This window comes from Streptomyces stelliscabiei, assembly GCF_014873495.1.
Classification (GTDB): domain Bacteria; phylum Actinomycetota; class Actinomycetes; order Streptomycetales; family Streptomycetaceae; genus Streptomyces; species Streptomyces bottropensis.
Map to the genome: position 1 here is coordinate 4298913 of NZ_JADBGF010000001.1, position 57671 is coordinate 4356583.

Consider the following 57671-nt stretch of genomic DNA (forward strand, 5'->3'; position numbering starts at 1 on the left):
CGCGTGCACGCCGACGCCCTCGGCGACGATGCGCAGCGCGCGGGCGAGGTTGACGGCGCTGGGCCGCTCGTCCGGGTTCTTGCGCAGACAGCGCTCGATGACCGTCCACAGCGGGTCGGGGACGGTGGACGGGCGGCGCGGCTCGGCGCTGAGGTGCTGGTGCAGCACTTCGAGCGCGGACTGGCCGTTGAACGGGGGGCGCCCGGTGACCAGTTCGTACATCAGGATGCCGGCGCCGTAGATGTCGACGGCGGAGGTCTGCGGCCGGCCCTCGGCGGACTCGGGGGCCACGTACGCGGGCGTGCCGACGAACTCGCTGGTCCGGGTCAGACCCGGGGAGTCGGCGAGGCGGGCGATGCCGAAGTCGGTCAGCATCGGGTGCATCTCGCCGCCGCCCTGCCTGAGCAGCACGTTGGCGGGCTTCAGATCGCGGTGGACGACGCCGTCGGCGTGGCTGGCGGCGAGCGCGTCGGCGATCTGGGCGGTGAGCAGCGACGCGCCGACGGGGGAGAACGGACCGTTCTCCCGGAGGTACCGGTGCAGGTCCGGGCCCTCGATCAGGTCCATGACCAGCGCCAGCAGATCGCCCTCGACGACGAGGTCCCGTACCCGTACGACGTTCGGGTGGGTGAGCCGGAGCAGCACGGAGCGCTCCCGCAGGAACCGCATCACGATGTCCGCGTCGCTCGCGAGCTCCTCCTTGAGGACCTTGATCGCCACGGTCTCGCCGGGGTGTCCGGGCACCGCCGCCTCGGCCCCCGCAGTCTCCCGCTGGCGGGCGCGCCAGACAGTGCCTGTGGCGCCGCGTCCAATCGGCTCCTCAAGGAGGTACTTGCTCCCTACCGGCCGCACGTCATGCGCTCCCTGTTGCTTGCTTGCCTGGTCACACCCTGGAGTCCCGCGGGCGTTCCGACCCACTGTAGTGCGGCGGTCCGCGGTACCGGGCTGTCGTCTTCCTGACTCTTCCCGCCCGTTTTGCTGTGACTTGGTCCGACCGTTGTGTGTCGACTGCCTGTGTCCGTCTCCGCGAGTACGTACGGGTACCCGTGTGTGTTCGATGGAAAGACGCTCACGCGTGGGCGGTTGGTTGCCGCGGACGGACGAGGGCCGTTCCGGATACGGACGGAGGCGGTGGTCGATACGGACGTACGCCGCTCCAGAAACGGACGTGACCGATCTCAAGTGATCAACTAGCGGGCACTGGTCAGGCACTTTTGGGGGCAGAGCCGACCAATCAAGATCACTTGCCGGTGGGCGGCGGGCGTGTTGTCAGTGGCAGGTGCGAGGATGCCTCCAGAACTGGCCGACGTGCCCGTGAGCGGTGGGGGAAGTCTGCGGTGGGGACCGCGCAGTCTCGTCCTCGTGGTCGCGGGTGCCCGCGCGGAAGGGACCGCTGACGGCGATGCAGATCCGGCTGACCGTCGTAGACCCGCTGGGACCGACCTCCGAGCCGCGAGGACGTGCCACGGCCTGCGACGTGCTGGTCACGGCGCCCGCCGGGACGGCTCTCGCCGCGGTGGCCTCGGGCCTCGCGTCCGCCGTCGGCGACGGCGGTGCGGAGCGGCTGGAGCGCAGCCGGGAGGCCGGCGGCGGACAGGTCGTGCTGTACGCCGGTGCCGAGCGCCTCGACACCCAGCGCTGCACTCTGGGCGAGCCGCCCCTCATCGACGGCGCCGTGCTCTCCCTCGGCACCCCCGCCGAAGCGGGCCCCGAGGTCGACGAGGCCGCCGCGCAGCTCCATGTCGTGGCCGGCCCCGACGCGGGCGGCGTCCATCTGCTGCACGGCGGAAAGATCCACATCGGCCGCTCCGCCGACGCCGACGTCCCGCTCGACGACCCGGACGTCTCCCGCCTCCACTGCGCGGTCACCCTCGCCTCCGACGGCCGTGTCTCGGTCGTCGACCTCGGCTCCACCAACGGCACCACCCTCGACGGCACCCGCGTGGGCGACCGCCCGGTACGCCTCGCCCCGGGCGCCCTGCTGCGCATCGGCGAGTCCGCGCTCCGCCTGGCCTCGTCGTCGGGGGCGCGGGGGATCGCGACGGCACCCGACGGGGAGGGGCACGTCCGCGTGCGGGTCGGGGGCTCGGAGAGCGGTGCGGAGGCGGCGGCCGTCGCGGGCTCCCGGGCGGGAGCGGGGGCCCCACGCGGCTCCGGCCTCGGTGCCGGCGGAACGGCTCGGGGAGGTGCGGGCGGCCCGGCGGCCGAGGACGCCGCGCAGGGCCGGGCCGAGCGGCGGACGGTGCCGGGGCAGGGCGGGGTGCCCGGGATCGAGCGGACGGCGGGGGGCGCGGGGTCCGTCGCCGAGGGTCACGGAGCCGCGTCCGGTACCGGCCGGGCGCACGCGCCCGACGGCGCGACGGGCGGCGACGGGTCGGACGTTCATGGCCGCGCCGGTGACACCCGCGGGGGTCACGGAGGGCCCGGGAGGCCCGGCGGGCACGGCGGAGATCACCCCCGCGACGCCGAGGACACCCGGGGGCCCGGTGACACGCGCGCGGCCGAGGCCGCGCAGGGGCCGGCCGCCTTCCACGGCCCCGGTGATGCACCCGGGCCGGGCGGGCTCGGCGGCTCCGGTGGGCCGGGAGCTTTCGGGGACGACGACGGGACCGCCGACGAGGCCGCCGGGGCCGGCACGCGCAAAGGCACCCCCCTCCGTGGCACGGAGGTGCCGCGCGGGGTGCGCAGGCGGGGCGGATTCGGGGCCTGGGCCCGGCGGTTGACCGGCGGGCGGGGGCAGGCGGAAGCCGAGTACGACCCCTACGAGTACGACACGGAGGACGACGAGGACGAGCAGGGGGCGCTGGCCTCGGTACTCCTCTCCGGCGGGGAACGGCTGCCGGAGACCTGGCCGGACCCCGCCGCCCTGCTGCTCACCGCGCTCGGGCCGGGCGCCCGGCTGTGGGAGCGGGGGCCGGGGCACCCGGAGGCCCTGACGGTGCGGCTGGGCACGGCGGACCGGGCGGCGCCGGACGGATCGGGACTGTTGCCGGCGGTGCCGGTGACCACCGGGCTGCGCGAGGTCGGCGCGCTGGGCCTGGCCGGGCCGCGCCCCCGGCTGATGGGGCTGACCCGCGCGGTCGTGGCCCAGCTCGCCGCGCTGCACTCCCCCGACGCCCTGGAACTGGTCCTGATCAGCGCGGACCGCTCCCGCTCCGCCGAGGAACGGGCCGCCGACTGGTCCTGGCTCGGCTGGCTCCCCCATCTGCGCCCCGCCCACGGCCAGGACTGCCGCCTCCTCCTCGCCTACGACCGCGAGCAGACGACGGCCCGGCTGGACGAGCTGCTGCGCCGCGTGGAGGACCACGCGGCGGACACGGCCGGACACGCGCCCGGGAGCACCCCGGGCGCGGGCGGCGGCGGTCGTACGACCACGACCGGAGCGGGCGGCCTCGCGGGGCAGGAGGCCGAGCGCGAGGGGGCGGGCGGGGGCGGTGCCGGCCGGCGGGCCGTGCGGCGGCCCTCCTGGGCCCGGGAGGACGGCCCGGCGGACGACGACTTCACGGGGTCGTACACGGTGGTGATCGTGGACGGCGACCCCGGAGGCGCCGATGTGCGCGAGGCCGTGGTGCGGCTGGCGCACGAGGGGCCCCTCGCCGGGATCCATGTCGTGTGCCTCGCCGAGACGGAGTCCGCGTCACCCGCCTCACCGGTGACGGAGACGTACACGGCGGCCTGCGAGACCTCGCCCGCGTTCCGCGCGTGCGGGGCCGTCGCCCTGCTCAGCGGTGACGTGGCCACGGCGCTGCGACTGCTGCGGGTCGCCTCCGCCGGGTCCGGACACGGCGCGGGGAGCGGTGCGGGGGGATCGGCGACGGCCGGCTCCGGTCGTACGGGGGGCGCGCGCCCCGCGTCCGCGGCCTCCGCGTCCGTTCCGGCCGACCACGCGCGCGGTCCGCAGGCCGACGCCCCGGTGAGCCGTACGCACACCCATATCGACCTCACGGGGAGCGGGCTCTCCGGTGCCGAGGAGCGGACGCATCCCGGCACCCAGGATCTCGCCTCCCTCACCCCGGGCGGGCCCGGGCTGCTGAACCACGGCACGGTGGCCACGCTCGACGCGGTGTCCCCGGCGTGGGCCGAGCGGTTCGCGCGGGCGCTGGCGCCGTTGCGGACGGACGGCACGGCCGGGGACCGGCAGGCGCGCGTGTCGGCGCCGCTGCCGCAGTCGGCGCGGCTGCTGGACGAGTTGGGGCTGGCGCGGGCCACACCCGCGTCGCTGATGGCCCGGTGGGCGGACGCGACCGACGACACGACGGCGCTCGGCGGACGGGCCTGGGCCGTGCTCGGCGCCGGGCCGCGCGGTCCGGTCTCCGTGGACCTCGTCGCCGAGGGCCCCCATCTGCTGATCGAGGGGCATGCCGGAAGCGGCCGTACGGAGCTGCTGCGGTCCGTCGCCGCGTCGCTCGCGGCCGCCGAGCGGCCCGACCGGCTGGGCATCGCCCTCGTGGACGGGCGGGACGGCGGTGCCGGTGGCGCCTCCGGTGCCGGTGGCGGGCGGGCCGGGGAGGGACTGGGGGTCTGTACCGACCTGCCCCACGTGGGGACGCATCTCACGGCCAACGACCCTGTCCGGATGCGGGAGTTCGCGCAGTCCCTGATCACGGAGCTGAAGCGGCGGTACGAACTGCTCGGCGGGCTGGGGTTCGTGGAGTGGCACACGCGGCGCGAGGTCTCGGGGCGTATCGTCCCGCAGCGCTCGGCGCCGTCGGGGCCGGGTGCTTCGGGGCCGGGTGCGTCGGGGTCCGGGGCCGCCGACCTCGACTCGTCCTCCAGCTCCACCCTTCGGCTGCGGCCGGCGGCGAGCCGCAGGAACACCGACCCGGGCGGCAGGGGCGCGGCCGGGAGGAACCCCGCCGCCGAGCTGCCCCGGCTCGTCGTCATCGTCGACGACCTGGACGCCCTGTTGTCACCCGCCCTGGGTTCCACCGGCCGGCCGGCGGCGGGGTCCGTCGTACGGGCCCTGGAGGCGGTGGCCCGGGAGGGCGAGCGTCTCGGGGTGCATCTCGTCGCCACGACCGGCGTCGGCGGGCGCCCGGGCGAGGGTGAGCTGGGCAAGGCGGCCGGTGCACGGGTCGTCCTGAGCGCGCCGATGCCGGGCCCGGACGAACCGGCGCCCGGCCGGGGGGAGTTGCTGGGCGAGGGTGGCCGTACGACCGCGTTCCAGGCGGGCCGCGTCACGGGCCGCATCCCCCGCACCGCCACCCTCCGCCCGACCGTCGTCCCCCTCGACTGGGCACGCATGGGCGACCCCCCGGCCCGACGCCCGGTCCGCGAACTGGGCAACGGCCCGACCGACCTCGCCCTCCTGGCCAGCGCCCTGGACCGAGCGGCCCGCGAGGTCTCGGCCACACAGGTACCGTCCCTGCTCTGACCCCCGGGCCCCGAAAGGGGCGCGGGGAACGGCGCGAGCGACCGCGCCGCATCCGCATCCGCATCCGCACCCAGCCACACACCCACAGGGCCACCACCCCCGCGCGGAGACACCCACCGGCGGAGCAACCGAGCGGGGCTGGGCAACAACGTCCCTGGGGGCCGCAGGCCCTCAAGAGGCGCGGGGAACTGCGCGAGCAACCACGACTCACCCGCACCCACCCACACGGCCCCGATCACCCCCACCCCGAAAGCGGCGGCGGCCGGCGCTCCCATGGTCACGACGCGGTCACGATCACGTCGTTGACGCGGCAGGCGCTCTTGCCGCCCCCGACCACGCGGCGTAGACCAGAGCGCACGGGACAGCGCTCTACGTTCGACGACGCACGGAGAACGGGGTCAGAGATGCGCAACATCCACCATATTCGCCGTATTCACCGCATGGTTCGCACACGCAAGCCCAATCCCCCTGGCAAGCCCACCCATCCCCCCACGGCCAAAGCCCTCGCGGCCCTCGCCGCAGGCGTCCTCGCCCTCTCCCTCACTGCGTGCGGCGGGGACGACGACGGCGGCGACAAGGGTGACAACGGCAGCGACGGCGGCAACGAGGCCACCGTGAAACTCCCCAAGCTGGACGGCCAGAAGCTGGAGGTCGCCGCGGTCTTCACGGGCCCGGAACTGGACAACTTCCAGAAGGTGCTGGACGAGTTCGAGAAACGCACCGGCGCCTCGGTGACCTTCGTGCCCACCGGCAACAACACCTCCACGTTCCTCGGTACGAAGATCGAGGGCGGCAAACCGCCGGACGTGGCGTTCCTGCCGCAGGTCGGCGTGTTGCACCAGTTCGCCGACAAGGGCTGGGTGAAGCCGCTCGGCAGCGAGGCCCAGGCGCAGTTGGACAAGAACTTCTCGGACGGCTGGAAGGACCTCGGCGCCTACGAGGGCAAGCAGTACGGCGTCTACGCGAAAGCCGCCAACAAGTCCCTCGTCTGGTACAACACCGCGGCCTTCGAGGCGGCGGGCATCACCGAGGAACCGGGGTCGTGGGACGAGTTCCTGCAGACCGCGCAGACGCTCTCCGACGCGGGCTCACCGGCCGTGTCCATCGGCGGCGCCGACGGCTGGACGCTCACCGACTGGTTCGAGAACGTCTACCTCTCGCAGGCGGGCCCGGAGAAGTACGACCAGCTCGCCAAGCACGAGATCAAGTGGACCGACCCCTCCGTCAAGCAAGCCCTCACCACGCTCGCCGAGCTGTGGGGCGAGGACGACCTGATCGCGGGCGGCGCCTCCGGCGCACTGCAGACGGAGTACCCGAAGTCGATCACGCAGACCTTCGGCGGGGACACCCCGGCGGGCATGGTGTTCGAGGGCGACTTCGTGGCCGTCACCATCAACGGCGACACGGACGCGAAGATCGGCACGGATGCCAAGGTGTTCCCGTTCCCGGCGGTCGGCGACGCCTCCCCCGTGGTCACCGGCGGCGACGCGGCCGTGGCGCTGAAGGACGGCAAGGGCGCACAGGCGCTGCTCACCTTCCTCGCCTCGACCGACGCGGCGGAGATCTGGGCGGCACAGGGCGGCTTCCTCTCCCCCAACAAGGAGATGGACGAGGGAAGTTACAAGGACGACGTCACCCGGGAGATCGCCAAGGCGCTGCTCGCGGCGGGCGACGACTTCCGCTTCGACATGTCCGACCAGGCCCCCGCGGCGTTCGGCGGCACGCAGGGCGTGGGCGAGTGGAAGGACCTCCAGGACTTCCTGAAGAGTCCCGACGACGTGGCCGGTGCCCAGAAGCGGTTGGAGGCCGACGCGGCGAAGGCCTACGGGAACGGCTGACGACGACCTCATGCCGTCTGCCGTGACGAAGACGGCGGGAGGCGCCGGCGCACTGCCGACGCCCCCCGCCGCACCCCGCAAGAGCGTGACGGGAACCCGGCTGTGGGTGGCGGTGCTGTTTCTGCTGCCCGCGCTGGTGCTGCTCGGCGCGCTCGTGGTCTACCCGATCGGGTACTCGGTCTGGCGGAGCCTGTTCGACGCGGACGGCTCGGGCTTCGTCGGCCTCGACAACTACGCGGAGATCTTCTCCGACGACTCCACCCTCGTCGCCGTGCGCAACACCGCGATCTGGGTCGCGGTGGCCCCGGCCCTCGTCACCGCGCTCGGACTGATCTTCGCGGTGCTGACCGAACGCATCCGCTGGGGAACGGCGTTCAAGCTGATCGTCTTCATGCCGATGGCGATCTCGATGCTCGCCGCGGGCATCATCTTCCGGCTGGTGTACGAGCAGGACCCGGACCAGGGCGTCGCCAACGCGGTGGTGACGTCCGTGCACGACGTGTTCGTGGACGAGTCGGTGTATCCGAAGGCCCGGCCCAACGCCCAGGTGAGCGATCTGAAGGCGTCCGGCGGTGGTGCGTTCACCACGGAGGGGACCGCGCGGGCGGGCACCCCGGCGCTGCTCCCCCTCGTCGGTATCGCGCCGGGCAGCCTGCCCGGCGACGCACAGGACGCGAAGGCCGCCGGGGCCGCCGGTGGTGACGGCGTCACCGGCACCGTCTGGCTGGACTTCCGGCTCGGCGGCGGTGGCGAGAAGGGGGCCGTCGACCCGGGCGAGAAGGGGCTGAAGGGCGTCAAGGTCGAGGCGGTGAAGGACGGTGCGGTCGTCGCCTCCACCACCAGCGGCGGCGACGGCACCTTCAGCCTGCCCGAGGCGGCGGACGGAGCCCGACTCCGGCTGCCGGGCTCGAACTTCGCGGCGCCCTACAACGGCATCGACTGGCTGGGCCCGGCGCTCGTCACCCCGGCCGTCATCGGGTCGTACGTCTGGATGTGGGCCGGCTTCGCGATGGTGCTGATCGCGGCGGGCCTCGCCGGGGTCGACCGCAACCTGCTCGAAGCCGCCCGGGTGGACGGGGCGAACGAGTGGCAGGTGTTCCGCCGGGTCACCGTGCCCCTGCTCGCACCGGTCCTGGTCGTCGTCCTCGTCACGCTGATGATCAACGTGATGAAGGTGTTCGACCTCGTCTACATCATCGCCCCCCAGCCCAGCCAGGACGAGGCCAACGTACTGGCCCTGCAGCTGTACCTGGTGTCGTACGGCGGCGGGGGCGACTTCGGTCTCGGCAGTGCGATCGGCGTGGTCCTGCTGCTGCTCGTGCTGCCGGTGATGTGGGTCAACATCCGGCGTCTCAGGAAGGAGCGCCAGCGGTGACCGCTCTCGAAACCCCCGCGCCCGCGCCGGGAACTCCGGCGCGCGAGGAGCCCGTTCGCCGCGAACGCTCCGTCGCCTCCCGGCTCGCGAGCGGCGCGGCGGGCGGCGTGTTGCGCGTGTTCCTGCTGCTGGTGGCGCTGTTCTGGCTGGTGCCGACCTTCGGGCTGCTGGTCTCCTCGTTCCGCGACCCGACCGACATCTCCACCTCCGGGTGGTGGAAGGTGTTCACGGCCCCGGCCCAGCTCACCACCAAGAGCTATGCGTCGCTGCTGGAGAACGACGGCATCACGGACGCCCTGCTCAACACGGTCTGGATCACGGTCCCGGCGACGCTGCTGGTCGTCCTGATCGGCGCGATGGCCGGATACGCCTTCGCCTGGCTGGACTTCAAGGGCCGCGACTGGTGGTTCATGGCCGTGGTGGGGCTGCTGGTGGTCCCGGTGCAGGTGGCACTGATCCCGCTGTCCGGACTCTTCCGGGACCTCGGGATCTTCGGCGACATCATCGGCGTCGTCCTCTTCCACGTCGGCTTCGGACTGCCGTTCGCGATCTTCCTGTTGCGGAACTTCTTCGCGGAGATCCCGCGCGAGCTGCTGGAGGCGGCACGGCTGGACGGGGCGGGTGAGGTCCGGCTGTTCGCGACGGTCGTACTGCCCCTGGCCGCACCGGCGTTGGCGTCGCTCGGGATCTTCCAGTTCCTGTGGGTGTGGAACGACATGCTGGTCGCGCTGGTGTTCTCCAGCTCCGACTCCCAGCCGCTGACGGTCGCGCTCCAGCAGCAGGTGAGGCAGTTCGGCAGCAACATCGAGGTGCTGGCGCCGGGTGCCTTCATCTCGATGGTGATCCCGCTGGCCGTGTTCTTCGCGTTCCAGCGGCAGTTCGTGTCGGGGGTGATGGCGGGGGCGGTGAAGTAGGGCAAGGGAAGCTCGCAGCACGGGAGTTGCGAGGTGTGCCGGGCGGGCGCCCGGAGGTCGGGCGCGCGGCAACCCCCGCAGCCCGCGCCGGAATTCACCTCCGCGCGCCCCCAACTCCCCTCCCTGTCCCCCGTATGGAACACGCACCGTAACCAAATCATCCCATCGGCCGTTTCCGGGCAGTATGCCCGCGCCGACCCATGGATGTCCTCCTTGCCCAGGTTCAGTGTCATCGTTCCCGCGTACAAGGTTCAGGCGTACCTGCAGGAATGCCTGGATTCCGTGCTCTCCCAGTCCTTCACCGACCTCGAACTGATCGTCGTCGACGACGCCTCCCCCGACAACTGCGGCGCGATCGCCGACGAGACCGCGGCCCGCGACCCCCGCGTACGGCGCACCGTGCGCCTGCGGGAGAACGCGGGCCCGGGTGCCGCCCGCAACAAGGGGATGGAGTACGCGAGGGGGGACTACCTCCTCTTCCTCGACGGCGACGACACGTTCGCGCCGGGCGCGCTCCGGGCGATCGCCGACCGCGTCAAGGAGACCGGCGAACCGGACGTCCTCGTCCACGACTTCGCCCGCGTCTCCTGGTCGGGCGAGTCCGTCCGCGACGAACGCGGCCTCCAGCTGACCGAGCAGGGCCCCGCCCCCTTCCGCCTGGACGACCGTCCGGGCCTGCTGCACGTCCGCCCGGCCGTGTGGAACAAGGCGTACAAGCGGGAGTTCGTCGAGGACCACGACTTCCGCTTCCCGCCCGGCATCTACGAGGACACGGCCTGGACGTACCCCGTCCTGATGGCCGCCGAGTCCGTCGCCACCCTCGACCGGGTCTGTGTCCATCACCGCCGGCGCCGCCACGGCAGCCTGTTGGGGGCGACTACGCGCGGTCACTTCGACGTGTTCGAGCAGTACGACCGGGTGTTCGCGTACGTCGACGAGCGGCCGGAGCTGGCGCAGTGGCGCCCGGTGCTGTTCCGGCGCATGGTCGACCACCTCACCTCCGTGTTCTCCCGGCGCCACCGGCTGCCGCGCCAGGCGCACGCCGAGTACCTGCGCACGGTCCGCGTGTACTGCGCCCGCTACCGCACCCCGGGCGCCCCCCTCCGCGCCCGCGCCCGGCTCCGGCACGCGCTCCTGCGGCTCGGCGGTCCGCGTCTCCACCGCGCGCTGTGGGCGGGGGCGCGGCTGGGCCGGGGCGCCGGGCGCCGGGCGCGGGGCCTGGCCGGGCTGCTGCGTACGGCCGGGCTGCGCCTCCACTACCGCGTCCAGCGCCTCCTCCCGCTGCGTGCCGACCGGGCCGTGTTCGCCGCGTACGACGGCCGGGGCTACGAGTGCAGCCCGGCCGCGCTGGAGAACGCGTTCCGCACGTACGTCCCCCGGATGCGCACCTCGTGGATCGCACGCCCGGAGCACCACCACACGCTCCCGGTGGGGACCCGGCGGGTGCTCCCCGGCTCGATGGCGTACTGGACGGCGCTGGCCCGCTCCAGGTACCTGGTGAGCAACGTCGACTTCGACCGGCGCCTGGCCAAGCGCCGCGGGCAGGTGCTGCTGCAGACCCGGCACGGCACGCCGCTCAAGCGGATGGGGCTCGACCTCCAGGACCGGCCGGCGGCGGCGCGCGGCGCGGACTTCGCTGCCGCGCTGCGCGGCAGCGACCGGTGGGACTACGTCCTGTCCGGCAACCGCCACTCCACACTCGTCTGGGAGCGCGTCCACCCCTCCCCGTACACGACCCTCGAATACGGCTCGCCGCGCAACGACGTGTTCCTGCGGGCGAACACGGCGGACGTGGCCCGGGTACGCGAACAGCTCGGCATCCCCGAGGGCGCGGTCGCCGTCCTGTACGCCCCCACGCACCGCGACTACCGCCACTCGCAGCGCGCCCATCTGGACCTGGAGCGGGTGCTGCGCAAGCTCGGGCCGCGGTTCGTGGTCCTCGCCCGGGCCCACCACGGGTACGGCTCCCCGCTGACGGATCTGGCGCACGGCCGTCTGCTGGACGTCACCGGCCATCCGAGCGTGGAGAACCTGTGCCTCGCCTCGGACGCGCTGGTCACCGACTACTCGTCCCTGATGTTCGACTACGCCAACCTCGACCGGCCGATCGTGATCCACGCGGAGGACTGGGAGGCGTACGAGGCGGCGCGGGGCACCTACTTCGATCTGCGCTCCTTCCCGCCGGGGGCGGTGGCGCGCAGTGAGGACGAGCTGATCGACATCTTCGCCACGGGGCACTGGCGGGGGTCGCGGTCGGCGCAGTTGCGGTCGGCGTTCCGGGAGCGGTTCTGTCCGTTCGACGACGGGCGGGCGGCCGAGCGGGTGGTGCGGCGGGTGGTGCTGGGCGAGGTCGCGCCGGTGGACTTCGTCCCCCTGGCCGAGCGGCATCCCGTCCCGTCGGCCGCGGCGGCCCGTCCGGCGGTGGACGGGGCGCTGGGCACGTAGGCGTTTGCCGACCCCGCCGCGCTGGGGAGCGCGGGGCGCAGCCCGCGCTCCCCAGGGGCGCGGGGAACCGCGCGACCAGCCCCCGCGCACCCGCGCACCCGCGCACCCGCAGACAACGTCCCCCGCACCCGCCCGCACCCGACAAACTCGCCCCGAAAGGACAGAATGCCCCGCTTCAGCATCATCGTCCCCTCGCACGGTGTCGAAGGGCGGCTGTCGCTCGCCCTGGACTCGGTCCTCACGCAGCCGTTCGGCGACTTCGAGCTGATCCCGGTCCATGACGCACCGGGTTCCCCGGCGGGAGCCGTCGGCGCCGCGTACGCCGGCAGGGACACCCGGGTGGTTCCGGTCGAGTCGCCCCCCTCGGGCGGACTGAGTGCGGCCCGCAACGCGGGGATCGCGGCGGCGCACGGGACGTACGTGCTGTTCCTGGACGGGGACGACACGCTCGCGCCGGGCGCGCTGCGGGCGATCGCGGACCGGCTGCGCGAGGCCGGCGACCCCGATGTCCTGTACTTCGCGCATGAGCGCGCGCACTGGTGGGAGGGCGGGACGACCGTCGTGCGCCCGGCCGGCCCGCAGACCCCGGCGTGGAGCGCGGCCTACCGCCGGGACTTCCTCGCCGAACGTCAACTCCTCTTCCCCATCGGCCACTACACCGACCTCGGCTGGAGCGGCCTGGTCGCGCTGGCCACCGACCGCACGGCCGAGCTGCCGGAGACGGTCTGCGTACGCCATCTGCTGCGCCGGCAGGGCAGCCGGCTGCACGCCCCCGGCGCGCACCAGCTCGAACTGCTCGACCAGGTGGAGCTGGTCCTCGCCCGGGCCACGGCCGAACAGGGCGTGCCCCAGGCGTTGTTCGCGCGGTTGTTCGCGGTGGTGCTGCGGACCGCCGCGCACCCGGAGCGGCTGCCGGTCCACCACCGCCGCGCGTTCTTCCGCCGTGCCACGCACCTGTACCGCCACTACGTCCCGGCCGGTTTCCAGCCGCCCGGCGGCCTCCTCGGCGTACAGCACCGGTTGCTCGCGTCCGGCTCGTACGCCGGCTTCCGGGTCCTGTGCGCCGCCGAGCGGGCGGTGGCCGGGGCGTCGGCCGCGCTCCCCCGCCCGCGCGCGCCCCTGACCCGTGCCGCGTACGCCGTCCAGCGCCGTCTGCCGCTGGACAGGAACCTCGTCGTGTACCGCGCGCACCGGGGCGGTGACCTCGGCTGCGACCTCGTCGCCCTCCACGCGAAGGCCCGAGAACTCGCCCCCCGGCTGCGTGCGGTGTTCCTCGTCGAGCCCGACGCGGTGGACGCTCTCCCCGAGGGCGCCGAGTACGCCGTCATCGGCACCCGGCGCCACGGGCAGGCCCTCGCCCGCGCCCAGTACGTCGTCGACGGCACCGACGTCGAGACGGCGGGCGCGGAAGCGGTCGTCAAGCGCGCCCGCGGCGTCCACGTCCGCACCCAGCGGGGCACCCCGCTGACGACGACGGGCGTGGACCGGGCCCCGTACCCGGTGGCGGCCGCCGCGTCCGGCGACTTCACCGGCCTCGTCGCCCACGTGGACCGCTGGGACTTCGCCCTCTCCGCCAACCGGCACTCCACACAGACCTGGGAGCGGGCCTTCCCGGGCGCGTACGAGACGCTGGAGTACGGCTCCCCGCGCAACGACGTCCACTACACGGCGACTGCCGAGGACGTGACGCGCGCCCGGCGCGAACTGGGCGTGCCGGAGGGCAGGAAGGCCCTCCTGTACGCCCCCGCCCGCCGCGACGCCCCCCACGACCCGGCCACCGGCCCAGGCGCCCGGCTCGATCCGGAGGCGTTCTGCGAGGCGGTCGGCGAGGAGTACGTGGTGCTGCTGCGGGCGGGTGACGTCCACGGCGGCGCGAGCGCACGCAGGACGGGCGGCCGGATCATCGACGTCACCGCGCACCACTCGGTCGAGGACGTCTGTCTCGCCGCCGACGCGCTGATCACCGACCACTCCGCCCTGATGTTCGACTACGCCCATCTCGACCGGCCGATCGTGATCCACGCGGAGGGCTGGGACGTCCTGCGGGAGACCCGGGGCGTCTGTCTCGACCTGCCGGCCGCGCCGCCCGGTCATGTGGCGCGCACCGAGCGGGAGCTGGCGGACCTGTTCCGCGACGGCTCGTACGCGGACGTGGAGGCCGACGCCCTGCGCGCGAGGTTCCGGGAGCGGTTCTGCCAGTTCGACGACGGGCGGGCGGCCGAACGGGTCGTACGGCGGGTGTTCCTGGGCGAGGGGCCGCGGGCACTGCCGCCCGTCGTGCCGCTCGCCGAACGGACCCCGGCCCCGGCGCCCGCCGCCGCGACCCTCGTGAGGAGCTGACGGTCATGCCCCGCTTCAGTGTCATCGTCCCCGTGTTCGAGGTCCGGGGCTTTCTGCGCGAGTGCCTCGACTCGGTCCTGGAGCAGTCGTACCGGGATCTGGAGGTGATCGCCGTCAACGACTGCTCGCCGGACGGCAGCGGCGCGATCCTCGACGCGTACGCCGCCCGCGACCCGCGGGTGCGGGTGCTGCACCTGCCCGCGAACGTGGGTCCCGGCCGCGCCCGCAACGCCGGACTGCCGTACGCCGGCGGCGACTTCGTGCTCTTCCTCGACAGCGACGACACCCTCGTCCCGGGGGCCCTGCGGGCGCTGGCGGACCGGCTGGACGAGACCGGTGACCCCGATGTGCTGGTCTTCGACCACGTCCGCGCGCACTGGTGGGGCGGGACGCGGCGCGACGCCTCCGCACACCTCCTGTCCGCGGTCGGTGAGGGCGTCTTCACGGCCGCGGAGCGCCCGCGGGTCCTCGAACTGCCGACGGTCGTGTGGAACAAGGCGTACCGGCGGGAGTTCGTCGAGACGCGACGGTTCCGGTTCCCGCCGGGCCACTACGAGGACACTCCGTGGACGTTCCCGGTCCTGCTCGACGCCGGGCGGATCGCCACGCTCGACCGGATCTGCGTGGCCCACCGGCTGCGACGTCGGGGCGGCCTCCTGTCCACCACGAGCCGTCGGCACTTCGACGTGCACGACCAGTACGAGCGGGTCTTCGGCTTCCTGGACTCCCGCCCCGAACTGGCGAGTTGGCGCTCCCTCGTACGGGACGGGATGGCGGCGCACTGCCTGTCCGTCCTCGCCGAGCCGGACCGGGTGCCGGGCGGCGACAGGGCCGAGTTCTTCCGGCGGACGGCGGCGCTGTACCGCAAGCACCGGTCGGACGGCGACCCGGTGACCCCCGAGCACCGCGTGCTGGCGGGCGGCTGGGCCGCGTACCGCGCCCGGCGCCGGGTGGCCGGGGTCCGTGGCGCGCTCGGCGTACGCGGGGAGCGCCTGCGCGCGGCCGGCGCCGAGCTGATCGGCAGGGGCTGGTCGCTGGCCCACGAACGGCTGCCGCTGGACCCGGATCTGGCCCTGTACTCGGCGTTCGCGCACCGGGGGGTGCTCGGAGACCCGGCGGCCGTGTACCAGGCCGCCCGTGCTCTCGCGCCCCACATCCGCGGGGTGTGGGTGGTGCGGCCGGAGCGGGTGCCGGCGCTCCCTCCGGGGGTCGCGTACGTGACGCCGGGCTCGCCCGAGTATCTGCGGCTGGCCGCGCGGGCGACGTACTTCGTCGGCAACACCCCCTGGCCCGGCACCCTCACCAAGCGGCCGGGCAGCGTGCACCTCCACACCCACCAGGGCACCCCGCTCAAGTTCATGGGCGCCGACCTGCTGCACCGGCCCGGTGCCCGGCTCGGCGTGGACGTGCCGGAGACGCTGCGCCGGGCCGACCGCTGGGACCACAGCCTGGTCGCCAACCGCCACTCCGAACTGGTGTGGAGCAGGGCGTATCCGTGCGGGTTCACCTCGCTGCGCACCGGCAGCCCGCGCAACGACGTCCTGGTGAACGCCGGCCCGGACAGCGGTGCGCGGATCCGGGCACGGCTCGGCATCCCGGCCGGGCACACGGTCGTGCTGTACGCGCCGACGTTCCGCGACTACCGGCGGGGCGGCCACGTCGACCGCCTGGACCTCGCCCGGTTCGCCGCCGACCTGCGGCGCAGCCTGGGCGAGGCCCACACCCTCGTCGTACGGCTGCATCCGTCGTCGGCGGACGGCCCGGCGCGCGGGTTCGGGCTCGCCGAGCTGCACCGGCGGGGTGTCGTCGTGGACGCGACGGACGAGCCCCACGCCGAGGAGGTGATGCTCGCCGCCGACGTCCTCGTCACGGACTACTCGGCCCTGATGTTCGACTACGCCAACCTCGACCGGCCGATCGTCGTGCACGCCGACGACCGGGACGCCTTCGCGGTGAGCAGGGGCATGTACGTGGACATCACCGCCGATCCGCCCGGCCATGTGTCGCGCTCCTACCGGGAGCTGGCCTGGCTGTTCGACTCCGGGCAGTGGCGGGACGCGGAGTCGGCGCGGCTGCGGGCCGGGTTCCGGGAGCGGTACTGCGAGTTCGACGACGGGCGGGCGGCCGAGCGGGTCGTACGGACGCTGATGCTGGGTGAGCGGGCGGTGGCGGTGCCCGCGCCGAGGGCGCCGGGGTCGATGACGAGCACGGGCTTCGTGTTGTCATGAGGGCGCGGGCGTGGGTGCTGCTGCTCGCCGCCGGTTTCGCGCTGCTCCAGTTCGCGAGTGTCACCGGGCGCGCCACCCCCGACACCAAGAACTACGTCTCGTACGCCCTCACGCTGGGTGGCGCGGGCCCGCGGGAGTCGGCGGCCGGGGCCATCGACCACTACTGCGGGAGCCGGGCGGCGACGGCCGAGCGGAAGCAGAGCGTGGACGTGGTGCGGTTCCGCGAGCCGAGCCCGGCCGCGCGGGTCGCCGAGGAGTGCGGCCGGGACCTGTGGCGGAGGGTGGACCGGGGGCTGGCGGCCGGGCGGACCGAGGGCCCCATCGCCCCGTTCGCCTCGGAGCGGTTCCAGCGGATCTTCGAGGTGCGGCCCGGGTATCCGGTGCTGCTGGCGCCGTTCGTCGCCGTGTTCGGGGTCGTGTGGGGCGTGTGGCTGGCGAGCGTGCTGATCGCGGCGGCCGGGGGCGTCCTGGCCTTCCTCGTCCTGCGCGCCGTCCGCGCCCCCACCCCCGTCGCCCTCACCGGGCAGGCCCTGTACTACGTCCTGCCGTGCGGCGCGACCGCCATGCGGCCCATGACCGAGGGGCTGTTGCTGGCCCTGACGCTGGCGGCGCTGTGGGGGTGCGCGCTGGCGATGGAGGGGCGGGTGCGGGCGGGGGTGCCGCTGGTGGGCGGCGCCCTGGCGGCGCTGTTCACGGTGAAGCACTCGCAGGCGCTGTTTCTGGGGGCGTGTCTGGCGGGGGCGTGCGCGGTGGTCGCCGTGCGGCGCGCACGCGGCGGTGAAGGCGAGGGGCGCGGGCCGGTCGAGACATGGGTGCGGGCGGTCGGTGCGGTGTCGGCGGGCGCGGTGGTGTGCACGCCGGTGCTCGCCGGGCTGCTGCGCTACCCGGCGTCCACCGAGAGCCTCCAGGACCTGCTCACCGACCACTACACCCACCCCGACCGGGACCGGCTGTGGCCCGAGTTCCTGCACCTGGAGGCTCGCTTCTGGGGGGAGTGGGGGCGTCGGCAGCTGACCCAGCCCCTGTTCCTGGCCGCGCTGGGGGCGGGCGCGTGGGGCGCGTCGCGGCAGCGGCCCGCGTTCGGGTGGTTCGTGATCGCCGGCGCGTTCACGGGGATCCTCAACCAGGCCGGGCACCCGGACATCACCATCTGGGGCGACCGGCTGATCGTGGTGGCGTGGCTGCTGCCGGTGCTGGGGCTGCCGCTGCTGCTGGAACGCGTCACGGCCCCGCGAAGCTCACTCGATGTGGTGACCGCGAGCTGAGCCGCCGCCGGGCGGGCCGATAGCGGGAATACACGCCAGATGCCGCAGACAGTCCAGCTCGGTCACGCTTCCGGCCGCCGCGTCGCCCCCGGGGTCACCGCCCTGCGCGGCGGCCGTGGCCGGCTGACCCGGCGGCCCACTCCCTACCTTGTCGTGGGCGGGCTGTTCTGGCTGGTGACGACGCTGGCGTACTGGCGGGTGCCGCTGTGCTGCGACGCCGGTCTGCACGCGGCGGTCGTCGAACGGCTCCGCTGGGACCTGCTGCACCCGGCCCACCCGACCGCCGCCCTGCCGGGCGCGGGCAGCCCGCACTACTCCCCGTACGCCCTCGCGCAGGGGGTTCTCGCGCGGCTGACCGGGCTGAGCGGCTGGTCGCTGGTGAAGCTCGCCGGTCCGGTGAACCTGCTGGTGCTGCTCACCGGGCTCGGCCGTTTCGTGCGCGTCCTCACGCCCCGGGCGTGGGCGCCGGTTTTCGCGCTGCTGTTCACGACCCTGCTGTGGGGCACGGGGACGGCCCCGTGGAGCGGCGGCCCCGGGCTGATGTCGATGACGACGGACCTCGGCCACCCGTCCGCGTTCGCCCTCGGGCTGATGTTCTGGGGGTGGGCGTGGACGGGAGTACGCGCGCGGGGCGGCGGTTCCGGGCGGCGGGCACGGTACGTCGGGCCGAGCGGCCTCGGCGGCCTGGGAGCGTACGCCGGGCTCGGCGCCCTCTACGGGCTGATCCTGCTGGTGCATCCGATGACGGCCGCGGCCGCGGTGGCCGGGGCCACGGCGCTCGTGACGGCCTGGCAGCACGGGTGGCGGGCGCCGCTGGCGGGGCGCTGGGTACTGACGGCGACGGTCGCCGCGGCGGTCGCGGTCGCCTGGCCCTCCTACGACGTCCTGTCGTCGGCCACAGGCACGAGCGCGAACGCCGTCCCGCCCTTCGCGGACGTGGCCGGCCACCTCTGGCCGGCGCTGCTCGGACTGCCGGCGCTGTGGGCACGGGGGCGTGGGTCGCGCAGGGACCCGCTGGTGCTGGTGTGCGCGACGGAGTGCCTGGTGGCGGCGTACGGCTGGGTGGGCGGACACCCCGCATACGGCCGGGTCGCGGAGGTCGCGGCCGTGGCCGCGCAGGTCGCCCTCGGGGTGGAGCTGGCGGCGCCCCGACCGTGGCGGTGGGCGCGGCGGGCGCTGGGCGGCGCGGCGGTCGCGGGGGCGTGCGCGGGGTTGCTCATGGTGCACGCCGGCGCGGTCGTACCGGCCGTGTTCGACCCCGTCGGCTTCGCACAGCCGCCGCGGTGGCCGTCGTACGCGTGGGCGGCCCGGCATGTGCGGGCGGGCGAGGTACTGCTCACCGACGGGTACCGCGCGGGGCGCTCGCTCCCGGGGTACGGGGTGAACGTGGTGGCGCCCCCGTGGTCCGATCCGGCGCTGCCGGAGGCGGAACGGGGGCGACGGCTCACCGAGGTCCGGGCCTACCTCGATCCCGCGTCGACCCGTGGGCGGCGCGGGACCGTCGCCCGGCGGTACGGGGTGCGGTGGCTGCTGCTGACGCGGTGGCGTCGGGTGCCCGGGGAGGCGGTGGTCGTGGACTGGAGTCCGCGGACCGGGGAGGTGCTGGCGCGGATCGCTCCGTAGGGGGCGCGCGGAGCGGTCCGCGCCGGGTGGCGGCCCGGGGCTGCCGGACCTACTCGACGACCAGCTCGACCGGGATGTTGTTGCGGGTGGCGTTGGAGTAGGGGCAGACCTGGTGGGCCTGCTCGACGAGCTTGCGGCCGGTGGCCTCGTCGACGGAGTCGGGGAGTTCGACGCGGAGGGTGACCTTGAGGGCGAAGCCCTCGCCCTGCTTGCCTATGCCGACCTCGGCGGTCACGGCGGCGTCGCTGACATCGACCTTGGCCGCACGGCCGACGAGACCGAGGGCGCTGGCGAAGCAGGCGGAGTAGCCGGCGGCGAAGAGCTGCTCGGGGTTGGTGCCCTGGCCGTTGCCGCCCAGCTCCACCGGGAGTGCCAGGTCGAGGTCGAGCTTGCCGTCGTTGCTGACGGCGCGACCGTCACGGCCGTGGGTGGCGGTGGCGACAGCGGTGTAGAGCGCGTCCATGGAAGAACCATCCCTTTCACAGGTCATCTCACGTCCGGCGGTCCGGTCCGACCGCCGTTCACGGACTCAAGTAGAGCACACAATTCAATTGCCCACAACTAAATGACGGACAGGAGTTACGCTGGATCCATGACCACGAGTGCCGTTCCCACGCCCGAGGGGGTCTCCTCGGAGATCTCCGGGCAGATCTCCGAGGAGGAGTTCCTCCGTCTCGACCGGCAGATCTGCTTCTCCCTGCACGCCGCCTCCCGCGCCTTCAACAGCGTCTACCGCGTGACCCTGAAGGATCTGGGGATCACCTATCCGCAGTACCTGGTGATGCTGGTGCTGTGGGAGCGGGGAGAGCTGCCCGTCAAGAAGCTGGGCGAGCATCTGCGGCTCGACTCCGGGACCCTTTCGCCGCTGCTCAAGCGTCTGGAGGCCGCCGGACTCGTCCAGCGGGAGCGCAGCGCGCGCGACGAGCGGTCGGTCGTGGTGCGGCCGACCGGGGAGGGCGCCGCCCTGCGTGAGCGCGCCCTGGCGGTGCCGCGCCGGATCGTCTCCGCGACGACCTTGGACCTGGACGAGATCCGCGACCTGCGCGACCGGCTGGACCGCCTGACGACCGCGCTGGACGAGGCGGCACTGGAGGAGCCGACGGAGTAGCCGGCGGAGCAGCCGAAGGCCCGGTCGCCTGACCGGTCGATCAGAACGGACCGCCCCACGCGGAACCCCCGCCCCCCGCGCACCCTCTTCCCCACCGGGCCGCGAAGTCGCCCTTAAGGGAAGATTTGCACACATACCTCTCACAGGTGCGGGGCAACCATGGCTCTCCAGCAGGCGCAGGTCTCCGTCGTCGTCATCGGCTACGACGACGCCGCCCACGTGGCGGACGCCGTGCGTTCGGCGCTCGCGCAGGGACCGGCCGTCCGCGAGGTGATCGCGGTCGACGACTGTTCGACGGACGGCAGCGGCGAGCTGCTGGAGCGGCTGGCCGAGGCGGAGCCCCGTCTGCGGGTACTGCGGCGCCGGTCCAACAGCGGCGGCTGCGGCACCCCGCGCAACGACGGGGTGGACGCCGCGGCCGCGCCGTACGTGATGTTCCTGGACAGCGACGACGTACTGCCGCCCGGCGCCGTGGACGCGCTGCTGGGCGCCGCCCTGGAGCACGACGCGCCGGTCGCCTCGGGGCTGTGCGTGCGCAGGGAGCTGCCGTCCGGCCGCGAGACCCCGTGGCAGCCCGAGCTGTACGCCCGGCGCACGCTGGTGCCGCACCCCTCCCGGCGCGTGCGCCTGGCGCACGACACCCTCTGCGTCAACAAGCTCTACCGCACCACCTTTCTGCGCGACCACGCGATCCGCTTCCCCGACGGCCGCTTCCCGTACGAGGACTTCGTCTTCGGCGCGCGTGTCCTGGCCGCCGCGCCGCGGACCGCCCTCGTCCCCGATCCGGTGTACGTCTGGCACGTGCGCCGCTCGGCCACCCGGCTGTCCCTCTCCCTCGACCGCTCCGGCATCGCCAACTGGCGGGCCCGGACGGAGGCCGACCGCCTGTCGTACGACATCCTGCTGGGCGCCGGCGAGAAGCAGCTCGCGCGGGCGACGCGGACGCGCTTCCTCGACCACTCGCTGCGGATGTACGCGCGCGAGCTGGACCTGCGCGGCGCGGAGTACCGGCGCGCGTGGTGGGCCCTGACCCGCGCGCACCTGGCCTCCTTCGACGAGGGCGACTTCGCGACGGCGCCCGCGCCCGGCCGGGTGGTCGCCCGGGTGATCCTGGCCGCCGAGGAACCGCGCGACCTGGCCCGCCTCAAGGAGATCGCGGCCCGCCCGGCCCGGCTGACACCGCCCTACGCACGCGCGGGTGACGGCACGCCCGTCTGGTCCGCGGAACTGCCGCAGGTGGAGCTGGACCATCTCCTCGTCCGCCCCGTGCACCTGCTGCCGGCCGCCGTCGACGCGGAACTGCGGCCCCGCGCGCGGCGGACGACGCTCCGCCTGCGGCTGCACGAGCTGTACGGGCGGATGGCGCAGGCGGGGCCGCGGAGCGTGGAGGTGGAGTTCACCGAACGCAAGGACGGGCGGGTGGGGTTCGCCGCCACGGCCTCCCTCGTGGCCGAGCCCGGCTTCGACAGCTGGACGGCGGACGTCCCGCTGGATCTCGCCGCGCTGGGCAGCGGCACCTGGGACCTCCGGCTGCGGCTGCGCTTCGCGGACGGCGGCCGGCGCGAGACCACCGCGCACGCCGTCGCGGGCGCCGGGCTGCTGCGCCGGAGCGCGCTGCCGAGCGCCCGCCACGGGGTGCTCCTCGCGCAGCCGTACGCGACGCACGCGGGGGCGCTCGCGCTGCGGCTCGCGCCCGGTTGGCGAGGTTTGACCGATGTGGTGCTGCGTCGCCTCACACGCCTGCTTCACTGAGAGCCGACTGGTTGCACCTGCATCATCACCATGGCGGCTGACACGGCACGTCATCGCCATGACTACGAGAGGTACGAGGGGACGGTCGTCCATGACCTGGCTGATCACCGGTGGCGCCGGATACATCGGGGCGCACGTGGTGCGCGCGATGCTCGACGCGGGCGAGGAGACCGTCGTCTACGACGACCTGTCCACGGGGGTCGCCGAACGGGTGCCCGACGGCGTGCCGTTGGAGATCGGCTCCACCCTCGACGCGGACCGGCTGGCCCGGGTCGTCCGGGACCGGCACGTCACCGGTGTCGTCCATCTCGCGGCGAAGAAGCAGGTCGGCGAGTCCGTCGAACGGCCGCTGCACTACTACCGGGAGAACGTCGAGGGCCTGCGCACCCTGCTGTCGGCCGTCACGGACGCCGGGGTCGCGTCCTTCGTGTTCTCCTCCTCCGCCGCCGTGTACGGCATGCCCGAGGCGGCCCTCGTCACCGAGGAGACGCCGTGCGCGCCGATGAGCCCCTACGGCGAGACCAAGCTGGCCGGCGAGTGGCTGGTACGGGCCACGGGCCGGGCGACCGGCCTGTCGACGGCCTCCCTGCGCTACTTCAACGTGGCGGGGGCCGCGACCCCGCGACTGGCCGACACCGGCGTCTTCAACCTCGTCCCCATGGTCTTCGAGAAGCTCTCCGAGGGCGCCCCGCCACGGATCTTCGGCACCGACTACCCGACCCCCGACGGGACCTGTGTCCGGGACTACATCCATGTCGTCGACCTCGCCGAGGCCCACGTGGCGACCGCGCGGCGGCTGCGCGAGGCGCCGGGCACCGATCTCACCCTCAACATCGGGCGCGGGGACGGTGTTTCGGTGCGCGGGATGATCGACCGGATCACCGCGCTCACCGGCCACGACGTGACTCCCGTGGCCGTCGGGCGACGACCCGGCGACCCCGCGCGCGTCGTCGCCTCGGCGGACCGGATCGCCGCCGAGCTGGGCTGGAAGGCCCGGTACGGCGTCGACGACATGATCGCTTCGGCGTGGGCGGGCTGGACGGTGAACCACCCCTCGCGGTGAGACGACCGGAGAGGATTGTGACGGGATCGACGTACCGTGGGAACTGTCCGGTGCCGTTTGCGCGTGTGTACTGAGGGAAGCGAACAGGCAAGCGGACACTGGCTCGCGGGGCACCGGCAGGCACGACGAGCAGGCGACGCAGGACGTAGGACGACAGGGCGTTACGGGGGTAGCGGCGATGCCGGCATGGGACATCGATCCGATCAACGTGCAGACCACGCTGAAGTCGACCGGTGAGGCGGCGGGCGGCCTGGAGAAGGCCGCCAACTCGCTGGTGTCGAACATGGCGAGCGCGGCCGAGTCGGCCGGTACGGCCGTGCCGGGCGGGCAGTTCAGCGGACCCATGGTCGGTCCGGTGGTGGCGGGCACCCCACGGGTGCCGGTCGGGCCGGTCGCGGCGGCGCTGAGCAAGTACCTCCAGGAGCGGCAGCAGAAGCTGGCGTACATGGCGCAGCGGACCATCGACTCCGTGCAGGGCGCGGCCAACGCCACCAACGCCTATGTCACGGGCGACCTGGACATGGCCGCCGAGCAGCAGGCCAACGCCCTGAAGGCGACGGTGGTCCCGCCGCCGCCGGGTGTCGGCGGCAACGGCGGGCAGGGGCCGAAGTGAGCGACGACATCCCCGTCATCCCGGAGGAGGTCCCCGAGTTCACCGGCAACCTGGAGCTGCTCGACCAGCACATCGCGGGCGTCCGTTCGGCCGGCACCTCCCTGAAGGACTCGGGTTCGGCGATCCACACCCGCTTCGGCGGCCTCTCCGCGTACTACAAGGCACCCGAGGCGGAGGCGCTGTTCGCGACGACCGCGCCGGTGGCCGCCAAGGGCGACGAGTTCGCCACCGAGCTGGAGACCGTGGCCTCGGCGCTGGACACGTACGCCGCCGCCGTCGGCCCGCTCAAGCAGAAGTTCGACCAGCTCCGGCAGGACGCGATCGCCTTCCGCGCGAAGATCGCGGACGACGACGAGTGGCGCGCCGACGGTGACCTCGTCGAGGAGAACAACAACCGCCGCTCGGACATCAACGCCGCGTACGCGGCCTTCCAGGCCGCCGAACGCGACTGCTACAACAAGATCGTGGCGCTGGTCGGCGGCGAGGCGCTCGTCGTCAACGACGGCTCGAACAAAGAGAACATGTACGGCTACCGGGGCGAGGACCTGAACAACGCCGGTGGTCTGCCGTGGGGTGACCCGGTCGAGGAGTCCAACCCCTGGTACTACATCCACGAGCACGTCTGGGACTTCGCGGTCGGCTTCGTGGTCGACGGGGTGTGGGGCACGATCAAGGGCCTCGGCACCCTGGTCGGCTTCAGCGGCTGGGACGCGGCGGGGCAGGCCTGGGTCGGCCTCGGCAAGCTCGCGACGGGCATCGTCATCATGTCCAACCCGGTGACGGCCGCCGCCTTCTGGCTCACGCCCGACGACAAACTGCCCTCCTGGATCCGCGACTCCCGCACGGCCGTCGTGGAGACCGGCAAGGCGCTCATCGCCTACGACGAGTGGGGCAAGAACCCGTCCCGCGCGGCCGGGGCGGTCACCTTCAACGTCCTGACGACGATCTTCACGGGCGGCGCGGGCGGCGCGGTCTCCGGCGCGGGCAAGGCGGGCGCCATCGCCAGGGCCATCTCCTTCGCGGGCAAGGCCGGCAGGATCGTCGACCCGATGACGTACATCACCAAGGGCGTCGGCGCGACGGCGGTGAAGATCAGCGACGTCATGGCGAGCCTGCGCGGCATCACCGACGGCACCCACATCAAGCTCGGCGAGGGCACGTACCAGATCGCCGATCCGCCGCACATCGCCGACGAACTGCCCTCGGGGCTCACCCCCGAGAACTCCGTCCGCATGGAGACGCCCAAGGGCGAGGTCGTCTACCTGAACACCGACACGCTGGTCGTGCACAACGCCGACGGCACGGTGCGGGAGTCCCTGGACGGCCTCAAGCACGAGGGGACGGCGGCCGAGCGGGGTGTCGACGTGGATGCCCGGCAGCCCGAACTGGTGGGCGCGGGGGCCAGGGTGGGCGACGGCGGCTCCGTCGTCGGACGCGTCGGCGACGACCTGGGCGGGACCGGACGGGCCGGTGACAACGGCCTGCCCGGCGGCCGCGCGGACCACCTGCCCGGCGGCCGCGCGGACGACCTGGGCCGGGGCCCGGCCGGGAGCCACGAGACGCCGACCGGCGGCGGGGGCACGCGGGGCGGCGACGGGCCGACCGGCGGCGGCCACGGGGAGGCGCCGGGCGGCGGGCACGGCGGCGGAGGCGGCGGCGGGCACGGCGACGGACCCGGCGGAGGCGGGCACGGCGACGGACCCGGCGGCGGAGGTGACGGACCCGGCGGGGGTGACGGCCCCGGTGGTGGGGACGGACCCGGTGGTGGGGACGGCCCCGGTGGTGGGGACGGCCCCGGCAGGCCGGACTTCAGCGAGGGCGACTCGACGCCCACGCCTCCCACCGGCCCCATGCGCCCCGACCAGCAGGCGGCCGTCCTGGACCAGCTCAACAACCCCGACCACGGGCTCAAGCTCAAGTCGCAGGACGTGGAGCGCATGCTCACCCAGCTGAACAAGAGCCCCTACGGAGCCGGCATCGCGGCACACATCGCCGACGGGAAACTCGCCTCGATGCCCGGCTACAAGGACCTCCTCCTCCAGGTCAAGCAGGGAGACATGACGCCCTCGGTGCACATGGCCATGGAGCACGCGGCGGATCTGAGCGCCCGGGGCGTCAAGGACGTGGCCTTCGAGTTCAAGGCGCCGGGCGATAAACTGGACCTGGACGTGCTGGTCAAGGCGGGTGACAGGATCGAGTACGGCGTACAGCTCAAGGACGTGCAGTCGGTCTCGGGCATCAACTCCGCCGCCAAGAAGATCGCCATCAAGCAGCTCGCCGGGGAGATCGCCGGTCAGAAGGTCGCCATCCTGGACATCCACGATGTGAAGGCCGCTGTCACCGACGACATCCTGAGGTCCGTCGAGGGATACGCGCGAAGGACCAACGCCACCTTCGAACTGCGCTTCCAGGACGGCTCGATCACCATCCCGGCCAACGGCCCGACCTATCCGTGAGGAATTCCGTGTCCCTTCTCATGCGCGCCCCGAAGGAATGTGCGTCGTGGACGTGGGAGCTCGACGAGTTCGCACCCCCCGGCCTGGACTCCGCGCTGTCCGTGGCGGCCCGGATGTGCGCCGTGCTGCGCGAGCACGAACTGCTGGTACCCGACAGCCTCGAATGGGACTGGTTCGTGTACGGCAGCGGAGGCACCGGGCTCATCACCCGTATGGCCCTCCAGGGGCCGATGGACGACGAGGAGGTGCCCCGGCGCATCGAGCGCAGCCGCCCCGTCGGCTTCCCCGACGCGTCGGTCGGGAGCGTTCTCGTCGTGGGCTCCGGGACCTGGATCGACGCGACGGGCGAGAAGCGCGGGGAACACCGGCTGGTCGAGCTGACGGTGGCACCCGACGCGCCCGGCATCTGGGCGGAGCTGGCCCTCTTCCACGACGTCTGGGGCCCGTTCGACTTCCGGGGCGAGCCGCACCCCGAGGTGGCGCGGCAGAACGCCCCCCGCCTCGCGGCGGCCCTCCAGTCGCTCGACGCCCTCCTGGGCGTCCCGGCCGAACCCGGCGAGCCGACCTACTTCGGCTCCGCCGAGGGCCACGGCATCAAGCCCCCGGACACCGTGGACGGCCGGGGCCCGGACCTGACCGACCTCTTCTGACCCACGCCCACCCCCGAGCCCCGCGTCCGCGAACATGACACGGGGCTCGGCAACACGACGGCGGGGGCCTGATGGCTCGGTAGCCCCGGTGATCTGGCGGGTGCGGGTCAGCGGGGGCTGGTCGCGCAGTTCCCACTCACCCGCACCAGACCACCCACCGGCACCACCCCACCCCTCACGCACGCACTCACTCAGCCGTCGCCCGGCTCGTAGGCGGTGATGACGTACTCCGCCTCGTCGTCGATCGCGTTCTCGTCCGGGTCCAGGGTGATCCGTGACGGACGGCCGTCGGGGGCGTACTCCGCCTCCGCCGTGTCCGCCCGCTCCTGCCAGGCGTTCTCCAGGCTGTCGATGAGGTCACCGATGGTGGGGACCGCGCCGGGTCCCAGGGCCACGGCCTGCCGGCTGTCGGCGTCGAGGCCGACGGCCTCGGTCACCTCGCCGCCCCGGACCGTCACCCGGAAGCGCCCTGTCAGGACCTGCGAGCTCGACGTGAGGGTGTAGGTGTACGAGGCGGGGTCCTGCCACACGACCCTGTTCTGCGCCGTGGTGCCCTCCGGCGAGGCCCCGCCCGTCGCTTCGGGGGAGGCGGTCCCGCCCTCGCAGGCGGTCGTCACCCCCACCGTTCCCGCGGCCAGCACGGCGGCGAGGAGCACGGAACGAGCACGGGAGCGTACGAGAGTCACGGCGACCCCATTCCTGAGCGGCTGTGACTAAGACGCCTCCCGATCGGAAAACGTTCGGCGTCGGTCGACTCGACGACGCCCCCGGCGCCGTCCGCCCCGCCCCTACAGCGCGCGCAGCGCCGCGGCCGTGGCCCGCGTCAGGCTCTCCAGGTACCCCTTCGGCAGCTTGGGCGACCGGACGACCACCGACCGCCAGTACAGCGGCCCGAACATCACGTCCAGGGCGAGATCCTCGTCGACCGCCGCCCCGACGTCCCCGCGCGCGACCGCCGCCGCGACGATCCCCGTGGCGACGCTCTGCTGGCCCTCCCGCAAAGCCTTCCGCATCGCCTCGGCGATCTCGGGGTTGCGGGCGGCCTCGGCCTGGAGGTCGGGGATGATCTGGCCGGCGACCGGGTGGCGCAGGGCGCGGGACGTGACCTCGTACAGGAGCCGCAGGTCGCCCTCCAGCGAGCCCGTGTCCGGCGCGGGCAGGCCCTGGACGGCCACCGCCGAGACCAGGTCCAGCACCAGGTGCAGCTTGGAACGCCAGCGCCGGTACACGGCCGTCTTGCCGACGCCCGCCCGGCGCGCGATCCCCTCGATGGACATGCGCGCGTAGCCGACGGCCGCCAGTTCCTCGAAGACCGCGGCGCGGATCGCCTCGGTCACGTCCTCGCGGAGCACGGCCGCCCCGGCGGGGGCCCGGCGGCGCGGCCGTGGCGGCGGCTGCGCTTCGGAGGGGCCGGCGTTCGTCGTCATGCCCCCAGCATAGGGCGCCACGACGAAACGGTTGCGTTCCGACGTCGAATCGGCTTACTCTCGCGTTGCGACGATACGGTCCCGTCCCGACGTAAGCGCACGGCAAGAGCCGTACGAGAGCAGTACGAGAGCAGTACGTACGAGAGCAGTGCAGGACGGCGTGAGAGACGCCGGGCGCACTCGGGACGCCCCCTAGCGAAAGCAGCGGATGTGAGCCAGGTCCTCCACACACCGCCGCCCCCCACGGCGGCCCACCCCCCGGCCGCCCCGGCCGGCCAGGACACCCCCGCCGAGACCCCCGCCCAGCTCGCCGAGCGGTACGGCCTCAGCGTGAGCGGGGCCCGCCCCTCCCTCGGCGCGTACGTACGGCAGCTGTGGGCCAGACGGCACTTCATCACCGCCTTCGCCACGGCGAAGCTGACCGCGCAGTACAGCCAGGCCAAGCTCGGCCAGGTCTGGCAGATCGCGAACCCGCTGCTCAACGCGGCGGTCTACTACCTGATCTTCGGTCTGCTCATGGGCACCAAGAAGGGCGTGCCGGACTACGTCCCGTTCCTCGTGACCGGCGTGTTCGTGTGGACCTTCACCCAGAGCTCGATCATGGCCGGCACCCGGGCCATATCCGGCAGCCTGGGCCTCGTGCGGGCGCTGCACTTCCCCCGGGCCTCGCTGCCCCTGTCGTACTGCCTCCAGCAGCTCCAGCAGCTGCTGTTCTCCATGGCCGCGCTGGTCGTGATCCTGCTGGCCTTCGGGGTGCCGGTGGCCATGTCGTGGCTGCTGATCGTGCCCGCGCTGGCGCTCCAGTTCGTGTTCAACGCCGGCATCGCGATGGTGATGGCGCGGATCGGCGCCAAGACCCCCGACATCTCCCAGCTGATGCCGTTCGTCCTGCGCACCTGGATGTACACCTCGGGCGTGATGTTCAGCATCGACCACATGCTCGCCGACCGGAACATCCCGGCCGTCGTGCATCTGCTGCTGGAGTGCAACCCGGCCGCCGTGTACATCGACCTCATGCGGTTCGCGTTGATCGACAGCTTCCACGCGAGCCAACTCCCGCCGCACGTCTGGGCGATCGCCGCGGGCTGGGCGCTCCTCGCGGGCGTCGGCGGGTTCATCTACTTCTGGAAGGCTGAGGAGACGTACGGCCGTGGCTGACACGATCACCCCCACCCCCACCGGCATCCCCGCCGGCCCCCCCGCCGTTGCGGACGCGCGGCACGAGACCGTTCCGGGCACCGCCGCCGAACTCGTCCCCACCGTCGTCGTCGACGGCGTCGACATCGTCTACCGCGTCAACGGCACCGGCGCCGGACGCGGCACCGCCACCGCCGCGCTCAACCGCATCCTGCGGCGCAAGAAGTCCGAGAAGGCGGCCGGCGTACGCACGGTCCACGCCGTGCGGAACGTGTCGTTCACCGCGTACCGGGGCGAGGCCATCGGGCTCATCGGCACGAACGGCTCCGGCAAGTCGACCCTCCTCAAGGCCGTCGCCGGACTGCTCCCGGTGGAGAACGGCCGTATCTACACCGATGGCCAGCCCTCACTGCTCGGCGTCAACGCGGCCCTGATGAACGACCTGACGGGTGAACGGAACGTCCACCTCGGCGGGCTCGCCATGGGCATGTCCCGTGAGCAGGTCAAGGAGCGGTACGAGGAGATCGTCGACTTCTCGGGCATCAACGAGAAGGGGGACTTCATCACGCTCCCCATGCGCACGTACTCCTCCGGCATGGCGGCCCGGCTGCGGTTCTCCATCGCCGCCGCCAAGGACCACGACGTCCTGCTCATCGACGAGGCCCTCGCCACCGGCGACCGCTCCTTCCAGAAGCGCTCCGAGGCGCGCATCCGCGAGCTGCGCAAGCACGCGGGCACGGTCTTCCTCGTCAGCCACAACAACAAGTCGATCCGGGACACGTGCGACCGGGTGCTGTGGCTGGAGCGGGGGGAGCTGCGCCTGGACGGGCCCACGGACGAGGTGCTGAAGGAGTACGAGAAGTTCACCGGCGGGAAGAGGTAGCCGCCCCCGCCGAGACTCCCGCCGGCCCCGTCGCACTCACCTCTCCAAGAAGGTGAACAAGGCCTCCCACCTGTCCAGGATCTCCTCCGTCCCGTACCGCCGGATGTTCTCCCTCGCCCTGTCGCCCATCCCGTTCCGCAAGGCCTTGTCGGTCATCAACAGGTCCAGCTTGCGGGCCAGTTCACCGGTGTTGCCGGGGGAGACGAGGAGGCCGTCCTCGCCGTCGCGGACGATCTCGTGGACGCCGGGGGCGCAGTCGAAGGCCACGCAGGGCACGCCCATCGCCATGGCCTCCATCAGGGCGAGGGGGAAGCCCTCGCCCCGGGAGGACAGCGCGAAGACCGAGCCGGCGCGCAGGGCCCCGGGGACGTCGTTCGTCCGGCCCATCCAGGACACCGACTCGTCGAGGCCGAGTGCCGTGCACTGCTTGCGGAGCAGTTCCTCGTCCTCGCCGGAGCCGTACACGAGCAGGGTCCAGTCGGGGTGGCGGGGCGCCACCTCGGCCCAGGTGTCGAGGAGCATGTCGACACCCTTCTCGTCGCTGAGCCGGCCGATGCTGACCACGGCCTTCGCGGTGCGCGGCGAGGGCACCTCCGGCAGCCAGGGCACGGCGTTGGGCAGGTAGGAGGCGTTGTTGAGGCCCTCGCCGATCCACAGGTCGGCGTCCTCGCGGGTGAGGACGAGCATCCGGTCCACGTCCCGGTAGTGCGTCAGCACGCGCCGGAAGCGGGAGGAGCGCCGGGCGGTCTCGAAGGACTCGTGGCTCATTCCGATGACGGTCAGCCCGCTGGTGTCGGCGAGCTTCACCCACTCCATCGCCCACACCTGGGTCACGATGACGACCGCGCCGGGCCGCGCGGCCCGGAAGAGACCGGTGAGCACGGCCGCCCTGTCCCGCTTGCTCGCCTCCCGCGCCCGGCCGGGGGGCGGCGGCTGGCCGTCGTAGAGCCTGGTGGTGGGGTACGGAAGGGCGCCGAGGTCGTGCGGGTCCTCGGGGGTGGTGATCCCGACGACGTGGACGCGGTGTCCGCGCCCGGTCAGGAGGCGGGCCAGGTGGTGGGACCAGCTGGTCACGCCGCCCAGCTCGTCCACGCTGTTGGACACCAGGAAGACGTCCCGCGCCCCGGTCGCTCGTGCCTCGTCCGGCCCGGTCACTTCCGCCTCCACTCGGAGAAGAACTGGTCGACGACGCTCTGCGCCGCCGTCCCCTTGTCGTACTCGCCGAAGTCGGCCGTGAACCGCTCGCGCGCGGCGGCGTACTTGAGCGTCTGGTCCTCCAGCGGCATGGACCGCAGGACGGACGTCAGCTCGTCCTCCGTGCGCACGACCGGGCCCGGCGCCCGTTCCAGCAGGTCGAAGTAGGTGCCCCGGCCCTCGTGCACGTACTCCTCGTAGTCGTGGACGAGGAACAGCATCGGGCGGTCCAGGAGGGCGTAGTCGAACATCACCGACGAGTAGTCCGTGATCAGCGCGTCGGCGAGGGCGAGGACGGGGGTCACGTCGTGGTGCGCCGAGACGTCGAGGACCCGGCCCCGGACCGACGGGGGGAGCACGACGTGGTTGAGGTAGTGGGCGCGGACGAGGAGGACGTACTCGTCACCGAAGGTGTCGGCGAAGCGCTCCACGTCGAAGGGGAGCTGGAAGCGGCGCTGGCCCTGGTGGCGGAAGGTGGGGGCGTAGAGCAGGATCTTCCGGTCCGCCGGGATGCCCAACTCGGCCGCCAGCGGCGGGCGTTCGGAGGGCGGCCGGGTCCCCCGGGCCCGTACGAGGGCGTCGTTGCGGGGATAGCCCACCCGCAGCAGCACCTTCTCCCGCAGCCGGAAGGCCTTCGCCAGGGTGCGGACGTCGTGCTCGGAGCGGATCAGGAAGTGGTCGAAGCGGTCGAGGGTGCGCTGCTGTTCGGCCTGCTCGGCCCGGGTCTTGAGCTTCCAGCCGGGCTCGTCGAAGCCCATCCGCTTGAGGGCGGAGCCGTGCCAGGTCTGCAGGTAGGTCGTGCCGGGGCGCTTGGTCAGCTTCAGCGGGAAGCTCTGGTTGTCGACCCAGAACGCGGCGCGGGCCAGCGCCCGCAGATACGGCAGGGACCAGCGGCGGACGAGGGTCGCGTCGGCGGGGAAGCCCTCCGGGCGGCCGGTGTAGGACCACACCGCCTCGAAGTCGAGACCCTGGCGGCGCATCTCCTCGTAGATCGCCCGGGGGCTGTCGCTGTACTGCCGGCCGAGGTGGCTCTCGAACACCACCAGGCGCCTGCGCGGCGGCATCCGCCGGAACACCTCGTGGTAGAGGCGGATCTTGGTGTCTCCGGAGGTGGCCTTCGTGCGCAGCGTCTTGGCCCTGCGGTAGCCCGACTTGGCGAGCCGGCCGGGCGTGCCCCGCAGGCCCCGGGTGACGAGGGCGTTGGCCTTCTTGTCGGGGACCAGCCGGAAGGCGAGGTGGCCGCGGGCGGAGATCTGCGGCTCGATCCGGTCGGCGACCAGCCGGGTCAGGCGCGGGCGGACCGGCAACGCGCCGGTGACGAGGCCCGGTTCGGCGGCGGTGAGCCGGCTGGTGGTGCGCTCGCCGTCGACGTCCAGGTGGAGGCGTACGTCCCAGACGGCGTCCACGATGCCGAGCGGGCGCAGCGTCCTCGCGATGTCGGCGGTCGCCTCCCAGGTGAGGTACGGGCCCTCGTGCCGGACGGCCGCCACCGGCACCCGGAAGGTCTGGAAGCGCACGCCGGGGCGGCGGGCGTAGAACTCCAGCTCGGCGGTGAGCCGCGCGCCGGGCGGCACGATCCCGAGGGGGTTGGTGAGGCGCCCGGCGAGACGGATGCCGCCTCCGCCCGGCGCGTCCTGCTCGTACCGGGTCAGCTCGTTGCGCAGGAACAGCCTGCCCACCGGGCGGGAGTGGTAGCCGAGTTCGGTGACGTCCAGGACCCGGCGCGCGAGCCGCCCCTCCTCCCCCGGGGCGTCCAGGTGCTCGGCGCACCAGTAGATCCGCCCGTCCCGCTCGACGAGGGGCGCGGAGACCTTGTCGCGGTTGGTGAGGGTGTCCACGGCGGGCAGCAGGTTGTCCCAGTCGCCCCCGCGCATCAGGAAGGCGCAGATGGCGTGGATGGGTTCGACCTCGTCGTACGCGGCCGGGTCGATCGACGTCAGATAGGCGCGGGCCAGCCCGGCGAACTCCTGGCGGTAGGCCGCGTCCCGGAAGGGCAGGTCCCGCAGATGCAGCACCAGGTCGTGCTTGAGGAACTTGACGTCCTTGCGGCACTTCAGCTCCCGCAGGCCCTTGTCGGCGAGGAGCCGGTCCACCCGGCGGTGGATCTCCATGCGGTGCGCGAAGTTGGCGATCTCGGCCCGCCGGTTGCTGATCGAGGCCGCCGACGTCCCGGTGATCTGGACGACGTTCCAGTCGTAGACGCGGTTGGGGATCAGGGTGATCCGGCGGGCGGCCGTGTACGCCTGGGCGGAGAAGAAGAGGTCCTCGTAGTGGATGCCGACGGGGAACAGCAGGCCCTGGTCGACCAGGAAGTCACGGCGGTAGCACTTGTTGGTGGACAGGGTGTCGTAGACCAGCAGGTCGGGCAGCTCGGCGACCGAGTCGAGGGTACGGGTGCGGGCGTACAGCCACGGGTACCACCTGACCTCCTTGCGGGTGCGCGTGTCCACGTGGACGCGGACGCACAGGCCGGAGACGAGGTCGGCGCCGGTGGTCTCGGCGGCCTCCAGCATGTTCCGGCAGGCGTCGCGCTCCAGGACGTCGTCGCTGTCGAGGAAGAGGACGTACTCGCCGTGGGTCTCCTGGATGCCCCGGTTGCGGGGGGCGCCGCAGCCGCCGCTGTTCTCGGGCAGCCGGTACGCCCGTACGCGGCCCGGGTGCTCGGCGGCGAGGCGGGTGGCGACCTCGTACGAGGCGTCCGTGCTGTGGTCGTCGACGATCACGACCTCGACGCTCCGCAGCGTCTGCCCCAGCACCGAGCGGACGGCCGTGGGCAGCCTGGCCTCGTCGTTGTAGACGATCACGACGACGGACATCGCGGGTCGCCGGTCCACGTCCATGCCCCTGCCCACGTCCACGTCCACGCGCACCCCATTCATCCCGTTTTCACCGGTTTCTCTCCCCTCTATAGACCGTGGTGCGGTTGAGGGCCACTTGGGTAGATGTCCCCGTCGGTGCACGGGTTGCCTCATCCGCCTCCGCCGCGGCCGTGCCGCGATACGCTCCGGACAGAGGTTGAGCGGAGGGGGGCGGTCGATGCGCGGGGTGGTACCTGAGCCGCTGCGGGTGGAGGATCCGCGGGAGATCGCCGGGTATCCGCTGTACGCCCGGATCGGTGAGGGCGGCATGGGCACCGTCTATCTCTCCCGCAGCCGGGGCGGCCAGCCGGTCGCGCTGAAACTGGTCCGCCCGGAGTACGCCGCCGCCCCCGCCTTCCGTGAGCGGTTCGCCCGCGAGGTGGCCGCCGGACGCCGTGTCTCCGGCTACCACCTGGTGCCGATCGTCGACCACGACGCCGGGGCGGAGCGGCCCTGGCTCGCCACCCACTACGTACCGGGCGTCCCCCTCGGCCAGGCCCTGGAGACCCACGGCCCGCTCCCCGTGCCCACCGTCCTGCAGCTGCTGGCCTGCGCCGCGTACGCGCTGGACGCCGTGCACACCGCCGGGGTGATCCACCGCGACGTCAAGCCCGCCAACCTGCTGCTCGCGGCGGACGGGCCCTGGCTGCTCGACTTCGGCATCGCGCGGGCGGCGGGCGCGGCCACCCTCACCACCGCCGGACGCCTCATCGGCACCCCGCGCTACATGTCCCCCGAGCACGCCCTCGGACGCCGGGTGACCTCCGCGTCGGACGTCTTCGCGCTCGGCCTGATCGCGGCGGTCGCCGCCACCGGAAGCCACCCGTACGGCCGAGGCAATCCGCTGGCCATCGCGACCCGCATCGCCGCCACCGATGTCGCCCCGCCCGCCCTGACCGGCATCGACCGGCCCCTCCTCGACATCGTGCGCCGCTGCCTCACCGCCGACCCGGCGTCCCGGCCCTCCGCCGCCGCCCTCGCCGAGCACTGCGCGGGAGCGGCCCGCCGGGACGTGCGCGACTTCACGGGCTGGCTCCCGGCCCCGGTCGCCACCTCGGTGGCCATCATCGAGACCGCCTTCCGCGCGCTGTCGTTGACGGAGGCCCCGACGGCCCCGACCCCCCACATCTCGGAGGCCCCGACGGCCCGCCGCCTGCCACCGACGGCACCGATCACGATGCGGGACGAGGAGTGGCGGCGCCGGGTCCGCCGGGAGCCGTGAGTCGGGTGCGTTGTCGGGTGCGGGTGGTTCGTGGTTGCTCGCGCAGTTCCCCGCGCCCCTGAAAGCCCAGGCTTCTCAGGGGCGCGGGGAACTGCGCGAGAAGCCTCACCGGGGCCGCGGCCGCCGACGAACCGGCATCCCCGAGCCATGGGGCGCCCACATTTCCCCGGGAACCGCAACACCCACCCCAAGTGTCATAAGTGCCGTATAAGCTTCGGACCGCTTCAAGTGCCCAGGCACGGCACAGGAGTTCGGCACCGCACCGGGGGAGGCTCCCATCAGCAGCACCACTGGCGACATCCTGAGCCCGCTGGGACCGCAGGACCCGAGAGAGACCGCCGGATACCACCTGCACGCCCGTATCGGCGAGGGCGGCATGGGCACGGTCTACCTGTCGCACACCCGCGGCGGCCAGCCCGTCGCCCTGAAGGTCATCCGCCGCGAGTACGGCCAGGACGCCGACTTCCGCCGCCGCTTCGAGCAGGAGGTCCAGGCGGCCAGGCGCGTGCAGGGCTACCACATCGTCCCGGTCGTCGACCACGACACCACCGGCGAACTCCCCTGGCTGGCCTCCGCGTTCATCGCGGGCATCCCCCTGCACGACGCCCTGGTCGGCTTCGGGCCGCTGCCCCTGCCCGCCGTGTTCCAGCTCGTCGGCTGCGCGGCCCGTGCCCTGACCTCCATCCACGCGGCCGGCGTCATCCACCGCGACCTCAAGCCCAGCAACATCCTGCTGGGCTCCCAGGGCCCGTACGTGATCGACTTCGGCATCGCCCGCGCCGCCGACGCCACCCATCTGACCCAGTCCGGCGGCCTGATCGGCACCCCGCAGTACATGTCGCCGGAGCACGCCCTCGGCGAGCAGGTCACCCCGGCCACCGACGTCTTCTCGCTGGGCCTGATCGCCGCCGTCGCGGCCACCGGACGCCACCCGTACGGCGACGGCGGCGCCATCACCATCGCCGCGCAGATCGCCAACACCGCCCAGCGGCCACCGCGGCTCGACGGGTACGACGAGCGGTTGCGCCCCCTGCTGGAGCGCTGCCTGACCGCCGACCCGGCCGCCCGCACCGGCACCGAGGAACTGGCCGCGCTCTGCCAGGAGTCGGCGGGCCGCGGCCTCAGCGACTTCACCGGCTGGCTCCCGGCCCCGCTCACCGCCGAGATCGCCCGCCGCGAGCAGTCGGTCCAGACCCCGACGCAGCCGTCGACGCCCCAGATGCCGGCCGCTCCCCCGGCCGCCGCTCCGACGACGGCCCCGGCGGCCCCGCCCCACGCCCCGGCGGCCCACGCCCAGGGCACCACGCAGGGCGCGCCCCAGCAGGCCCCGGCACCGCCGCCGACCGGCTTCGGCCCGGCACCCCAGGGCCCGGCACCCACTCCCGGCTACGGCTACCCGCCCCCGGCCACGGACACCTACAACCTCACCCCGCAGGGCACCGCCCCGGCCCCGGCCCCGGCGCCGCCCAAAAAGAGCCGCCGCGGCCTCAAGGCGGCCCTGATCGCCCTGGTGTTCCTCGTCGTGGCCGGATCGGGCGCGGCAGCCGCGGTGTACGTGCTCGGCGGGAAGGACGACGCCAACTCCTCGGCGAACGGCACCAAGGACACCGGCGGAGGCGGCACCAAGGACGACACGAAGGACGACAAGGCCACCGCGGCACCGAGCCCGACCGAGTCCGACACCGGCTCCGGAGGCCAGGACACCCAGGACGACGGCACCGACCCCACCGGGTCCACCACCGACGTGCCCGCGAACGCCACGTACACGGTGCTCTTCGAGGACAAGACGCTGAACGTGCTGAGCCCCGTCAGTCTGGCGAACACCTATGTGGACTTCGACGTCCCCAAGGTCGACCCGTCCAACTACATGTCCGTCGACGTACAGGAGTTCTCCGCCAGCTCCACGGATCTCACGTTCACCCGGCCCATGGGCAAGGCCGCCGGCACCACGCCCGAGGAGTGCCTGGCGGGCGCGGAGCAGAACCCGTTCACCCAGACGCTGAGCGGTGATGTCATCAACCGGGACGACCAGATCGTCAAGGGCGACCACCTCTGCACGGTCACCGGCGAAGGAAACCTCGCGATGTGGACGATCACCGAGGTCGAGGCCCCCAGCGACGTGGACTACCTGCCCAACCTGAAGGGCACGATCACCGTCTGGGAGATCGCGCGCTGACGGCACGGCACGGTACGACGGGAAGGGGGCGCCCCACCGCTGTGGGGCGCCCCCTTCCCGTCGTACCGCCTACGCGTGGCTGCGCAGCAGCGTCCTCATCGTCCGCATCGCCACCGACAGGTTGGCGAGGTCGAACGCGTCGGAGGTCTGGATCTCCTCCAGGGTCGTGCGCGCCCGGCCGAGCAGTGCCGCGTTCTTCTGTTCCCACACCTTGAAGCGCTGCTCGGGGGTGGAGGAGCCGTTGCCCGCGGAGAGGACCTCGGCGGTGAGGGACGCGTGGGCCGCGTACAGGTCCTCACGGATCGCCGCGCGGGCCATGGACTGCCAGCGGTCGGCACGCGGCAGCTCGATGATGCGGTCCATCAGCTGGGTGATGCTCAGCCGGTCGGCGAGGTCGTAGTACACCTCGGCGACCTCCATCGGCGCCCGGCCGACCCGGTCCGCGACGGCGACGATGTCGAGCGTCGGGAAGGCCGAGGAGAAGCCCGCGACCCGCGTGGCCAGCTCCTCCGGGACCCCCGCGCCCGTCAGCTCGTCGTAGATCTCCTGGTACCACTCCAGGTCCGCGCCGCGCAGCAGCTTGGGCAGCTCGCCCCAGACCAGATGGACGCCCTCGGAGAAGAACGCGATGGTCTCGCTGAGCTGGAGCGGCTGCGGCCGGTTGTTGAGCAGCCAGCGCGTGCCGCGCTCGACGAGGCGGCGGGAGTGCAGCCGGATCCGGGTCTGGACGGCCGCGTCGACCGTGTTGTCCAGGCCCTCGACGGCGTCCCACACCTCGCCCGACCCGAAGATCGCGCGGGACGCGGTCTGCGCCCGGACGATCTCCTCCAGCGAGGCCCCGGTCTCCTCCCGCAGCCGGTGCAGGAAGCTCGTACCGCCCGTGTTGACCGTGTCGTTGACCAGCAGGGTCGTGATGATCTCGCGGCTCAGCGGGTGGCTGTCGATGTGCTCGGGGAACCGCTCGCCCAGCGCGGCCGGGAAGTACGCGTGCAGCAGCTTGCGCAGGTAGGCGTCGTCGGGCAGCTCGGTGTGCAGCAGTTCCTCGGCGACGGTGATCTTCGTGTAGGCGAGGAGGACGGCCGTCTCGGGGCCGGTGAGGCCCTGCCCGGTGTTGAGGCGCTCGCGGATCTGCCGGTCGGTGGGCAGGAATTCGAGCGCCCGGTCGAGGTGGCCCTCCCTGACGAGGTGGCGCATGAAGCGCTGCTGGGCGTGGAGCATGTCCGGGGACTGGGCGAGGGCGTTGGCGATCGCCGTGTTCTGCGAGTAGTTGTTGCGCAGGACGAGGTGGCCGACCTCGTCGGTCATCTCGGCGAGCAGCTTGTTGCGCTGCTTGACCGTCATGTCGCCGTCGCGGACCAGGCCGTTGAGCAGGATCTTGATGTTCACCTCGTGGTCGGAGGTGTCCACGCCCGCGCTGTTGTCGATGGCGTCGGTGTTGACCCGCCCGCCGGTCTGCGCGAACTCGATCCGGCCCAGCTGGGTCAGGCCGAGGTTGCCGCCCTCGCCGACGACCTGGACCCTGAGGTCCCGCCCGTCGACCCGGATGGCGTCGTTGGCCTTGTCGCCGACGTCTGCGTGCGACTCGGTCGAGGCCTTCACGTACGTGCCGATGCCGCCGTTCCACAGCAGGTCGACCGGCGCCTTGAGGATCGCCTTCATCAGGTCGGCCGGGGTCATCTTGGCGACCTTGTCCTCGATGCCGAGGACGTCCCGGATGTGGCCGTTGATCGGGATCGCCTTGGCGGTGCGCGGGAAGACGCCGCCGCCGGTGGAGATCAGATCGGTGTCGTAGTCGGCCCAGCTGGAGCGGGGCAGCTCGAAGACCCGGCGGCGCTCGGCGTAGGAGGTGGCCGCGTCGGGGCTGGGGTCGATGAAGATGTGCCGGTGGTCGAAGGCGGCGACGAGGCGGATGTGCTCGCTGAGCAGCATGCCGTTGCCGAACACGTCACCGGACATGTCACCGATGCCGACGACCGTGAAGTCCTCGGACTGCGTGTCGACGCCCACGTCCCGGAAGTGCCGCTTGACCGACTCCCAGGCTCCGCGGGCGGTGATACCCATGCCCTTGTGGTCGTAGCCGGCCGAGCCGCCGGAGGCGAAGGCGTCCCCGAGCCAGAAGTTGTAGCTCTCGGCGACCTGGTTGGCGATGTCGGAGAAGGTCGCGGTGCCCTTGTCGGCGGCGACGACGAGATAGGTGTCGTCCTCGTCGTGCCGGACGACGTCCGACGGCGGGACGACCTCGCCCGCGACCATGTTGTCGGTGATGTCGAGCAGCGCGGAGATGAAGGTCTTGTAGCTGCGGATGCCCTCGGCGAGCCAGGCGTCCCGGTCCACCGACGGGTCGGGCAGCTGCTTGGCGACGAAGCCGCCCTTGGCGCCGACGGGCACGATGACGGTGTTCTTGACCATCTGCGCCTTGACCAGGCCCAGGATCTCGGTGCGGAAGTCCTCGCGCCGGTCCGACCAGCGCAGCCCGCCGCGGGCGACCTTGCCGAACCTGAGGTGCACGCCCTCGACGCGCGGCGAGTACACCCAGATCTCGTACGCCGGACGCGGGGCCGGCAGATCGGGGATGGCCTGCGGGTCGAACTTCATGGAGACGTAGTCGTGCGGCCTGCCGCCGGCCGCCTCCTGGAAGAAGTTGGTGCGCAGCGTCGCCTTGATGACGGTCAGGAACGACCGCAGGATGCGGTCCTCGTCGAGGCTCGCCACCTGGTCGAGCGCCGCGTCGACCTCTTCGAGGAGCGCGTCGACGATCTCCCGCCCGGCCCGCTGCCGGTCCGGCGACATCCGCGCCTCGAACAGCGATACGAGCAACCGGGTGGTGTGGACGTTGTTGCGGAGGGTGTCCTCCATGTAGTCCTGGCTGAACGTGGACCCGGCCTGCCGCAGGTACTTGGCGTACGCGCGCAGCACCATGGCCTGCCGCCAGGTCAGGCCCGCGCTCAGCACGAGCGCGTTGAACCCGTCGTTCTCGGCCTGCCCGGTCCAGGTGGCGGCGAAGGCCTCCTGCACCCGCTCCCGGGCGTCGTCCCCGGCGTAGTCCACGCTGCCGGCCTGCTGCCTCGGCATCCGCAGCCCGAAGTCGTAGATCCACGCGGTCGTCCGGTCCGCGCAGCGCAGTTCGTACGGCCGCTCGTCGATGACCTCGACGCCGATGCGGTTGAGGACGGGCAGCACCGCGGAGAGCGAGACCGAGCCGCCCTTGCGGTAGATCTTGAACCGGCGCTCGTCGGGCGCGGCGCCCACCGGCTCGTACAGGCTCAGCTCGAAGTCCTCGTCCTGGTCGAGCGCTTCGAGGCGGACGAGGTCCGCGACGGCCGAGCGGGGGTTGTGGTCGGCCTTGTACCCCTCGGGGATCGCGTTGCCGTACTTGCGCAGCATCTCGGCGGCGCGTTCCTCGCCGACCTCGGCGTTGAGCGCCTCGGCGAACCCGTCCGACCAGGAGCGGGCGGCCTCGACGAGCTTGGCCTCCAGGCGTTCCTTGTCGGCGTCGCTGAGGTGCGGCAGTTCGGTGCCGGGCTGGACGCGGACCACGAAGTGCAGCCGGGAGAGGATCGACTCGGTGTTCCAGGCGGTGAAGTCGACGCTGATGCCGTTCAGTTCCTCCTTCAGGATGTCGATGATCCTGAGGCGTACGCCGGTGGTGTAGCGGTCGCGCGGGAGGTAGACGAGGGCGGAGTAGTAGCGCCCGTACTCGTCCTGGCGCAGGTAGAGCCGCAGCCGCCGGCGCTCCTGGAGGTAGAGCACGGAGGTGACGATGGAGCGCAGCTCGTCGGCCGAGGTCTGGAACAGTTCGTCGCGCGGGTAGGTCTCCAGGATCTGGAGGAGGTCGCGCCCGTCGTGGCTGTTGGGCGAGAATCCGGCGCCCCGCAGGACGTCCTCGACCTTGCGGCGGACGACGGGCACCCGGCGCACGGACTCGGTGTAGGCGGCGGAGGAGAACAGTCCGAGGAAGCGCCGCTCACCGATCACGTTCCCCTCGGCGTCGAACTTCTTCACGCCCACGTAGTCGAGGTAGGACGGCCGGTGGACGGTGGCGCGGCTGTTGGCCTTCGTCAGGACGAGGATCTTGTGCTCACGGGCCTTGGCGCGGGCGTCGGCGGGCAGCCGCTCGAAGGAGGAGCTGACGGGGTGCTGGTCCTGCCCGGCGTGCTGCGGGTCGGAGCGCAGGATGCCGAGCCCGGTGCCGGCGACGGCGGCGAGGGAGTCGTCCTCGCGCAGCTCGTACTCCCGGAACCCGAGGAAGGTGAAGTGGTCGTCGGCGAGCCAGCGCAGCAGCTCGCGGGCCTCCTCCACCTCCTCTCCGCGCAGGTCGTCGGCGGTGTGCTCGGCGGGCAGCCCGTCGGCGATCCGGACCGCCGCCTCCCGCATCTTCTCCCAGTCCTCGACGGCCTCGCGGACGTCGGACAGGACGCGCAGCAGGTCGTTGTTGATCTGCTTGAGGTCCGCCCGGTCGGTCTCGCGGTCGATCTCGACGTGGATCCAGGACTCGATGTGCGCGTCGTGCGGCAGCGCCTCGCCGGCGGCCACGGCCGCGGCCGCCGCGGCGACGGCGGCCGGCTCGATGATCAGCTCGACGAGCTTGCCGGTGACGTCCCGTCGGACGACGACCTGGGGGTGGATGACGACATGGATGCCGCGCCCCTGCCGTGACAGCTCGTTGGTCACGGAGTCGACGAGGAAGGGCATGTCGTCGGTGACGACCTCGACGACGGAGTGGCTGCAGGTCCAGCCGTTCTCCTCGACGGTCGGGGTGTGCACCCGTACGTTGGCCGTGCCCTGGGGGCGGTTCTCGGCCAGTCGGTAGTGGGAGTGGGCGGCTCCGAAGACGTCGACCGGGTCACGGCCGCTCAGGTCCTCCGGGGCGGTGTGCAGGTAGTAGCGCTGGAGGAACGCGAGCACGGTGTCGTGGTCCGGGATGTCGGACAGGCTCTCGCTCGTCTTCCCAGTCGGTAGATACCCCCCGACCGGGCTGTTCTCAGCTACCCGGGCGGCCCGTTCGAGCAGCTCGGCCTTGGCTTCGTCCAGCTTGGTCTGCATTGTCCTCTGGCTCCTGTCGCGCGCCGTTGCGTGACGTAGAAGGAAGTACGAACTCGTGCCCTCCGACGCGCCACCACGACACGGGGTGTCCGGTCTGCTTCGACGCTATGCCGCAGGGTGAGACGAGCGGGGGGTAATCAGCCATTCTCGGTACCCGACAGGGATGTGACGCTGCTCTCGGCATCGCGCCGTCCGTGGGTGTACCCGGCGTCCCGGGAGCCCTGGTGGCTCCCTCCCGCCCGCGAGGACCAGCGACCGCCGCCCGGACACGGATGTCGTCCGTGCTCACCGGGCGCAGGGCAGGGACGACGAGGTCCCCGCGAACTATCGCGCTGATCACGCCACAAGGCTATCCCTCCGGACGGGGGGCACGTCATGAGCCGTATGTGTACAAAACAGGGGGTCGAACTTTGACGTTCTGCACAGTACCCATCGCGCACTTTTGAGCTTACCTCCGCGCAACCGAGCTTATACGCGCTTTCGTCGCACCCTGAAGCCGCACACCCCCTTGGCAGATCTTCACCCCGGATGCACGTTGCCCAGGAGGCCATAGCCTGACGAAGAAGCCCTGCGGTACCGAGGGGAGCCCACCATGACGGCCAAGATCCTGATCGTGACCGGCGACGCGGCGGAGTCGCTGGAGGTCCTGTACCCCTACCAACGCCTCCGCGAGGAGGGGTACGAGGTCCACATCGCGGCCCCGAGCCGCAAGAAGCTCCGGTTCGTCGTCCACGACTTCGAAGTGGGATACGACACCTACACCGAGAAGCCCGGCTACTCCTGGCCCGCCGACCTGGCCTTCTCCGAGGTCGACCCCGGTCAGTACGTCGCCGTCGTCGTCCCCGGCGGGCGGGCCCCCGAGTACCTCCGCAACGACCCCGAGCTGCGCAAGATCCTCAAGTCCTTCTTCGACACCGACAAGCCGGTCGCCCAGATCTGCCACGGCCCGCTGCTCACCGCCGCCGTGGACGCCCTGAGCGGCCGCCGCGTCACCGCCTACCCGGCGCTCGAACTCGACATGCAGGCCGCCGGCGCCACCTTCCAGGACGCCGAGACCGTCGTCGACGGCACCCTGGTCTCCGCCCGCGCCTGGCCGGACCACTCCGGCTGGATGCGGGAGTTCCTGACGGTGCTGCGGGCGAAGGCACCGGTGACGTGAGAGGGCGGGGCCGGGGACGCGGGCGCCGGGCCGACCGCTACGCGGCCAGCCGCCCGGCCTCCTCGACGGCCTCCTCCAGGGTGTCAACGACAGGTACCCCGACCCACTCCAGGCTGGCCCTGCTGTGGGAACCCCCGGTGTAGAGCACGGCCTGCGCACCCACGTGCCGGGCGGCGACGGCGTCGTCGGCGGCGTCCCCGATCACGACGGTCCGTCTCGGCTCCACGCCCACGAGCCGGCGCAGGTGGCGCACCATGTGCTCGGCCTTGCTGCCTCCGGAGGGTCCGGTGCGCCCGTCGACCCGGACGAAGTGCGGCTCGATCCCGAAGCCCCGGACCAGCGGGACCAGTTCCTCGTGCACGTACATGCTGAGGATCGACTGGCTGCGGCCCGCCGAGAGCCACTCGGTGAGCAGCCCCGGCACCCCCTCGGTCAGCCCGCAGGCGACCCGGTGCTCCGCGTAGTACCGGTGGAAGACCACGTCCATGGCCTCCCACTCCTCGTCCGAGGGCAGCCGCCCGATCAGCCGCTCGTAGAACTTCGGCACCGGCACGCAGTACAGCTCCCGGTACCGCTCCAGCGTGATCGGCTCGATCCCCAACTCGGCGAACGCCGCGTTGGTCGCCCCGATGATCGCCTCGTTGTCGTTCAACAAGGTCCCGTTCCAGTCCCAGACGATGTGCGCCCCGACTCCGTTCATCCCCATATCCAAAAACTACCCTTCGCCGCCGACAACGCATTCCCACCACCCACAAGGACCGCCACCGGCCGAGCGACACACGGCGACGCCGCCGCCATCACAGCCGACAGCCGCGCTCGGTGCCACCGTTGCCCGCCTGCGCACAGGCACGCCCCGCTCGGCGGCCGACCCGCTGAACGCCGCCGCCATCCACCGCCGACAACCGCGCTCGATGCCACTCCCGCCCACCTGCGCACAGGCACGCCCCGCTCGGCGGCCGGCCCGCTGGACGCCGCCGCCATCGCTGCCACTGTTGCCCACCTGCGCACCGCCACGCGCCCTCGGCGCCGGTCCCCCGGCCACCCCCACACGCTGCGGGCAATCGTGCCGCCAGGGGCGGCACGGGTGGGCGCAGCGGCGCCCGGCAAGCGCCGGTCAGCGAAACCGCCCCCCGCCCAGCCTCAGCAAGGGGCGCCGCACACCGACCCCACCGAGAACACCGGACCGCACCCGGGCGAGGGTGCTCGTGCCACCCACCGGCGCCCCGGTCCACAGCGGCGGCCGGATCAGCCCCCCAACCCCACGAGGTTCGGGATCTCCTGCGTCGCGTACCAGAGCAGCTCGTGATCGTCCGCCCCGTCCACGATGAACTGCGCGTCGTCGTCCCCCTGATCCGCCGCCCCCAACGCGTCCGCGGCCTCCCCGACCTCCTCCTCGGCCTCGGCCGAGTCGACGTGCACCGCCGCGGCCTTGCTCAACGGCACGGGCCCGGCCACCCGCACCTCCCCGAGCGCCACCGGATCGAGCCCCCGGTCGGGATCGGCCACCGCGTCCCGGTCGGCCACGTCCACCGCGACGACGACCCGCCGCCGCGCGGCCCCCGGATCCACGGCCACCAGCCGCAACGACGCGAGCGCCGCCCGGTTCAGCGCCGCGTACTCCAGCTCCTCGATGTCGTCGGAGAGATACCACTCCCGCAGAGCCGGGGTGACGGCGTACGCGACGAACGCCCCCTCCCCCAGCTCACCCGTCTTGTACGCCTCGGCGAGCCCGGGAAGGGTCAGGGGGACGTAGACGCGCATGGCTGGCCGCTTTCGTAGTCGTGATCTCGGAGCGCCCCGGAGCCTTTCGGCGGGACGGTCCGACGGTCCGTTGCGGAACGGTCCGACGATCCGTTCCCGCGATGCGTCCCGGCTCGCCGCGAAGGCCCCGCGAAGCCTCCGGAGGGCCTTCAGGATACGTGCGGGCGTCCCCTTTCGAGCGCCCGCCCAGCCCTCCGGAGGCGTCCACCCGGGGCCCGCCACCTCACCCGGTACATCCCCGCCCCGCCGGGCCCGAACCCCTCCCCGTCACCCTGATAGGTGAACCTTCCCGGGCCCCCGCCGACAGCCCCCGCTTCCTTGCCACGGCCCCCTCCGGCCTCGTACAAGATCCCCATCGCCAAGTTACCGACTGGTACCCGGCGGCCTCACCGACGAACGGGGATTTCCGATGAACAAGGTCATGACCAGGACCAGGCGCACCCCCGGCCCCCGCCCGCCCGTCCGCCACGACACCCGCCGCCCGGGCCGCACCCCGGCCCGCACGACCCCGGGAGACGGCCGCCCGTCGGCGCCCCGCTCAGCGGCACCCGCGCTCCCGCATCCGGCCCGCACGGCCCCCGCGGAGGCCCTCGCCGGACCCGTCCACCCCCACCCCCGCCCCACCGACCGCTTCGCCGACCTCCTCCTCGCCGTACTGAGCGGCCGCCGCCCGGTCCACAGCATGCTGCGCCACACCGCGGGACGGGCCTACGACGAACTGGCCTGGCTGGCCGAGCACGGCACCCTGCGCGTCCCCCACGGCGCGCACCCCGTCGTCCGTGACATCGGCTACTACGTGGCCGCCCCGGGCGCCCTGGAGGTCTTCGCCCGGATCGACGCGGGCGACCGTCTGCGCGCCATGGCCTTCCGCCTGGAACACGGCCCCGATCACCGCTGGCGCTGCACGGCGGTGGAACTCGGCGGCCCGAGGCTCCCCCACCCGGACGACGAGGACTGAACGGCGGCCACGACACCGGGCGGCCACGACACTCGGCGGCGGCGCTCCCGAATCGCGGCCGCCACGCACGAAGGGCCGGGCACCCGAAGATGCCCGGCCCTCACGGACTCACAGCCTCACCGCCCACGTCCCACCGCGCGCCCAGCGCGGCGGTGTCGGGGCCCGCGCCCCCTACTTCTTGCGGCGGCGGCTGGTCTTCCCCTGCTGCTTGCGACGCTCCGCGCGGGTGAGACCGTCCGCCTCGGAGCGGATGGGCTCGTCCTCGGGGAGGTCGCCCTCCACGATGCCGCCCTCGCCGTCGACGGTGGGCGCGGAGAAGTGCAGCCGGTCCCGGCGCTGCGGGGCCTCCAGCCCCTTGGCGCGGATCTCCGGCCGGGACGCACCCGCCTGGGCCGGCACGGCGTCGCTCTTGTCCAGGGACGGCTTGGAGTCCTCGACCGGGACCTCCTCGACCTGCTGCTCGACCTGGACCTCCAGGTTGAACAGGTAGCCGACGGACTCCTCCTTGATGCCCTCCATCATGGCGGTGAACATGTCGAAGCCCTCGCGCTGGTACTCCACCAGCGGGTCCTTCTGCGCCATCGCGCGCAGGCCGATGCCCTCCTGGAGGTAGTCCATCTCGTAGAGGTGCTCGCGCCACTTGCGGTCCAGCACCGACAGAACCACCCGGCGCTCCAGCTCACGCATGATCTCGGAGCCGAGCTGCTCCTCGCGTGCCCGGTACTGCTCGGTGATGTCGTCCTTGATCGACTCGCCGATGAACTCGGCGGTCAGCCCGGCCCGGTCCCCGGCGGCCTCCTCCAGCTCCTCGACGGTGACCTTCACCGGGTAGAGCTGCTTGAAGGCGCCCCACAGCCGGTCGAGGTCCCACTCCTCGGCGAAGCCCTCGGCGGTCTCGGCGGTGATGTACGCGTCGATGGTGTCGTCCATGAAGTGCTGGATCTGCTCCTGCAGGTCCTCGCCCTCCAGGACGCGGCGCCGCTCGCCGTAGATGACCTCGCGCTGCCGGTTGAGGACCTCGTCGTACTTGAGGACGTTCTTCCGGGTCTCGAAGTTCTGCTGCTCGACCTGCGACTGGGCGGAGGCGATCGCGCGGGTGACCATCTTGTTCTCGATCGGGACGTCGTCCGGCACGTTCGCCATGGACATCACGCGCTCGACCATCTGGGCCTTGAAGAGTCTCATCAGGTCGTCGCCCAGCGACAGGTAGAACCGGGACTCGCCGGGGTCGCCCTGACGGCCGGAACGGCCGCGCAGCTGGTTGTCGATACGCCGGGACTCGTGCCGCTCGGTGCCGAGGACGTAGAGCCCGCCGAGCTCCTTGACCTCCTCGAACTCCGTCTTGACCGCTTCCTCGGCCTTGGCGAGGGCCTCGGGCAGGGCGTGCGCCCACTCCTCGATGTGCTCCTCGGGGTCGAGGCCGCGCTGGCGCAGCTCCGCCTCGGCGAGGTCGTCGGGGTTGCCGCCGAGCTTGATGTCCGTACCGCGGCCGGCCATGTTCGTGGCCACGGTGACGGCGCCCTTGCGGCCGGCCTGGGCGACGATCGTCGCCTCCCGGTCGTGCTGCTTGGCGTTGAGCACCTCGTGCTGGACGCCCCGCTTGCTCAGCTGCTGGGACAGGTACTCGGACTTCTCGACCGACGTCGTACCGACGAGGATCGGCTGGCCCTTCTCGTGCTTCTCGACGATGTCGTCGACCACCGCCTCGAACTTCGCGACCTCGGTGCGGTAGATCAGGTCGGACTGGTCCTTGCGGACCATCGGCCGGTTGGTCGGGATCGGGACGACACCGAGCTTGTAGATCTGGTGGAACTCGGCGGCCTCGGTCATCGCCGTACCGGTCATGCCGGACAGACCGGGCTGTTCCTTGCCGTTGTGGTCGTGGCGCTTGTAGAGGCGGAAGAAGTTCTGCAGGGTGATCGTGGCGAGTGTCTGGTTCTCGTCCTTGATGTCCACCCCTTCCTTCGCCTCGATCGCCTGGTGCATGCCCTCGTTGTAGCGGCGGCCGGCGAGGATACGGCCGGTGTGCTCGTCGACGATCATGACTTCGCCGTCCATGACGACGTAGTCCTTGTCCTTCTTGAAGAGCTCCTTGGCCTTGATGGCGTTGTTCAGGTAGCCCACCAGAGGGGTGTTCACCGACTCGTAGAGGTTGTCGATGCCCAGCCAGTCCTCGACCTTGCCGACACCGGCCTCGTGGATGGCGACCGTGCGCTTCTTCTCGTCGACCTCGTAGTCGCCGGTCTCCTCGATGCCCTTGAGGGGGTTGCCGGGCTCGCCCTTCTTCAGGCGCGTGACCAGCTTGGCGAAGTCGCCGTACCACTTGGTGGCCTGGTCGGCCGGGCCGGAGATGATCAGCGGCGTACGGGCCTCGTCGACAAGGATGGAGTCGACCTCGTCGACGATCGCGAAGTTGTGGCCGCGCTGGACGAGCTCGTCCTTGGACCACGCCATGTTGTCGCGGAGGTAGTCGAAGCCGAACTCGTTGTTCGTGCCGTAGGTGATGTCGCACGCGTACTGCTCGCGTCGCTGGGCCGGCGTCATGTTGGCGAGGATGCAGCCGACGCTCAGACCCAGGAACTTGTGGACGCGGCCCATCATCTCGGAGTCGCGCTCGGCCAGGTAGTCGTTGACCGTGATCAGGTGGACGCCTTCGCCGGACAGCGCGTTCAGATACGCGGGCAGCGTGCCGACGAGGGTCTTGCCCTCGCCGGTCTTCATCTCGGCGACATAGCCGAGGTGGAGGGCGGCGCCGCCCATGATCTGCACGTCGTAGGGCCGCTGGCCGAGGGCGCGCTTGGCGCCCTCGCGGACGGTGGCGAACGCCTCGGGGAGCAGGTCGTCGAGGCTCTCACCGTCGGCGTACCGCTGCTTGTACTCCTCGGTGAGGGCGCGCAGCTCGGCGTCGGAGAGGTCGACGAAGTCCTCTTCGATGGAGTTGACCTGGTCCGCGATGCGGTGCAGCTTGCGCAGGATTTTGCCTTCGCCTGCACGCATGATCTTCGAGAGGACGGACACGGGGGTTTGTCTCCTTGCCGGTCGGGCCTGGGGAGGGTCGGTTTCAATGACAGTTGACAGTCTTGAATCACAGCTTGAGCAACGGCCATCGTAAGCGAGGACCCCGGCGTGCCGGGAGGTCTGGCGGTGACAGCCCACCAGGACAACGGGCAGGCGACACCGATGGTGCCGTGTTCCGCCCACGAAATGCGCGAATCGTGACCGCCCGCTCACGCACCGCGCCGCCGCGCCGCCCGGGGAACGCAGCTGGGGGATGGGGACGAGCAGGATGGCGTCACCGCGTTCCACCGAGCAGAATCGCCCGATGGAACCCGTCACCCTGACCACCGAGCGCCTGGTGCTGCGCACCGTGGACCGGCGCGACACCGCCACGGTGTACGCGGCCGCGCAGGACCCGGACATCCAGCGCTGGACCACGATCCCCTCGCCGTACTCGCGTGAGCACGCGGAGGGTTTCGTCGAACGGGCCGTCCCCGAAGGCTGGGCCACCGCCTCGATGTTCACCTTCGGCCTCTTCCTGGCCACCGGGGAGCTGGCGGGGATGCTCGGCATCACCATGCGCTCCCCGGGCACCGGCGAGATCGGCTTCTGGGCGACCAGGGAGCACCGCCGCCACGGCTACGTCACCGAGGCCACCCGCGCCGCCGCCCACTGGTCCTTCACCACGCTCGCCCTCGACCGCCTCGAATGGCGCGCCGAAGTGGGCAACGCCGCCTCCCGCGCGGTGGCCGAACACACCGGCTTCACCTTCGAGGGCACCCTCAGGGCCGGCCTCGACAACAACGGCGTCCGCCGCGACTGCTGGATGGCCTCCCTGCTCCCCTCGGACCTGGGCCTGCCCTCGACAACGCCGTACGTACCGTCACCGTCCTGACCCCGACGCCCCGACGCACCGCCGGTGCCGGGGGATGCCGGGGCGGGCCTCAGGCGTCCCGTATCCCCAGCTCAGCCCCGCCTGTCAGTCCCCTCCCCTACCCTGCGGAGCATGACCTCCCTCCCGCGCCCCGCCACAGAACTCACCGCAGACGAGGCCCGCAGAATCGCCCTCCGGGCACAGGGCTTCCTCGGCGCCCCGGACCGCAGATCCGGCGTCCGCGGCGTGCTGCGACACCTGGGCGCGGTCCAGCTCGACACCATCTCGGTCCTCGCCCGCTCCCACGAACTCATCCCCTACGCCCGTCTCGGGGCCGTGGGCCGCACCACGGTCGACCGCGCCTACTGGACGGACACGCACGCCTTCGAGTACTGGTCCCATGCCGCCTGCATCCTCCCCATCGAGGAGTGGCCCCATTTCGCCTTCCGCCGCCGCGCCTACCGCGCCCGCCCCCAGTGGGGCCACCAACTCCCGGACGGCGCCTACGAGCGCGTCATCAAACAGCTGCGCGACGAGGGCCCTCTCACGGCCACGGAGCTGGGCGGCGCGAAGCGCACCAGCGAGTGGTGGGACTGGTCCGGCGAGAAGGTCGCCGTCGAACGCGCCCTGATGTACGGCGAGGTGGTCTGCGTGGAGCGCCGCGGCTGGAAGCGCGTGTACGACCTCGCCGAGCGCGCCGTCCCGAAGACCCTGCTGCACGACGACCTGGACGACGCGGAGTGCGTACGCCGCCTGGTCCGTCTGGCCGGTGAGGCCCTGGGCGTCGGCACCCGCGCGGACATCGCCGACTACCACCGCCTCAAGGGCGAGCAGTTCGACGCGGTGGTCGCCGACTCGGGCCTGGTCCCGGTGACGGTGGAGGGCTGGGCCAAGCCGGCCTGGGCCGACCCGGCGGCGCTGGCGGCGCCCCCGCGCGGCCGCCACCGCACCACGCTCCTGTCCCCGTTCGACTCCCTGATCTGGGAGCGGGCCCGCACGGAGCGCATCTTCGGCTTCACCCACCGCCTGGAGGCCTACGTCCCCAAACAGAAGCGCGTCCACGGCTACTTCGCGATGCCGGTCCTCGCCGGCGGCCGGCTCGTCGGCCGTGTCGACCCCGCCCGTGACGGCCGCACCCTGGTCGCCAAACAGGTCACCCTCGACGGACCGAAGGCGGTCCCGGCCGTGGCCCAGGCCCTTGTGGAAGCGGCGACCTGGGTGGACTGCACGGACGTGCGCGTGGAGCGGGTGGACGCTCCCGAGCTGCGCGAGCCGCTGGCGCGGGAACTGGTGCGCGCGCTTTCCTGATCCTCGGCATCCTCGGCATCCTCAGCGGATTTCGAGGATCTTCTCCCGCATCGCGTAGACCACGGCCTCCATCCTGGAGTGCAGCTGCAGCTTCTCCAGGATGTTGCGCACGTGGTTCTTCACGGTGTTCTCGGAGATGAACAGCTCCTTGGCGATGTCCCGGTTGTTCATTCCGGTCGCCACGAGCTTGAGTACTTCCAGTTCCCGGTCCGTCAGCCGCGGCGCCGGCACGAGGCGCCGCTCGTCCGTCCGCTGGATCATGGACTTGAACTCGGTGAGCAGCTTCGACGCCATCGAGGGGCTGATCTGCGACTGTCCGTCGGCGACGGCGCGAATGGCCGTGGCCACCTCGTCCGTGGAGATCTCCTTGAGGAGATAGCCGGTCGCCCCCGCCTTGATCGCGTCGTAGAGGTCGGCCTCCTCGTCACTGATCGTCAGCATGATGATCTTCGCACTGGGGGCCACCTCCTTGATGGAGGTGCACGCCTCGATACCGCCGCGTTTGGGCATCCGTACGTCCATCAGCACGATGTCGGGCAGCAGGTCCGCGGCCTTGTCGACCGCCTCCGCCCCGTCACCGGCCTCGCCGACGACCTGGATGTCCTCCTCGGCGGCGAGCACGATCTCCAGGCCGCGGCGGAAAAGCGCGTGGTCGTCGACGACGAGGACCCGGATCGGCTCCTTGCGCGAGGAGCCGGAGGCGGAGTCCATGCCGACGGAGCCGTCGTCGGCATCCTCGTCACGCATCGGTCCGAAACTGCTGTCCGCCATCGTTCCTCCCCCTGAAGGCCGTGGCCTGTGTTTCTGTGCCATTGCCAACCCAAGGCAACGGCCCCCCGGTTGGGGCCGGTTCGGCCATGATTTCATGCCCGGCCCGCCCTGCGGTGACAGAGCGGGCCGCAAGGGGTCGCACACCGGTGCCCCTGGGGGCGCACAAGCGCTCCAGGGGCACCGGCCGGCTGTCACCGGCGCGCTCAGCCGCCGAGCGCGCCGCCCGGGGCGTCCGCGTGCGCCTGGGCGACCATCGGGTCCGTGCTGAGGTGGATGACGCCGTAGTCGTAGGCGTGCCGCCGGTAGACGACACTCGGTTCCTTGGTCTCGGAGTCGACGAAGAGGTAGAAGTCGTGCCCGACCAGTTCCATCTCGTAGAGAGCCTGGTCGAGGGTCATCGGAGATGCGACGTGGGTCTTCTCGCGGACGATGAGGGGACCTTCACCCTTCACCTCCAGCGAACCGATCTTCTTGGTGGGCACGCCGTCCGTCTTCTCCTCGTCGGCGACGTATCCATTGCCGTTGAGGGTGGCCACGCCGGGGACGTGGTCGGCGACCTCCGCGGCAGTGAGCCTGCGCGCGCCACGGCGCGTGTAACGCTTGTCGTGCTGCTTGCGCAGCCGGGCCTCCAGCTTGTCCGCCGCCAGGTCGAGCGCCGCATACGGATCGCTTGCCGCTGCCTCGGCCCGGATCACCGGCCCGCGGGAGTGGAGCGTGATCTCCACCCGGTCACTGCGGTCGGCCTGTCGGGGGTTGGGCTCCTTGGACACCTCGACGTCGAGGCTGATCACCTTGCCGTCGAGCTTCTGGATCTTCTCCAGCTTCAGCTTCTCGGCCACGTGCTTGCGGAACCGCTCGGGCACCTCGGTCTTGCGGCCCTTGACGACGATGTCCACGCAGAACTCCGTTCCCGGATCGCTCCGCTCCACTGGCGGAGCATCTCCCTTGTGCACCAGGTTCCGGTGGCTCCCGGAACCGCGGACTCGGTGACTTCCACCTCCTCCTCCCCCGTGGACAAGATCTCCACCCACCACCGCGGGGTGATTCGGAAAAGCCGCAGCGCAGCATTCGGATATGTGGTGAACGGCCGGGGCCATTCCCTCACAACCGAACATATCTCGCCCGGCCGGATGTCGTCACCCTCTACTGGGGCGTACCTCCGTTCAGGTGAAATGGCCCTTTCATTACCTGCAACGATGCAAGTTCTCTGTCAGTTCCGGTTTATTTCGAAGGAGTCGGGTGGCGCGGCGACCACCGCCGCGCCGATGCCGTCTCCGGCACCGTCCGCACCCGTCATTCCCGTCACCCCCCGTGCTCGCACCGCCCCATCCGGCTTCCCATCCGCAACGCGTTCACCCGTCCGGTCCGCATGCCCGCCCCGGGCCGCCCGAACCGCCCGGGCCGCCTCCGCGAGCGAGGCACCCGTCGTCATCAGGTCGTCCACGAGCACGATCGCGCCCCCGTTCAGCAGTGGGGTACCCCCGGCGGCAACCTCCAGTGCACCCGCGAGGTTCTCCAGCCGCTGCCGGGAGTCCAGCCCCGCCTGGTCGGCCACGGCCCGCCGCTGCCGCAGCACCCCGGCGACCCGGGCCGGTGTCCCGGTGCGCCGCAGCTCCCCGGCGGCCGCGAGCGCGATCCGCCGCGCCGGGTCGTGCCCCCGCGCCCGCACCGCCCGCCGCGCGGACGGCACCGGGACCAGCAGCACCGGCCCGCCACCACCCGCTCCACCCGCCCGTACGGCCCCTGCCAAGGCCGTGCCGAGCGGTCCGGCGAGTGCCAGCGCACCCCGTTCCTTGTGCGCGATCAGCGTGGCCCGCACCGCGTCCTCGTACGGTGCCGCCGCGTGCACCACGGGCAGCCCCGTCGGCTCCGGCACCGGTCGCACCCGGCACGGCGCGGCTCCGGTCAGAGCCGCGCGGCACTCCGGGCAGAGCACCGCGCGTAGCCTCCCGCACCCTCCGCACTCGGCCGGCAGCACCAGATCCGTGAGGTCCCGCCACCACCCCCGCATGCCCACCACTGTGCCGACGCACACGAAAACCTGCCACCCCTGTGGACAACCGCCTGTGGACAACTCACCGCGACCGCACAGGGGTTGTCACCCACACGAATGACGAGCGCCTGAAGAACGAGGGCGGGGGCCGTGAACCGAGGGGCCGTGAACCGAGGGGCGGCCGAGGGACGGGGAGACCGAGGGACCGCGGCACCGAGTGCGGAGGCGCAACGGGTCAAAGCACTGAGGGACGGGCGAGGGCCGGGGAGAACCACCCGGCGACCCCGAGGCCCCGCCCCCGCCCTCTCCTCGACCTCACCCCGGATAGACCGGCGCCGACCCTTCCTTGACGACCGTCTGCCACTGCTCCCCGGGGGACAGCCGGACGATTCCGTCGGCCGAGTGCGCGACCAGCGGCTGGCTCTCGTCCTCGGACGCGGCGATCTCCTCCACACCCGTGAGCGCGGAGGGCCCGGAACCCGGTGCAGGGGAGCCGTCGACCCGGACGTACCGCATCTGCTGCACGCCGCCGGATTCGCGCCCCACGACCACGAGTTGGCTGTCGCCCGCCCACGACATGGCGGTGACGTCCTCCAGGTCCGGTGTCACGGACCGCAGTTCGACGATCGAGACGGTGGTGCTCTCCGCGTCCGCGTCCCGCTCGATGCGCCCGATGTACAGCGCCCGCTTGCCCTCGCTCTTCAGGATCAGCGCCACCCGCACCCCGTCGGCGGCCACCCGGACCGCCTCGATCCGCCCGTCGAGGTTGGGCGTCCTGACCTCCAGCGGCTCACCCATGCCGTCCGCCAGGACGAGCAGCCGGGGCTTGTCGGGGTCGCGGTCCGCCACCCACAGATCGCCCCGCCCGTCCCAACTGGGCGTCGTCAGCCGGTCCTTCGCAGTGGCACCGGCGCTGCTCAGCACCGGGTCGCCGATCGAGGAACCCGCCGTCAGCGGCGCCACGTACAACTCGCTCCCGTCGGCCGACACACCGGCCGCGCGCTCCTCGTCACGCGAGACGGCGGCGGACCGCAACTGCTTCTCGCCGTCACCGAGCGCGCCGGGAACGGCCGTCGGCGTGGTCGCCGCGCCCCGCCCGGACAGCCGTACGAGCTTGTGGTCGCCGTCGATGAAGTACTCGAACTCCGCGGTCTTGCCGAAGTCGTGCGAGGCGACGACCTCGTCGACCGTGCTCTCACCGAGCACGCACAGCTGCGCGCCGGTCGACCCCTGCAGCTCCACCTCGTCCACACCCGTGGGCATGTAGTCCTGCAAGGTGAACAGGAGCTGGGCGGCCATCTCCTTGCACCGGCTCGCCGAGACGTGGTCGGCCTTCTTGTTCAGCGGCACGACCAGCCTGTTCTGGTCGTCGGGCGTCAGCGCCCTGGTGCCCTTCCTCAGGGCCGTACCGGACGGGAAGCTCGTCCTCGCGACCGGGTTGAGCCAGCTGGTGGGGCCCTTCAGCAGGTCGCGGACCACCTGCGTCACCGGGTCGACCTGGCTGCGCACATAGACCGGGTCGGCGACGGTCCCCGGCTCACCGGACTGCGCGGCGGAGGTGAAGTAGTACTTGTTGATGGACTTGTAGTTGCGTTCGAAGTCCGACCGGCCGAGCACCACACCCGACGGCAGCCGGTCGATGCGCCACTGCCCGGTGTCCTTCACGCGCGTGAGGTGCACCTGCCTGCTGTACTCGCCACTGGTGGGCGTGTACGCGTGCTGCTCGTCGACCCGGGCGACCCGTTCGCCGGACAGCTCGTAGCGGTACTCGTCGTCGTCGGACCGTTCCCCCGTGCCCGGGGTGTAGGGGGTCGGGGCCTCGGCGAGGACCGTGGTCGACTCACCGGGATCCCAGTCCTTGGCCGCGTCGCCGGTCAGGTACTTGCGCGCGGTCTCGTACCTGAGGTCGTCGCTGGTCAGGGCTTCCAGGAAGCCCTGCACGATCTCCTGCGGCTCGGCGTCCTCGGCGGGCGGCAGCGCGAAGACCCGCACCGGCGAGTCCGGCCTCGGGGTGGACTCGACATCACGCATGTCGCCGCTGTCCGGCATCGAGGCGCACCCCGCCAGCAGGACGGCACACACGCCGACGCCCCCGATCCGCACGGCCGCCCTCGTCGGACGCCTACGGCCGCCTTCCACGCGGTCAGCGCCCACGGAATGCCTCCCCCTGGTCGTGCTGCCGCTCCGGATCACTCTCGGCCGGCCTCTCCTCGGCCCGTCCCGCATCGCCGTCGGACCGCCGCGGGGGCGGGGCCACCGGCGATGCCGGAGGCGGTGTCGCGGACGGCGTCGCGGACGGTACGCCCGGCCGGGGCACCACGCGCGCGCCGTTGCCCGGCAGTGCCGTCGGATCCGCCGTGGGAGCCTGTCCGGCGCCCGCCCGGGGCCCTATGGCCGTCCTCGCGGCCCCCGGCTCACCGGCCTGCACCGGCACCGTGGCGAGCTTGCCGCCGCCCGCGAGCGGCAGACCCGCGTCGTTGAGTCCACGGTGACGTCGGGAGTCCTTCGGCTCCAGGGGTATCGGGGACCCGCGCAGCGGCTCGTCCGCCGTCCTCGGCAGGGTGAGCCGGAACTGCGAACCGCCGCCCGGCTCGCCCCACGCCTGCAGCCAGCCCCCGTGCAGCCGGGCGTCCTCCAGGGCGATGGACAGCCCCAGCCCCGTACCACCGGTGGTACGCGCGCGTGCCGGGTCCGCCCGCCAGAAACGGCTGAAGACCCGCGTCGCCTCCCCCGGCTTCAGTCCCACGCCGTGGTCGCGCACCGCGACCGCGACCGCGCCACCCGCCGCCGCCAGCTTGACCACGACGTCCTTGCCCTCGCCGTGCTCCACGGCGTTGACCACGAGGTTGCGCAGCACCCGCTCCAC

Annotated in this window: 38 protein-coding genes (2 of these 38 cut by a window edge); 23 read left to right on the top strand and 15 right to left on the bottom strand. The window is 72.4% G+C overall.

The window, feature by feature from the left end; all coding sequences use genetic code 11:
• On the bottom strand, positions 1-852 hold the 5' portion of the coding sequence (locus H4687_RS18985; RefSeq protein ID WP_046919769.1) for a serine/threonine-protein kinase. 885 nt of this gene lie to the left of the window's left edge; the window shows 852 of its 1737 coding nt (coding positions 1-852); the start codon lies at positions 850-852; its stop codon lies beyond the left edge, outside the window.
• 550 nt (positions 853-1402) lie between these two features.
• On the opposite strand from H4687_RS18985, the gene H4687_RS18990 reads away from it, so the two are divergent.
• From H4687_RS18990 to H4687_RS19030, 9 genes are all read left to right on the top strand, one after another.
• Entirely contained in the window at positions 1403-5374 is a 3972-nt protein-coding gene (locus H4687_RS18990) for an FHA domain-containing protein (RefSeq protein ID WP_050399256.1), read from the top strand.
• A gap of 440 nt (positions 5375-5814) precedes the next feature.
• Positions 5815-7212 (top strand): ABC transporter substrate-binding protein, encoded by a 1398-nt coding sequence (locus H4687_RS18995; RefSeq protein WP_050399257.1) that lies wholly within the window; start codon positions 5815-5817, stop codon positions 7210-7212.
• 10 nt (positions 7213-7222) lie between these two features.
• Positions 7223-8587, top strand: coding sequence for a carbohydrate ABC transporter permease (locus H4687_RS19000; protein WP_225966739.1), 1365 nt, complete (start codon positions 7223-7225; stop codon positions 8585-8587).
• Entirely contained in the window at positions 8584-9501 is a 918-nt protein-coding gene (locus H4687_RS19005; RefSeq protein ID WP_046915848.1) for a carbohydrate ABC transporter permease, read from the top strand. The genes H4687_RS19000 and H4687_RS19005 overlap by 4 nt, the downstream gene beginning before the upstream one ends.
• A 204-nt stretch (positions 9502-9705) precedes the next feature.
• The gene (locus tag H4687_RS19010; RefSeq protein WP_046915849.1) at positions 9706-11946 is read left to right on the top strand and encodes a bifunctional glycosyltransferase/CDP-glycerol:glycerophosphate glycerophosphotransferase; all 2241 of its coding nucleotides are present in this window, start codon (positions 9706-9708) and stop codon (positions 11944-11946) included.
• A 165-nt stretch (positions 11947-12111) separates the two neighbouring features.
• Positions 12112-14286 carry a bifunctional glycosyltransferase/CDP-glycerol:glycerophosphate glycerophosphotransferase gene (locus H4687_RS19015; RefSeq protein WP_050399259.1) on the top strand — a complete coding sequence of 725 codons (2175 nt, stop codon included), beginning with the start codon at positions 12112-12114 and terminating at the stop codon, positions 14284-14286.
• 5 nt (positions 14287-14291) lie between these two features.
• Entirely contained in the window at positions 14292-16514 is a 2223-nt protein-coding gene (locus H4687_RS19020) for a bifunctional glycosyltransferase/CDP-glycerol:glycerophosphate glycerophosphotransferase (RefSeq protein WP_046914546.1), read from the top strand.
• Entirely contained in the window at positions 16511-17779 is a 1269-nt protein-coding gene (locus H4687_RS19025; protein WP_192781692.1) for a hypothetical protein, read from the top strand. The genes H4687_RS19020 and H4687_RS19025 overlap by 4 nt, the downstream gene beginning before the upstream one ends.
• Before the next feature lie 39 nt (positions 17780-17818).
• Positions 17819-19402, top strand: a complete 1584-nt coding sequence (locus tag H4687_RS19030; protein ID WP_046915631.1) for a hypothetical protein — start codon at positions 17819-17821, stop codon at positions 19400-19402.
• Between the two features lie 49 nt (positions 19403-19451).
• On the opposite strand, the gene H4687_RS19035 is transcribed toward H4687_RS19030, so the two are convergent.
• Positions 19452-19865 (bottom strand): organic hydroperoxide resistance protein, encoded by a 414-nt coding sequence (locus tag H4687_RS19035; RefSeq protein ID WP_005486852.1) that lies wholly within the window; start codon positions 19863-19865, stop codon positions 19452-19454.
• 129 nt (positions 19866-19994) lie between these two features.
• On the opposite strand from H4687_RS19035, the gene H4687_RS19040 reads away from it, so the two are divergent.
• The 6 genes from H4687_RS19040 to H4687_RS19065 all read left to right on the top strand — a co-directional run bounded on the left by H4687_RS19040 (position 19995) and on the right by H4687_RS19065 (position 27044).
• On the top strand, positions 19995-20510 hold the full coding sequence (locus H4687_RS19040) for a MarR family winged helix-turn-helix transcriptional regulator (protein WP_050399260.1): 516 nt from the start codon (positions 19995-19997) through the stop codon (positions 20508-20510).
• A gap of 159 nt (positions 20511-20669) precedes the next feature.
• Positions 20670-22262, top strand: a complete 1593-nt coding sequence (locus tag H4687_RS19045; protein WP_050399261.1) for a glycosyltransferase family 2 protein — start codon at positions 20670-20672, stop codon at positions 22260-22262.
• A gap of 91 nt (positions 22263-22353) precedes the next feature.
• Positions 22354-23325, top strand: coding sequence for a UDP-glucose 4-epimerase GalE (gene galE / locus H4687_RS19050; protein WP_046918678.1), 972 nt, complete (start codon positions 22354-22356; stop codon positions 23323-23325).
• 178 nt (positions 23326-23503) lie between these two features.
• Positions 23504-23938, top strand: coding sequence for a DUF6507 family protein (locus H4687_RS19055; RefSeq protein ID WP_005486856.1), 435 nt, complete (start codon positions 23504-23506; stop codon positions 23936-23938).
• Positions 23935-26394 carry a hypothetical protein gene (locus H4687_RS19060; protein WP_050399262.1) on the top strand — a complete coding sequence of 820 codons (2460 nt, stop codon included), beginning with the start codon at positions 23935-23937 and terminating at the stop codon, positions 26392-26394. Before H4687_RS19055 ends, H4687_RS19060 begins: the two co-directional genes overlap by 4 nt.
• A gap of 20 nt (positions 26395-26414) precedes the next feature.
• Positions 26415-27044: a hypothetical protein gene (locus H4687_RS19065; protein ID WP_005486858.1), complete on the top strand. Its 630-nt coding sequence runs from the start codon at positions 26415-26417 to the stop codon at positions 27042-27044.
• 191 nt (positions 27045-27235) lie between these two features.
• On the opposite strand, the gene H4687_RS19070 is transcribed toward H4687_RS19065, so the two are convergent.
• Both H4687_RS19070 and H4687_RS19075 read right to left on the bottom strand, forming a co-directional pair.
• A complete protein-coding gene (locus H4687_RS19070) occupies positions 27236-27730 on the bottom strand; it encodes a DUF6174 domain-containing protein (protein WP_046920374.1) in 495 nt (164 codons plus the stop codon).
• Positions 27731-27832: 102 nt separating this feature from the next.
• Complete coding sequence (locus tag H4687_RS19075; protein WP_046920373.1) at positions 27833-28471, bottom strand: TetR/AcrR family transcriptional regulator; 639 nt, start codon at positions 28469-28471, stop codon at positions 27833-27835.
• 210 nt (positions 28472-28681) lie between these two features.
• Between H4687_RS19075 and H4687_RS19080 the strand changes: the two genes are divergently transcribed.
• The gene (locus H4687_RS19080) at positions 28682-29629 is read left to right on the top strand and encodes an ABC transporter permease (protein WP_050399263.1); all 948 of its coding nucleotides are present in this window, start codon (positions 28682-28684) and stop codon (positions 29627-29629) included.
• Positions 29622-30491: an ABC transporter ATP-binding protein gene (locus H4687_RS19085; RefSeq protein ID WP_050399264.1), complete on the top strand. Its 870-nt coding sequence runs from the start codon at positions 29622-29624 to the stop codon at positions 30489-30491. The genes H4687_RS19080 and H4687_RS19085 overlap by 8 nt, the downstream gene beginning before the upstream one ends.
• A gap of 36 nt (positions 30492-30527) precedes the next feature.
• Here the strand turns inward: H4687_RS19085 and H4687_RS19090 are convergent, their stop codons facing one another.
• Together H4687_RS19090 and H4687_RS19095 are read right to left on the bottom strand one after the other, a co-directional pair.
• Entirely contained in the window at positions 30528-31646 is a 1119-nt protein-coding gene (locus H4687_RS19090; protein ID WP_046919330.1) for a glycosyltransferase, read from the bottom strand.
• Positions 31643-34564, bottom strand: a complete 2922-nt coding sequence (locus H4687_RS19095) for a bifunctional glycosyltransferase/CDP-glycerol:glycerophosphate glycerophosphotransferase (RefSeq protein ID WP_404819283.1) — start codon at positions 34562-34564, stop codon at positions 31643-31645. The genes H4687_RS19090 and H4687_RS19095 overlap by 4 nt, the downstream gene beginning before the upstream one ends.
• Positions 34565-34721: 157 nt before the next feature.
• Here H4687_RS19095 and H4687_RS19100 point away from each other — a divergent pair, with 157 nt between their 5' ends.
• The gene (locus H4687_RS19100) at positions 34722-35765 is read left to right on the top strand and encodes a serine/threonine-protein kinase (RefSeq protein ID WP_179860105.1); all 1044 of its coding nucleotides are present in this window, start codon (positions 34722-34724) and stop codon (positions 35763-35765) included.
• Between the two features lie 376 nt (positions 35766-36141).
• Positions 36142-37941: a serine/threonine-protein kinase gene (locus tag H4687_RS19105; RefSeq protein ID WP_050399265.1), complete on the top strand. Its 1800-nt coding sequence runs from the start codon at positions 36142-36144 to the stop codon at positions 37939-37941.
• 69 nt (positions 37942-38010) lie between these two features.
• Here H4687_RS19105 and H4687_RS19110 read toward each other — a convergent pair whose 3' ends face one another.
• Complete coding sequence (locus H4687_RS19110; RefSeq protein ID WP_046916377.1) at positions 38011-42984, bottom strand: NAD-glutamate dehydrogenase; 4974 nt, start codon at positions 42982-42984, stop codon at positions 38011-38013.
• 592 nt (positions 42985-43576) lie between these two features.
• On the opposite strand from H4687_RS19110, the gene H4687_RS19115 reads away from it, so the two are divergent.
• Positions 43577-44143: a DJ-1/PfpI family protein gene (locus tag H4687_RS19115; protein WP_046916378.1), complete on the top strand. Its 567-nt coding sequence runs from the start codon at positions 43577-43579 to the stop codon at positions 44141-44143.
• Between the two features lie 37 nt (positions 44144-44180).
• Here the strand turns inward: H4687_RS19115 and H4687_RS19120 are convergent, their stop codons facing one another.
• Positions 44181-44849, bottom strand: coding sequence for an HAD family hydrolase (locus tag H4687_RS19120; RefSeq protein ID WP_005486872.1), 669 nt, complete (start codon positions 44847-44849; stop codon positions 44181-44183).
• 539 nt (positions 44850-45388) lie between these two features.
• Positions 45389-45904, bottom strand: coding sequence for a DUF6912 family protein (locus H4687_RS19125; RefSeq protein ID WP_005486873.1), 516 nt, complete (start codon positions 45902-45904; stop codon positions 45389-45391).
• 409 nt (positions 45905-46313) lie between these two features.
• On the opposite strand from H4687_RS19125, the gene H4687_RS19130 reads away from it, so the two are divergent.
• Positions 46314-46862, top strand: a complete 549-nt coding sequence (locus H4687_RS19130; RefSeq protein WP_050399266.1) for an Rv3235 family protein — start codon at positions 46314-46316, stop codon at positions 46860-46862.
• Between the two features lie 171 nt (positions 46863-47033).
• On the opposite strand, the gene secA is transcribed toward H4687_RS19130, so the two are convergent.
• Positions 47034-49880, bottom strand: a complete 2847-nt coding sequence (gene secA / locus H4687_RS19135; protein WP_046917245.1) for a preprotein translocase subunit SecA — start codon at positions 49878-49880, stop codon at positions 47034-47036.
• 304 nt (positions 49881-50184) lie between these two features.
• Here secA and H4687_RS19140 point away from each other — a divergent pair, with 304 nt between their 5' ends.
• Both H4687_RS19140 and H4687_RS19145 read left to right on the top strand, forming a co-directional pair.
• Entirely contained in the window at positions 50185-50754 is a 570-nt protein-coding gene (locus H4687_RS19140; protein WP_046917246.1) for a GNAT family N-acetyltransferase, read from the top strand.
• A 111-nt stretch (positions 50755-50865) separates the two neighbouring features.
• Positions 50866-52041, top strand: a complete 1176-nt coding sequence (locus H4687_RS19145; RefSeq protein WP_046917247.1) for a winged helix-turn-helix domain-containing protein — start codon at positions 50866-50868, stop codon at positions 52039-52041.
• Between the two features lie 21 nt (positions 52042-52062).
• Here H4687_RS19145 and H4687_RS19150 read toward each other — a convergent pair whose 3' ends face one another.
• From H4687_RS19150 to mtrB, 5 genes are all read right to left on the bottom strand, one after another.
• Positions 52063-52812, bottom strand: a complete 750-nt coding sequence (locus H4687_RS19150; RefSeq protein ID WP_046917248.1) for a response regulator — start codon at positions 52810-52812, stop codon at positions 52063-52065.
• Between the two features lie 203 nt (positions 52813-53015).
• The gene (gene hpf / locus H4687_RS19155) at positions 53016-53708 is read right to left on the bottom strand and encodes a ribosome hibernation-promoting factor, HPF/YfiA family (protein WP_020115584.1); all 693 of its coding nucleotides are present in this window, start codon (positions 53706-53708) and stop codon (positions 53016-53018) included.
• 314 nt (positions 53709-54022) lie between these two features.
• Positions 54023-54823, bottom strand: a complete 801-nt coding sequence (locus H4687_RS19160; RefSeq protein ID WP_046917249.1) for a ComF family protein — start codon at positions 54821-54823, stop codon at positions 54023-54025.
• 297 nt (positions 54824-55120) lie between these two features.
• Positions 55121-56959: an LpqB family beta-propeller domain-containing protein gene (locus tag H4687_RS19165; RefSeq protein ID WP_046917250.1), complete on the bottom strand. Its 1839-nt coding sequence runs from the start codon at positions 56957-56959 to the stop codon at positions 55121-55123.
• A protein-coding gene (mtrB, locus tag H4687_RS19170; RefSeq protein WP_046917251.1) for an MtrAB system histidine kinase MtrB crosses the window boundary here: on the bottom strand, positions 56949-57671 show its end. Its footprint extends 1389 nt past the window's final position; only the last 723 of its 2112 coding nucleotides appear in the window; its start codon lies off the right edge, out of view; the stop codon is at positions 56949-56951. Before mtrB ends, H4687_RS19165 begins: the two co-directional genes overlap by 11 nt.

Excerpts from the sequence above, each read along its gene's own strand:
- H4687_RS18990 (WP_050399256.1), top strand. The coding sequence starts at position 1,403 with ATGCAGATCCGGCTGACCGTCGTAGACCCGCTGGGACCGACCTCCGAG.
- H4687_RS18995 (WP_050399257.1), top strand. The coding sequence starts at position 5,815 with ATGGTTCGCACACGCAAGCCCAATCCCCCTGGCAAGCCCACCCATCCC.
- H4687_RS19000 (WP_225966739.1), top strand. The coding sequence starts at position 7,223 with ATGCCGTCTGCCGTGACGAAGACGGCGGGAGGCGCCGGCGCACTGCCG.
- H4687_RS19010 (WP_046915849.1), top strand. The coding sequence starts at position 9,706 with ATGTCCTCCTTGCCCAGGTTCAGTGTCATCGTTCCCGCGTACAAGGTT.
- H4687_RS19015 (WP_050399259.1), top strand. The coding sequence starts at position 12,112 with ATGCCCCGCTTCAGCATCATCGTCCCCTCGCACGGTGTCGAAGGGCGG.
- H4687_RS19020 (WP_046914546.1), top strand. The coding sequence starts at position 14,292 with ATGCCCCGCTTCAGTGTCATCGTCCCCGTGTTCGAGGTCCGGGGCTTT.
- H4687_RS19025 (WP_192781692.1), top strand. The coding sequence starts at position 16,511 with ATGAGGGCGCGGGCGTGGGTGCTGCTGCTCGCCGCCGGTTTCGCGCTG.
- H4687_RS19030 (WP_046915631.1), top strand. The coding sequence starts at position 17,819 with ATGCCGCAGACAGTCCAGCTCGGTCACGCTTCCGGCCGCCGCGTCGCC.
- H4687_RS19035 (WP_005486852.1), bottom strand. The coding sequence starts at position 19,865 with ATGGACGCGCTCTACACCGCTGTCGCCACCGCCACCCACGGCCGTGAC.
- H4687_RS19040 (WP_050399260.1), top strand. The coding sequence starts at position 19,995 with ATGACCACGAGTGCCGTTCCCACGCCCGAGGGGGTCTCCTCGGAGATC.
- H4687_RS19045 (WP_050399261.1), top strand. The coding sequence starts at position 20,670 with ATGGCTCTCCAGCAGGCGCAGGTCTCCGTCGTCGTCATCGGCTACGAC.
- galE (WP_046918678.1), top strand. The coding sequence starts at position 22,354 with ATGACCTGGCTGATCACCGGTGGCGCCGGATACATCGGGGCGCACGTG.
- H4687_RS19055 (WP_005486856.1), top strand. The coding sequence starts at position 23,504 with ATGCCGGCATGGGACATCGATCCGATCAACGTGCAGACCACGCTGAAG.
- H4687_RS19065 (WP_005486858.1), top strand. The coding sequence starts at position 26,415 with ATGCGCGCCCCGAAGGAATGTGCGTCGTGGACGTGGGAGCTCGACGAG.
- H4687_RS19075 (WP_046920373.1), bottom strand. The coding sequence starts at position 28,471 with ATGACGACGAACGCCGGCCCCTCCGAAGCGCAGCCGCCGCCACGGCCG.
- H4687_RS19095 (WP_404819283.1), bottom strand. The coding sequence starts at position 34,564 with ATGAATGGGGTGCGCGTGGACGTGGACGTGGGCAGGGGCATGGACGTG.
- H4687_RS19100 (WP_179860105.1), top strand. The coding sequence starts at position 34,722 with ATGCGCGGGGTGGTACCTGAGCCGCTGCGGGTGGAGGATCCGCGGGAG.
- H4687_RS19105 (WP_050399265.1), top strand. The coding sequence starts at position 36,142 with ATGGGCACGGTCTACCTGTCGCACACCCGCGGCGGCCAGCCCGTCGCC.
- H4687_RS19110 (WP_046916377.1), bottom strand. The coding sequence starts at position 42,984 with ATGCAGACCAAGCTGGACGAAGCCAAGGCCGAGCTGCTCGAACGGGCC.
- H4687_RS19115 (WP_046916378.1), top strand. The coding sequence starts at position 43,577 with ATGACGGCCAAGATCCTGATCGTGACCGGCGACGCGGCGGAGTCGCTG.
- H4687_RS19120 (WP_005486872.1), bottom strand. The coding sequence starts at position 44,849 with ATGGGGATGAACGGAGTCGGGGCGCACATCGTCTGGGACTGGAACGGG.
- H4687_RS19125 (WP_005486873.1), bottom strand. The coding sequence starts at position 45,904 with ATGCGCGTCTACGTCCCCCTGACCCTTCCCGGGCTCGCCGAGGCGTAC.
- H4687_RS19130 (WP_050399266.1), top strand. The coding sequence starts at position 46,314 with ATGAACAAGGTCATGACCAGGACCAGGCGCACCCCCGGCCCCCGCCCG.
- H4687_RS19140 (WP_046917246.1), top strand. The coding sequence starts at position 50,185 with ATGGAACCCGTCACCCTGACCACCGAGCGCCTGGTGCTGCGCACCGTG.
- H4687_RS19145 (WP_046917247.1), top strand. The coding sequence starts at position 50,866 with ATGACCTCCCTCCCGCGCCCCGCCACAGAACTCACCGCAGACGAGGCC.
- H4687_RS19150 (WP_046917248.1), bottom strand. The coding sequence starts at position 52,812 with ATGGCGGACAGCAGTTTCGGACCGATGCGTGACGAGGATGCCGACGAC.
- H4687_RS19160 (WP_046917249.1), bottom strand. The coding sequence starts at position 54,823 with ATGCGGGGGTGGTGGCGGGACCTCACGGATCTGGTGCTGCCGGCCGAG.